This is a genomic window from Thermomonas beijingensis, assembly GCF_020034655.1.
In the GTDB taxonomy this organism is placed as follows: domain Bacteria; phylum Pseudomonadota; class Gammaproteobacteria; order Xanthomonadales; family Xanthomonadaceae; genus Thermomonas; species Thermomonas beijingensis.
Map to the genome: position 1 here is coordinate 1 of NZ_JAIQDJ010000003.1, position 57,671 is coordinate 57,671.

At 60.1% G+C, this 57,671-nt stretch carries 47 protein-coding genes (1 of these 47 running past the window's edge); 19 read left to right on the forward strand and 28 right to left on the reverse strand.

The features are described from left to right. Positions 1 to 415: 415 nt before the first annotated feature. On the reverse strand, positions 416 to 3,178 hold the full coding sequence (gene polA, locus K7B09_RS08060) for a DNA polymerase I (RefSeq protein ID WP_223628799.1): 2,763 nt from the start codon (positions 3,176 to 3,178) through the stop codon (positions 416 to 418). A gap of 72 nt (positions 3,179 to 3,250) precedes the next feature. Between polA and K7B09_RS08065 the strand changes: the two genes are divergently transcribed. Continuing rightward, positions 3,251 to 5,086 (forward strand): ABC transporter ATP-binding protein, encoded by a 1,836-nt coding sequence (locus K7B09_RS08065; protein ID WP_223628801.1) that lies wholly within the window; start codon positions 3,251 to 3,253, stop codon positions 5,084 to 5,086. Positions 5,087 to 5,247: 161 nt separating this feature from the next. Here K7B09_RS08065 and K7B09_RS08070 read toward each other — a convergent pair whose 3' ends face one another. Further along, complete coding sequence (locus tag K7B09_RS08070) at positions 5,248 to 6,207, reverse strand: hypothetical protein (protein WP_223628804.1); 960 nt, start codon at positions 6,205 to 6,207, stop codon at positions 5,248 to 5,250. A 98-nt stretch (positions 6,208 to 6,305) separates the two neighbouring features. Continuing rightward, a complete protein-coding gene (locus K7B09_RS08075) occupies positions 6,306 to 7,061 on the reverse strand; it encodes a hypothetical protein (RefSeq protein ID WP_223628805.1) in 756 nt (251 codons plus the stop codon). Between the two features lie 227 nt (positions 7,062 to 7,288). Between K7B09_RS08075 and K7B09_RS08080 the strand changes: the two genes are divergently transcribed. Beyond that, a complete protein-coding gene (locus tag K7B09_RS08080) occupies positions 7,289 to 7,570 on the forward strand; it encodes a DUF2782 domain-containing protein (RefSeq protein WP_223628809.1) in 282 nt (93 codons plus the stop codon). Positions 7,571 to 7,683: 113 nt separating this feature from the next. Here the strand turns inward: K7B09_RS08080 and uvrD are convergent, their stop codons facing one another. Further along, positions 7,684 to 9,870: a DNA helicase II gene (gene uvrD, locus K7B09_RS08085; RefSeq protein WP_223628812.1), complete on the reverse strand. Its 2,187-nt coding sequence runs from the start codon at positions 9,868 to 9,870 to the stop codon at positions 7,684 to 7,686. Positions 9,871 to 9,898: 28 nt separating this feature from the next. After that, on the reverse strand, positions 9,899 to 10,495 hold the full coding sequence (locus tag K7B09_RS08090; protein ID WP_374348899.1) for a TIGR00645 family protein: 597 nt from the start codon (positions 10,493 to 10,495) through the stop codon (positions 9,899 to 9,901). A gap of 261 nt (positions 10,496 to 10,756) precedes the next feature. Between K7B09_RS08090 and K7B09_RS08095 the strand changes: the two genes are divergently transcribed. Next, positions 10,757 to 12,205 (forward strand): MFS transporter, encoded by a 1,449-nt coding sequence (locus K7B09_RS08095; protein ID WP_223628814.1) that lies wholly within the window; start codon positions 10,757 to 10,759, stop codon positions 12,203 to 12,205. A 44-nt stretch (positions 12,206 to 12,249) separates the two neighbouring features. Here K7B09_RS08095 and K7B09_RS08100 read toward each other — a convergent pair whose 3' ends face one another. Then, positions 12,250 to 13,278, reverse strand: a complete 1,029-nt coding sequence (locus K7B09_RS08100; RefSeq protein WP_223628818.1) for a LacI family DNA-binding transcriptional regulator — start codon at positions 13,276 to 13,278, stop codon at positions 12,250 to 12,252. A 183-nt stretch (positions 13,279 to 13,461) separates the two neighbouring features. On the opposite strand from K7B09_RS08100, the gene K7B09_RS08105 reads away from it, so the two are divergent. Then, positions 13,462 to 16,026 carry a glycoside hydrolase family 3 protein gene (locus K7B09_RS08105; protein WP_223628822.1) on the forward strand — a complete coding sequence of 855 codons (2,565 nt, stop codon included), beginning with the start codon at positions 13,462 to 13,464 and terminating at the stop codon, positions 16,024 to 16,026. Between the two features lie 56 nt (positions 16,027 to 16,082). Here K7B09_RS08105 and K7B09_RS08110 read toward each other — a convergent pair whose 3' ends face one another. After that, positions 16,083 to 17,402, reverse strand: coding sequence for a glycoside hydrolase family 30 protein (locus tag K7B09_RS08110; RefSeq protein WP_223628824.1), 1,320 nt, complete (start codon positions 17,400 to 17,402; stop codon positions 16,083 to 16,085). 454 nt (positions 17,403 to 17,856) lie between these two features. Between K7B09_RS08110 and K7B09_RS08115 the strand changes: the two genes are divergently transcribed. Together K7B09_RS08115 and K7B09_RS08120 are read left to right on the forward strand one after the other, a co-directional pair. Beyond that, a complete protein-coding gene (locus tag K7B09_RS08115; protein WP_223628826.1) occupies positions 17,857 to 20,562 on the forward strand; it encodes a TonB-dependent receptor in 2,706 nt (901 codons plus the stop codon). Positions 20,563 to 20,639: 77 nt separating this feature from the next. Next, the gene (locus K7B09_RS08120) at positions 20,640 to 21,530 is read left to right on the forward strand and encodes an endonuclease/exonuclease/phosphatase family protein (protein WP_223628828.1); all 891 of its coding nucleotides are present in this window, start codon (positions 20,640 to 20,642) and stop codon (positions 21,528 to 21,530) included. A 78-nt stretch (positions 21,531 to 21,608) separates the two neighbouring features. On the opposite strand, the gene K7B09_RS08125 is transcribed toward K7B09_RS08120, so the two are convergent. Beyond that, a complete protein-coding gene (locus K7B09_RS08125) occupies positions 21,609 to 23,933 on the reverse strand; it encodes a S9 family peptidase (protein ID WP_223628831.1) in 2,325 nt (774 codons plus the stop codon). A 113-nt stretch (positions 23,934 to 24,046) separates the two neighbouring features. Between K7B09_RS08125 and K7B09_RS08130 the strand changes: the two genes are divergently transcribed. From K7B09_RS08130 to aroE, 5 genes are all read left to right on the forward strand, one after another. Then, complete coding sequence (locus tag K7B09_RS08130; protein ID WP_223628834.1) at positions 24,047 to 25,042, forward strand: chorismate transformation FkbO/Hyg5 family protein; 996 nt, start codon at positions 24,047 to 24,049, stop codon at positions 25,040 to 25,042. A gap of 196 nt (positions 25,043 to 25,238) precedes the next feature. Further along, positions 25,239 to 25,691 (forward strand): post-PEP-CTERM-1 domain-containing protein, encoded by a 453-nt coding sequence (locus K7B09_RS08135; RefSeq protein ID WP_223628838.1) that lies wholly within the window; start codon positions 25,239 to 25,241, stop codon positions 25,689 to 25,691. Continuing rightward, positions 25,684 to 27,336, forward strand: a complete 1,653-nt coding sequence (locus K7B09_RS08140; RefSeq protein ID WP_223628840.1) for a PA domain-containing protein — start codon at positions 25,684 to 25,686, stop codon at positions 27,334 to 27,336. The genes K7B09_RS08135 and K7B09_RS08140 overlap by 8 nt, the downstream gene beginning before the upstream one ends. Positions 27,337 to 27,461: 125 nt before the next feature. Beyond that, complete coding sequence (hemB, locus tag K7B09_RS08145) at positions 27,462 to 28,460, forward strand: porphobilinogen synthase (RefSeq protein ID WP_223628844.1); 999 nt, start codon at positions 27,462 to 27,464, stop codon at positions 28,458 to 28,460. Between the two features lie 105 nt (positions 28,461 to 28,565). Further along, on the forward strand, positions 28,566 to 29,402 hold the full coding sequence (gene aroE, locus K7B09_RS08150; protein WP_223628848.1) for a shikimate dehydrogenase: 837 nt from the start codon (positions 28,566 to 28,568) through the stop codon (positions 29,400 to 29,402). Positions 29,403 to 29,440: 38 nt separating this feature from the next. Here the strand turns inward: aroE and K7B09_RS08155 are convergent, their stop codons facing one another. The 9 genes from K7B09_RS08155 to K7B09_RS08195 form a co-directional block, all read right to left on the reverse strand. Continuing rightward, positions 29,441 to 30,394 carry an energy transducer TonB gene (locus K7B09_RS08155; RefSeq protein WP_223628851.1) on the reverse strand — a complete coding sequence of 318 codons (954 nt, stop codon included), beginning with the start codon at positions 30,392 to 30,394 and terminating at the stop codon, positions 29,441 to 29,443. Between the two features lie 96 nt (positions 30,395 to 30,490). Further along, positions 30,491 to 31,792 (reverse strand): DUF58 domain-containing protein, encoded by a 1,302-nt coding sequence (locus K7B09_RS08160; RefSeq protein ID WP_223628854.1) that lies wholly within the window; start codon positions 31,790 to 31,792, stop codon positions 30,491 to 30,493. After that, the gene (locus tag K7B09_RS08165; protein WP_425507850.1) at positions 31,789 to 32,790 is read right to left on the reverse strand and encodes an AAA family ATPase; all 1,002 of its coding nucleotides are present in this window, start codon (positions 32,788 to 32,790) and stop codon (positions 31,789 to 31,791) included. The genes K7B09_RS08160 and K7B09_RS08165 overlap by 4 nt, the downstream gene beginning before the upstream one ends. Beyond that, on the reverse strand, positions 32,787 to 33,905 hold the full coding sequence (locus K7B09_RS08170) for a DUF4350 domain-containing protein (protein WP_223628857.1): 1,119 nt from the start codon (positions 33,903 to 33,905) through the stop codon (positions 32,787 to 32,789). The genes K7B09_RS08165 and K7B09_RS08170 overlap by 4 nt, the downstream gene beginning before the upstream one ends. Next, positions 33,902 to 35,410 carry a DUF4129 domain-containing protein gene (locus tag K7B09_RS08175; RefSeq protein ID WP_223628861.1) on the reverse strand — a complete coding sequence of 503 codons (1,509 nt, stop codon included), beginning with the start codon at positions 35,408 to 35,410 and terminating at the stop codon, positions 33,902 to 33,904. Before K7B09_RS08175 ends, K7B09_RS08170 begins: the two co-directional genes overlap by 4 nt. Beyond that, the gene (locus K7B09_RS08180; RefSeq protein ID WP_223628863.1) at positions 35,400 to 36,389 is read right to left on the reverse strand and encodes a stage II sporulation protein M; all 990 of its coding nucleotides are present in this window, start codon (positions 36,387 to 36,389) and stop codon (positions 35,400 to 35,402) included. The genes K7B09_RS08175 and K7B09_RS08180 overlap by 11 nt, the downstream gene beginning before the upstream one ends. Positions 36,390 to 36,395: 6 nt before the next feature. Beyond that, complete coding sequence (locus K7B09_RS08185; protein WP_223628865.1) at positions 36,396 to 37,079, reverse strand: RDD family protein; 684 nt, start codon at positions 37,077 to 37,079, stop codon at positions 36,396 to 36,398. Beyond that, positions 37,079 to 37,624: an RDD family protein gene (locus tag K7B09_RS08190; RefSeq protein WP_223628870.1), complete on the reverse strand. Its 546-nt coding sequence runs from the start codon at positions 37,622 to 37,624 to the stop codon at positions 37,079 to 37,081. The genes K7B09_RS08185 and K7B09_RS08190 overlap by 1 nt, the downstream gene beginning before the upstream one ends. 68 nt (positions 37,625 to 37,692) lie before the next feature. Continuing rightward, entirely contained in the window at positions 37,693 to 38,241 is a 549-nt protein-coding gene (locus tag K7B09_RS08195) for a gamma carbonic anhydrase family protein (protein WP_223628875.1), read from the reverse strand. A gap of 39 nt (positions 38,242 to 38,280) precedes the next feature. On the opposite strand from K7B09_RS08195, the gene K7B09_RS08200 reads away from it, so the two are divergent. After that, on the forward strand, positions 38,281 to 39,693 hold the full coding sequence (locus K7B09_RS08200; protein WP_223628879.1) for a coniferyl aldehyde dehydrogenase: 1,413 nt from the start codon (positions 38,281 to 38,283) through the stop codon (positions 39,691 to 39,693). A 6-nt stretch (positions 39,694 to 39,699) separates the two neighbouring features. Here K7B09_RS08200 and K7B09_RS08205 read toward each other — a convergent pair whose 3' ends face one another. Further along, on the reverse strand, positions 39,700 to 40,176 hold the full coding sequence (locus tag K7B09_RS08205) for an Lrp/AsnC family transcriptional regulator (protein WP_223628882.1): 477 nt from the start codon (positions 40,174 to 40,176) through the stop codon (positions 39,700 to 39,702). Positions 40,177 to 40,304: 128 nt separating this feature from the next. Between K7B09_RS08205 and phhA the strand changes: the two genes are divergently transcribed. Then, positions 40,305 to 41,153, forward strand: a complete 849-nt coding sequence (phhA, locus tag K7B09_RS08210; RefSeq protein WP_223628886.1) for a phenylalanine 4-monooxygenase — start codon at positions 40,305 to 40,307, stop codon at positions 41,151 to 41,153. Between the two features lie 38 nt (positions 41,154 to 41,191). Here phhA and K7B09_RS08215 read toward each other — a convergent pair whose 3' ends face one another. After that, positions 41,192 to 41,980 (reverse strand): hypothetical protein, encoded by a 789-nt coding sequence (locus tag K7B09_RS08215; protein WP_223628889.1) that lies wholly within the window; start codon positions 41,978 to 41,980, stop codon positions 41,192 to 41,194. A gap of 361 nt (positions 41,981 to 42,341) precedes the next feature. On the opposite strand from K7B09_RS08215, the gene K7B09_RS08220 reads away from it, so the two are divergent. The 6 genes from K7B09_RS08220 to K7B09_RS08245 all read left to right on the forward strand — a co-directional run bounded on the left by K7B09_RS08220 (position 42,342) and on the right by K7B09_RS08245 (position 48,717). After that, complete coding sequence (locus K7B09_RS08220) at positions 42,342 to 43,394, forward strand: class 1 fructose-bisphosphatase (protein WP_223628892.1); 1,053 nt, start codon at positions 42,342 to 42,344, stop codon at positions 43,392 to 43,394. An 80-nt stretch (positions 43,395 to 43,474) separates the two neighbouring features. Further along, positions 43,475 to 45,289: an SLC13 family permease gene (locus tag K7B09_RS08225; protein WP_223628897.1), complete on the forward strand. Its 1,815-nt coding sequence runs from the start codon at positions 43,475 to 43,477 to the stop codon at positions 45,287 to 45,289. A 39-nt stretch (positions 45,290 to 45,328) separates the two neighbouring features. Further along, entirely contained in the window at positions 45,329 to 46,192 is an 864-nt protein-coding gene (locus K7B09_RS08230; RefSeq protein ID WP_223628902.1) for a pirin family protein, read from the forward strand. Between the two features lie 4 nt (positions 46,193 to 46,196). Further along, the gene (cls, locus tag K7B09_RS08235; RefSeq protein WP_223628904.1) at positions 46,197 to 47,636 is read left to right on the forward strand and encodes a cardiolipin synthase; all 1,440 of its coding nucleotides are present in this window, start codon (positions 46,197 to 46,199) and stop codon (positions 47,634 to 47,636) included. 50 nt (positions 47,637 to 47,686) lie between these two features. Beyond that, entirely contained in the window at positions 47,687 to 47,941 is a 255-nt protein-coding gene (locus K7B09_RS08240; protein ID WP_223628907.1) for a hypothetical protein, read from the forward strand. Beyond that, entirely contained in the window at positions 47,938 to 48,717 is a 780-nt protein-coding gene (locus tag K7B09_RS08245; RefSeq protein WP_223628909.1) for a pyridoxine 5'-phosphate synthase, read from the forward strand. Before K7B09_RS08240 ends, K7B09_RS08245 begins: the two co-directional genes overlap by 4 nt. A 162-nt stretch (positions 48,718 to 48,879) precedes the next feature. Here K7B09_RS08245 and K7B09_RS08250 read toward each other — a convergent pair whose 3' ends face one another. The 9 genes from K7B09_RS08250 to dnaN all read right to left on the reverse strand — a co-directional run. Then, the gene (locus tag K7B09_RS08250; RefSeq protein WP_223628912.1) at positions 48,880 to 49,293 is read right to left on the reverse strand and encodes an ExbD/TolR family protein; all 414 of its coding nucleotides are present in this window, start codon (positions 49,291 to 49,293) and stop codon (positions 48,880 to 48,882) included. Positions 49,294 to 49,305: 12 nt separating this feature from the next. After that, entirely contained in the window at positions 49,306 to 49,734 is a 429-nt protein-coding gene (locus tag K7B09_RS08255) for an ExbD/TolR family protein (RefSeq protein WP_223628914.1), read from the reverse strand. A gap of 35 nt (positions 49,735 to 49,769) precedes the next feature. After that, a complete protein-coding gene (locus K7B09_RS08260) occupies positions 49,770 to 50,528 on the reverse strand; it encodes a MotA/TolQ/ExbB proton channel family protein (protein ID WP_223628916.1) in 759 nt (252 codons plus the stop codon). A 79-nt stretch (positions 50,529 to 50,607) separates the two neighbouring features. Further along, on the reverse strand, positions 50,608 to 51,279 hold the full coding sequence (locus K7B09_RS08265) for an energy transducer TonB (protein WP_223628919.1): 672 nt from the start codon (positions 51,277 to 51,279) through the stop codon (positions 50,608 to 50,610). Positions 51,280 to 51,431: 152 nt separating this feature from the next. Further along, positions 51,432 to 52,523, reverse strand: coding sequence for a tetratricopeptide repeat protein (locus K7B09_RS08270; protein ID WP_223628922.1), 1,092 nt, complete (start codon positions 52,521 to 52,523; stop codon positions 51,432 to 51,434). A 119-nt stretch (positions 52,524 to 52,642) separates the two neighbouring features. Further along, positions 52,643 to 53,473: a M48 family metallopeptidase gene (locus K7B09_RS08275; protein WP_374348772.1), complete on the reverse strand. Its 831-nt coding sequence runs from the start codon at positions 53,471 to 53,473 to the stop codon at positions 52,643 to 52,645. Further along, on the reverse strand, positions 53,463 to 55,943 hold the full coding sequence (gene gyrB / locus K7B09_RS08280) for a DNA topoisomerase (ATP-hydrolyzing) subunit B (RefSeq protein ID WP_223628925.1): 2,481 nt from the start codon (positions 55,941 to 55,943) through the stop codon (positions 53,463 to 53,465). Before gyrB ends, K7B09_RS08275 begins: the two co-directional genes overlap by 11 nt. A 97-nt stretch (positions 55,944 to 56,040) precedes the next feature. Next, entirely contained in the window at positions 56,041 to 57,132 is a 1,092-nt protein-coding gene (recF, locus tag K7B09_RS08285) for a DNA replication/repair protein RecF (RefSeq protein ID WP_223628928.1), read from the reverse strand. An 85-nt stretch (positions 57,133 to 57,217) separates the two neighbouring features. Then, positions 57,218 to 57,671, reverse strand: partial view of a DNA polymerase III subunit beta gene (gene dnaN, locus K7B09_RS08290; protein ID WP_223628930.1) — the end only. It continues 647 nt past the right edge of the window; only the last 454 of its 1,101 coding nucleotides appear in the window; its start codon lies beyond the right edge, outside the window; the stop codon is at positions 57,218 to 57,220.

A 57,671-nucleotide genomic window follows, 5' to 3' on the forward strand; every position in this document is an offset into this window, starting at 1 on the left:
TCAAATCCCACATTTAAGGCTGAAGACAGGAAGGGCTGGAGAAGCCTGAAACCTACAGGCAAGAGTTGGAAGGCAGGCAACAGCTAGGACAGGCTTCCCACACTAAAATCCGGATACCCCAATAAAAAGCCCCGCAGCCAGGGGGGGGCTGCGGGGCCGGGGAAGGCCGGCTGGGGAGAACCGATTGCCTTCCGGTGATCACTACCAGGGGAGGGGTTGTGATCTGCAACAGGCGTTGCACCTGTTGCACGTATAAGACCACTGTGTACCTTGCTGGTTCGTGAAGATTTCAGTTAAAAAACTGTTCGGTTCAGGAAGCATTCACCGCGTGGGCAGCCATTCGTTCGAAAGCCGCACCAGACAAGGCTTTCGTTGTTTCGGACGAAACTGATTCCCGGCCTGAAATCACGCATTTTCAGTGCGCTTGATCCCAATTTTCACCAACCCCGCTGTCCACCACCAATGGCACCTTCAACTGCGCTGCCGAGGTCATCAACGCAGGTACGCTGTGCAGCAGTTCCGGCACAAAATCCGCATCCACTTCGAACACCAGTTCATCGTGCACCTGCAAGATCATCAAGGCTTGCGTTCGATGCCCGGCCAGCCAGCCATCCACCGCCACCATCGCACGTTTGATGATATCGGCGGCGGTGCCCTGCATCGGCGCATTGATCGCGGCACGCTCGGCTCCGGCGCGCTGCGCGGCATTGCGTGAGTGAATGTATTCCAGCGTAAGCCGGCGCCCAAACACGGTTTCCACGTAGCCACGGTCGCGCGCCAATGCGCGGGTGCGCTCCATGTAGTCACGCACGCCGGGGTAGCGCGAAAAATACAGCGCGATGTAGTCCTGCGCCTCGCCACGGCCAATCCCCAATTGTCGCGCCAACCCAAACGCACCCATGCCGTAAATCAAGCCAAAGTTGATCGCTTTGGCGGCGCGGCGCTCGTTGGCGGATACCTCGCCAATGGGTTTGCCGAACACTTCCGCCGCAGTGGCGCGGTGGATGTCGGCACCCTGCTCGAATGCGCGTACCAAGGCGGGGTCTTCGGACAGATGCGCCATGATGCGCAGCTCGATTTGCGAGTAGTCGCAGGCCACCAATTGGCGGCCTGGCGGTGCGATGAATGCAGTGCGGATGCGCCTGCCGTCTTCGCTGCGAATGGGGATGTTTTGCAGATTGGGATCCGACGAAGACAAGCGCCCGGTGGCCGCACCGGCTTGGTGGTAACTGGTGTGTACGCGGCCAGTGTGCGGGTTCACCATCTCCGGCAATTTGTCGGTATAGGTGCTGCGCAGTTTGGCCAGCCCGCGATACTCCAGAATGATGCGCGGCAATTCGTGCTGGTCGGCGATGGCTTCCAGTGCTTCCTCATTGGTGGACGGCGCACCGCCCGGGGTTTTCACCAGCGCCGGTAATTTCAATTCATCAAATAACAATGCGCCCAGCTGCTTGGGCGAATCCAGATTGAAGCTGCGCCCGGCCAGTTCGGTGGCGCGTTGTTGCGCGGCCAACATGCGCCGCGACAGTTCAGCCGACTGCTTGCGCAAGACCTCGATGTCGATCAACACACCGTTGTCCTCCACCCGCGCCAGTACCGGCACCAACGGCATTTCGATCTGCCGATACACCGTCTGCAGGGCCGGTTCTGCGGCCAGTTTTGCGCCCAGCACGCGATGCAGGCGCAGGGTGATGTCGGCATCTTCCGCCGCATAGCGGGTGGCATCGTCCACACTCACCTGCGCGAACGGGATTTTCTTCGCACCCTTGCCGGTCACCGCGTCGTACTTGACCGTGGTGTACCCCAGATGCCGCTGTGCCAGCGTATCCATGTCGTGACGCGCGATGCCTGCCTCCAGCACAAAACTTTCCAGCATGGTGTCATCGGCATAGCCCTGCAGCGCCACGCCGTGCCGCGCCAGCACATGCAGGTCGTATTTGCCGTGCTGGCCAATCTTGTGTTTGTCCGGGTCGCTCAACAGCGGGCGCAGCGTCTGCAACACCACTTCGCGTGGCAACTGCGCCGGCGCACCGGGGGAGTCGTGTGCCAGTGGGATGTAGCAGGCCTTGCCCGGCGTCACGCTCAGGCTGATGCCGACCAGGTTGGCTTGCAGTGGATCAAGCGAATCGGTTTCGGTGTCGATGGCGAAGGCATCGGCGGCGTGCAATTGCGCCACCCATGCATCCAACTGCGCAGGCGTCAGCACGCACGCGTATTCGCCTGCTGCCGACAGCCCCGGGTCGATTGGAGTGGCGGTGGTTGGCAGTGGTGCCACAAATCCACGCCCACTGGTGCTGGGCAGTTTGGCCGGTGCCGCAATAGAAGATGCCGCATCACCATCCAATTCTTTGAGTGCTTGATTGAAGCCGTAACGCGCATACAGGCCGCGCAATGCCTCCACATCGCGTGCACGCAAGGCCAATTCCGCCGGCCCCTGTTCCAGCACCACGTCGGTCTTGATGGTGGTCAAGTCACGATTGAGCGGCAGCCGTGGCAAGGCTTCACGCAAGCTCTCGCCGATCTTGCCGCCAATCTTGTCAGCATTGGCGATCACGCCGTCCAGCGTGTGGTATTCGGCGAGCCATTTGGCCGCTGTTTTCGGCCCGCATTTGGGCACGCCGGGAATGTTGTCCACGGCATCGCCCATCAGCGCCAAGTAGTCGATGATTTGCTCGGCGCGCACGCCAAACTTGGCCAGCACCGCCGCATCCGAATCCAGCCTGCTACCACTCATGGTATTGACCAACACCACGCCGGGGCGCACCAACTGCGCCATGTCCTTGTCGCTGGTGGACACCACCACCGCCATGCCCTGCGCCGCGCCCAGCACTGCCAGCGTGCCGATCACGTCATCGGCCTCGACCCCGGGTACACGCAATATCGGGATGCCCAACGCGGCCACGATCTCCATCATCGGTGCGACTTGTGCACGCAGCTCGTCCGGCATCGGCGGGCGTTGCGCCTTGTATGCCGGAAACAGCGCATCGCGAAACGTGGGGCCGCTGGCATCCAATACAAAGGCCATGTGCTCGGGCGCTTCCTTCAAATGCCCGCGCAGCATGTTGACCACCCCAAACAGCGCACCCGTGGGCTCGCCGGCAGCATTGCTCAGTGGCGGCAGCGCGTGGAAGGCGCGGTAGAGATAGGACGAACCGTCGATCAATACAAGTTTTGTCATGCCACGATTCTACCCGCGGCAGTCCGCGTGGTTGCGCTGGCACAATGTCCGCACTGCCCACGGACGCTGCCCATGCTGCGCTGGTTTGAATCCCGTCTTGACCCGTTCCCGGACGCGCCCCCCACGCAGCCGCCGGCCACGCTGTATGCGTTCTGCCGCCACTTCACGCGCGGCGCGGAAACTTGGCTGCTGTTGATGGCGGCCACTTCAGCGGCATTCGCACTGGGCGAAGTGGCGCTGTATGCGTACGTGGGCAAATTGGTGGATCGCATGTCAGCGCTGGGTGTGGCGCGCTTTTGGGGCGAAGAAGGCGCGCGCCTGTGGTGGATGGCGGCATTGGTGCTGTTGGTGCTGCCGCTGCTGGTGCTGCTCAATTCTACCGTGCAGCACCAAACCCTGCTGGGCAATTTTCCGATGCGCATCCGCTGGAATGTGCACCGCTATTTGCTGCGCCAGTCGATGGGCTATTTCCAGGACGAATTTGCCGGCCGGATTGCCACCAAATTGATGCAGACCTCGCTGGCGGTGCGCGAGACCGTGGTGAAGTTGTTCGACATCGGCAACTATGTTCTGGTGTACGTGGGCGGCACCTTGCTGGTGGCGGCCAGCGCGGACTGGCGCTTGATGCTGCCGTTCCTTGGCTGGTTGTGTTGCTATGCCCTGTTGATGCGCTGGTTTGTGCCGCGCATGGGCGCGGTGTCGCAGCACCAAGCCGATGCGCGCTCGCAAATGACCGGACGCATTGTGGACAGCTATACCAATATCGCCACGGTCAAACTGTTCTCGCATTCGCAACGCGAGCAAGCCTATGCCCGTGAGGCGATGGCCGGGTTCTTGACCCCCGTGTATCAGCAGATGCGCTTGGCCACCCGCGCCTACAGCGTGCTCTACACACTCAATATGCTGCTGTTGTTTGCGGCCGGCGCCTTGGGTATTTGGTTGTGGCTGCATGGGCAGGTCAGCGCCGGTGCGCTGGCGGTTGCGCTGGCCTTGGCGCTGCGCTTTCTGGGCATGTCGCATTGGATCATGTGGGAACTTTCGGCGCTGTTTGAAAACATCGGCACCGTGCACGATGGGATCAGTTCGATTGCCCTGCCACCAACCGTGGACGATGCGCCCAATGCGCCGGCACTGGCGCAGGTGCGCGGCGATATCCGGTTCGAAAACGTCAGCTTCCACTACGGCAAAGGCAGCGGGGTGATGCAAGATTTCAACCTGCATATTGCGCCCGGTGAAAAAATTGGCGTGGTGGGCCGCAGTGGTGCGGGCAAATCCACCCTGGTCAATTTATTGCTGCGCTTTCACGACGTCGAAGCCGGCCGTATCACCATCGATGGCATCGATGTGGCGTCGGTGCAGCAAGACTCGTTGCGTGCGCAGATTGGTGTTGTCACCCAGGACACCTCGCTGCTGCATCGCACCGTGGGTGAAAACATTCTGTACGGCCGCCCCGATGCCAGCCACGCCGAGTTGCTGGACGCCGCACGCCAGGCCAACGCCGATGGGTTCATCGAACAATTGGCCGATAACAAAGGCCGGCGCGGATTGGATGCACAAGTGGGCGAACGCGGGGTAAAGCTGTCCGGTGGCCAGCGCCAGCGCATTGCGATTGCGCGCGTACTGCTGAAAAACGCGCCCATCCTGGTATTGGACGAAGCCACCTCGGCACTGGATTCGGAAGTGGAAGCGGTGATCCAGGAAAATCTGTATCGCTTGATGCAAGGCAAAACCGTGATCGCGATTGCGCATCGGCTGTCCACAATCGCCGCGATGGATCGGCTGGTAGTGATGGACCAAGGCCGCATCGTCGAAACCGGCAGCCACGAGCAACTGCTCGCCAGCGGCGGCCTGTACGCGCAGCTGTGGCAACGCCAATCGGGTGGGTTTTTGGAGCTGGATGCCGGCTAGCTTGCCTTCGTTAACGAAACACTGACCTACCCCCACTCAGCGAAGCCACCGGTGCCGGAGTGGCCCCACCATGCTGCTGCAAGCCGTGCCGCTGCAGGAACACGGCCCTGTGCGATGCGGATGAATTTCGGTTGGGTGTGGGCCAATAGGTAGGATAATCATCAAGGTGTTGTTTCCTTGAGTGAATGACATGGGGTGAAGCGGTTTAAGTCGAGCTTTGGGGCATTTGAGTAATCACGTGCGTAAGTTGCCTGTGCCCACTCATCAGCACTCGCGATTTCATCATCAGTGAGAAGGTCCAGTTTTTCGAATGTAGTCAAGCTCTTTTGAAGAGATACGCTTTGCTCAGGTAAAGCTCTGAGCGAAGCAAGTCGTGCAGCGCGAAATGTTAAGTACGGGTTCGGTAATGGCAGATTATCCCGTGCGGAAGGGTGTAGTGACGGCGATTCGATGTATTTGTAAATTGCATTTTCTGCAACATAAGGGTCAGCGCGTTCAAGTGCGCTTTGTGTGAAGACGGCTGAATGTTCAATGTATCGACTTTCCAGGTATTGGGTATACCTTCCAGACAGCATCACCTTGGGTGATGGAATTGCTGCACCGGTAATAATGAAACAGCTTTGAGCGTCTGCATCCCCAAGTAATGCGGCATTCAATAAAGATGACATGTAGACTCTGGCAACGGACTCTTCGTCCGATCCAGAGCAAAAAGTTTTCGTTTGCGCCAGTACGGAGGATGCTCTTTGCAAGTTCGGATATATCCTGCCACTGGCCGGAGTGGCTGCTTGTGGCACGCTATTCAGGTGGTCATTGCCTTGGGCGGCTGCAATTTCATGCAGCGCAACAAAGTATTGCAAGCAATTTCCAGATTCCTTGAAAATTTCGATAGTTGACTTCAAATCGCTGGCGTTACCTCGTGCGGCCAGTCGGCGCGCCCATTCGCTGGAGTCTGTGCTTGGTAAGGAGTGAGCTGGGTTGATAGATTTTGGGGGTTTTTGGTGCGTTTCATTTGCCGGTGTCGGCTGGTTTGCTTTGTGAGGAAATCCTACTTCCCGAATAAATAATGTCGAAAGAGACACGAAAGCAAGCCCGGAGATGATGTAAATCCTTAAACTTTTCATGCTTATGGCCGAATTTGTGTTGAGATGGTGGCTTCCATCTTTTTAGCGGTAAATTTCGCTGCAAATAAATCCGTAGGTATTGAGCGTGCAATTTCTAATTACCTGCATTTCCGCTCTTTGTCTTCTCTGTATTTTTGGAGAGTGTATATTCCATACCAGTCTGCCATCGCTTCGGTTGCATTGGCGACCACTAAATGTGCGGCTTCATGGCCAGAGGCAAATACTGACATTTCAGTAGCTGATAGATTTTCGTCGATTTTGTTGCTGCCAGTGTAATGTTCGCCAATTTTTGTGAGCACCCCTGATTTGAATGCTGCATTATAGAGTCTTCCGTATGCGTAGCCATAACCTGACACTCCGCCTACTGGTTTCCAATTTGGGCCGGGCGATTGGTTGTTGTCCGAGAATTTATAACCGTATTGCGGGGCGCCGTTGATGAATTCCTTAAATGCCCAAGTCTCGACTCTTTTCAGAGTCTTTGTCAGCGGCAGTTTTGAATCTGGGTGGAGATAATTTTTCAGTACGCACTTGAGATCAGGAGAGATATCCAAATCCTGACGGACTTCATTGGGGTCATCCGGTGCTGGTAAACCGCCACCAAGGCCACCACCCCCACCGCCTCCCTCACCCGCGCCCCCGGGCCCACCACCTCCACCTCCAGACTCACCAGGACTTGAGAAAGGGCTGTAGTAGCACGCACCCCCTGTAACAACCCATCCAGAACCATCGTAGTAGCCAGTACTTTCCTCGCACCACCAGCCATCGCCAGCATATTGCAAGGCGACTGTCTGTGGCGACAAGACAAGCCCGCCCGTGAGGAATATAGCAGTTGCAATTATTCTCGCTTTGATCACGCGCAGTATCCCCTTTCTATATCAATAAAATTTTTCTGCCACGAAACCTAAATTCCCGCCCGCATGGAAATTACGGAAAAATCAAAATTACTCCCCAAGCAAGTGATCTCCCTTTTCCCAGCATACGTGAAAAGTTGCCCGAAAGGCATGCCCACTCCGCGAAGGTGAGGGGAGAAAATGGGCGCTCTTGTCGCATACTTACCCCACCCACACTTCAGGCCACCGCCATGCGCAACGCACTTCCCATTATTTTGGCCATGACGCTTGCCGCTTGCGCCACCGCTGCCCCCGAAGACATGCTGGCCAAGGACGCCACCCCGGCCACACACACCGAGGCCAATGGCGATGTCATCACCGAATATCGCAGCGACAACCGCCTGACCATGGTCAAGGTTGTGCCCGCACGCGGCGCCACCTATTACATCTACGACCGCAACGGCGATGGCGTGATTGACGAACGCGACAGCAAGGGCGGCCCGATGACCTATTACAAGCTGTTTAGCTGGTAAGCAAAGCCCCACTGGTACTGTCGGCCTTCTTCTCCCCAAGCACACCGATATGCATCAAGGCTGTTTATGCAGTCAGCATTCTGCTCCGTGGGTACAGCAACTGAGTTGGATCATCACGCCGGACTCAAATTCGCGTAGGCCAGCACCAGCCATTTGCTGCCGACGTCCTCGAAATTGACTTGCACGCGGGCGTGCGCACCGTTGCCTTCGACGTCGGTCACGAAGCCGGTGCCGAACTTGGGGTGGCGCACGTTCGCGCCCAGCCGGATCGGCGGGGCTTCCAGGGCGGCGTGGCCGTAGTTGCGTGCAGGGATGTGTGCTGCGCCGCGTACAAACTGCTGCGGCTTGGGTTTGGGGCGGATCTCGCGCAGCAGCGCTTGCGGAATTTCGCGCAGGAAGCACGAGGGTGCGTTGAGCACATCGCTGCCGTAGATGCGCCGTGATTCGGCGTGACACAACACCAATTGCTGGCGGGCACGGGTGATGCCGACATAGGCCAGCCGGCGCTCTTCGGCCATGCGGCCGGGTTCTTCCTTGCTGCGTGCATTCGGAAACAAACCGTCTTCCAACCCGACCAGAAACACCAGCGGGAACTCCAAGCCCTTGGCGCTATGCAGGGTCATCAGCTGCACGCTGTCTTCGTCGGCCTGCGCTTGGCCTTCGCCGGCCTCCAGTGCGGCATAGCTGAGGAAGGCGACCAGCTCCGGCATGGCGGCCGCATCGTCTTCATCACTGCGGATAAACCGGCTGGCCACACTGATCAGTTCGTCGAGGTTGTCGGTGCGTGAATCCAACTGTCCTTGCGATTCTTTTTCGTAATGCGCACGCAGACCGGAACGCAACAGTGCATGGTCGATTTTTTCTGCCAGCGGCAGTTCGGTGGTTGCCTGCCCCAGCCCGTCGATCAACTGCGCGAACGCGGCCAGCGCATTGCGTGCGCGGGCGCTGAGGGCGGACATCTGGCACAGGCGTTGCGCGGCCTGCCATAGCGATTGCCCATACTCTCGCGCGGTGCGGCGCACTTCATCCAGAGTGCGCTCGCCAATGCCGCGTGGTGGCGTGTTCACGGCGCGCTCGAATGCCGCGTCGTCATCGCGGTTGGCCTGCAAACGCAGATACGCCAGTGCGTCCTTGATTTCGGCGCGCTCGAAAAAGCGCATGCCGCCATACACGCGATACGGCATTTGCCGCTTCAACAATTCTTCTTCAAAGGCACGCGACTGCGCGTTGCTGCGATACAAGATCGCCGCATCGCTACGGCTGCCACCCTCGCGCACCCATTGGTGGATGCGATCGACCACATAAGCGGCCTCGTCCATCTCGGTGTAGGCCGCATACAGGTCGATGCGCTCACCTTCGCCGGCATCGGTCCACAGCTTCTTGCCCAGCCGGTCGCTGTTATGCGCGATCACCGCATTGGCGGCATCCAGGATGGTGCTGGTGGAACGGTAATTTTGTTCAAGGCGAATGGTGTGCGCACCTGGAAAATCACCCAAGAACCGCTGCACGTTCTCCACCTTCGCACCGCGCCAACCATAGATGGCCTGGTCGTCATCACCCACCACAAAGACATGCCCGGAGCTGCCTGCCAACAACCGGATAAATCCGTACTGGATGGCATTGGTGTCTTGAAACTCGTCCACCAGAATCTGCCCGAAACGATGCCGGTAATGCGCCAGCAACGCCGGGGTATCGCGCAGCAATTCATGCGCACGCAGCAGCAGTTCGGCAAAGTCCACCAAGCCTGCGCGCTGGCAGCGCTCTTCATAGGCGGTGTACACACGCAACTGCACATCCCCCCATGGGTCATGCGGGGTGGGCTGGATATGCTGCGGGCGGCGACCTTCGTCCTTTTGCGCGTTGATCCACCAGGTCAGCTGGCGCGGCGGAAATTGGCCATCGTCCAATTCCAATTGCTGCACCACGCGCTTGACCAGCCGCAGCTGGTCGTCGCTGTCCAACACCTGAAACCCTTCCGGCAACTTCGCCTCCTGCCAGTGCAGGCGCAGCAGGCGATGGGCCAGGCCGTGGAAGGTACCGATCCACGCGCCGCGCGGCTCGCCACCCAGTTGCGCGGCAATGCGTCCGCGCATCTCGCCGGCGGCTTTGTTGGTGAAGGTGACCGCCAGGATGCCGTGCAGCGGCACCCCGAACACCTCATGCAGCCATGCGATGCGATGGGTCAACACACGGGTTTTGCCGGAACCGGCCCCGGCCAACACCAAATAGTGGCCGGGTGCGGCAGAAACGGCTTCGCGTTGGGCCGGGTTCAGCCCATCAAGCAAGTGGGAAACATCCATCCGCCGGATTTTACCGGGATGGGCGGCCTCAATGGCCCGCGTGTTCGCGCTTGCTGGCGTTGCCGGTCATCAACTTGTCGGTCCATGCGATGCCGATGGCCGACAGGATGAATACGATATGGATGATGGTCTGCCACATCACACCCTGTGCGGTGGCTTTGGTACAGAGCGCTTTGGCCGCCAGCAGGTCAACGGTGCACAGCGGCAAACCCAACTGGCCGGCTTCGATGAAGGACTTGAGCAGGTGGATCGAGGAAATGCCGATGATCGCCATCGCCAATTTGACCTTCAACACGCTGGCATTGACGTGTGACAGCCATTCCGGCTGGTCGGGATGGCCTTCCAGATTGAGCCTTGAGACGAAGGTTTCGTAGCCACCGACGATCACCATCACCAGCAGGTTGGAGATCATCACCACGTCGATCAGGCCCAGCACGATCAGCATGATGCCCTGCTCGTTCAGGCTGGCGGCATCGTGGATCAGGTGCCAGAGTTCCTTGACGAACAGGAACACATACACGCCTTGGGCCACGATCAAGCCCAGATACAGCGGCAACTGCAGCCAGCGCGAGGAAAATATCAGCGCGGACATCGGCGACAGGCGGGAAGTGGATTCAGGCAACATCGGCAACCGTTCGGATCGAGGATGCTGCATTGCAACGTGCAAGCAGGGGTGGCGTCAACCTAATTTCCATCCCCTCCATGCATTTCACCGTTGCTTGTGTGGGGAATGCGCTGCCCACACCGGGGGCACCATGAATTTGTTATCGGCGCAACCAAGTTTGACAGCGCTGTCAAGCATCCTGTAAAAGCCGTCAGGTTGCCCGTCTGCCTTGCCTCGGGAATTTGCGTCGGCGCAACACCACCACTCATCCACGGGGGATCCATGGCACAGCAGCAAACCCGATGGGCGCAGTTCGGCGTCCTGATCACCGTGTTTTTTTTCTGGGGCTTTGTTGCCGCCAGCAATGACATCCTGATTCCTGTCTTCAAAAAAGCGTTCCACCTCAGTCAGTCGCAAAGCCAGCTGGTGGCGGTGGCGTTTTACGTGGCCTACACCGTGGGCTCGCTGATTTATTTCGGCATTTCCAAACTGGCCGGGCAGGATCTGCTGAACAAGATCGGCTACAAGAACGGCATTTGCGTGGGGCTGCTGATCTCGGCGCTGGGCACCTTGTTGTTTTATCCGGCAGCCAATAACAGTTCATTTCCGCTGATGCTGTCGGGCTTGTTTATCGTCGGGCTTGGGTTTGCCCTGCAACAGATCGCGGCCAATCCCCTGGCCATCGTGATGGGCAACCCGGCCACCGGTGCACAGCGGTTGACCATGGCGGGCGGGGTCAATAATTTTGGTACCACGATTGGCCCATTGCTGGTCAGTTTTGCCATTTTCGGCAGCCTCTCCACCGGCAATACCGATGCCAGCATCGAGAGCGTGAAAATCCCGTACCTGGTGTTGGGTGCGGCGTTCACGCTGGTAGCGGTGTTCATCAAGTTTTCCTCCGTGCCGAACCAGATTGATCTGGACGCACTGGCCAGCGATGAGGCGCAAGATGCCGGCAAGCTGGTGCACAAGCCCTCCGCATTTGCCTATCCACAGCTGGTATTGGGGATGCTGGCAATCTTTGTGTATGTGGGCGTGGAAGTGTCCACGGTCAGTAATCTGCCGGCGTATTTGCACGAAGGCTTGGGCATCGAAACCCAGCACTTGGCGCCGTATGTTTCGTTGTACTGGGCCAGCTTGATGATTGGCCGCTGGACTGGCGCAGCGGGGGCATTTGACGTTGGCCGCAGCACCAAATCGATGTTGCTGTTGCTGCTGCCGTTTCTTGCGTTTGGCGTGTATCTGGCGGTCAATGCCATCGCCCAGCATGATGTGTCGCAGTTCTACGGCTATGCCGGCGTGATCGTGGTGATGATTGCCGCCACCTGGCTGAGCCGTGGTAACCCGGCGCGGATGCTGCTGTATTTCGCAGTGTGCGGCATTGTGGCGCTGCTGATCGGGATGTTCAGCAGCGGCATGACCAGCACCATCGCCTTTATCAGTGTGGGCCTGTTTTGCAGCACGATGTGGCCGTGCATTTTTGCATTGGCGATTACCGGTCTGGGCCGCAATACCAATCAGGGCAGCAGCCTGCTGATCATGATGATCATGGGCGGCGGCCTGGTGAGCTGGGCACAAGGCGCACTGGCCGATGTGGTGGGTGTGCACATGAGCTTCTGGGTGGGCGTGGTCTGCTTTGCCTACCTGGCGTTCTATGCGCTGCGCGCATCCAGCCTGCTGCGCAAACAAGGGATTGATCTGGACCAGCTGGCGGCCGGCACAAGTCATTAATTCACAGTGTCACTTGCAACCCGGCATTGCCACCATCGCCGGGTTCATCCATTCCCGGCGGTGGCCACCGCCGCGGTGGAGCGCCGTAGCTGCAGGGTATACGGCACATCCACAACACTGCCGCTGGCGGGTTCCCGGATTTCGTTGAGCAGCTCCAGCGCAGCCAACCGGCCCATCTCACGGGTCGGCTGGCGCACCGTGGTCAGCGCAGGATAAATCTGGTGTGCGATGGGCGTGTCATCGAAACCACAGACCGAAATGTCTTCAGGCACCGACAAACCACGCTCGCGGATGGCACAAATCACCCCCGCCGCCATATCGTCATTGGCCGCAAAAATCGCGGTTGGCCGGCGCTTCAAGTCCAGCAATCTATTGGCTGCGGCATACCCGGAATCGTAGGAAAACTCGCCTGCGACCACCAGCGATGCATCAAAGCGCAAACCCGCGCGCTTCAAGCCCTCCTTGTAGCCCGCCAAACGCCAACCCGTGGCGCCGTGCGCTGGATGCCCGCTGATATGGGCAATTCGGTGATGCCCCAGCGATACCAAGTGCTTCATCATCGCGCACACGGCGCCAAATTCATCTACCACCACCCCGATTTTGCGGTTCTGTTCTTTCGCCGAGACGCTGGACCAGGGCACTTCCAATTCGACTAATCGCTTCAACAGCGCAGGGTCATCGGTCAACGGCGGGGTCAACAGCAAGCCATCCAGTTGCGACTGCAGGATCAGCGACTCCACTTTGCTGACCAAACCCCGATCCGCCAACGTCAAGGGTGCCAACATCAAGTTGTAATGCCGATCCCGACAGGCATCCAGCACGCCCATCTGGATTTCCATCAAATAGTTGCTGGACGGATTGTCGAACAGCATCGCCACCAGATACGAGCGGCTTCCGGCCAGGATGCGCGCCGATGGCAACGGCCGGTAGCGCAGCTTCTCCACTGCCGCCTCCACCAGCTTGCGCGTGCTTTCCGAGACGTTGGGCTCATGATTGAGTACGCGCGAAACGGTCTTCATCGACACGCCCGCTTGTTCTGCCACGTCCTCGATGCGTACCCGCGATGCTTTCATCCTGTGCGTTTCCCTGTTGTTGTCCGTCGCATGAGCATTGTCCCTACCTTGCGCAAGCGCGGCACCAGCAACGGGCCGACCATGTGCCACAAAGTCGGTTATATTCTGCCTACTATTGACAGCGCTGTCATGATGCAACGCGACAACTCCGGTGTTCACTTTATCGCAGATGGAGCCACTGCCATGCCCCAACCCAACTCACCCTTGCCGCGCCATCGCAGACGGCTAGCCATCGCCCTGCTCGCCGCCATCGCATTTGCCGGTAGCGCCCACAGCGCGCACTCCGGGCACGCGACCGTCGCCGTCCCGCTGCATCCATCGCTATGGCCGCAGCCGGCATGGCCGTTGCCAATCACTCCCGCCATCGAACACCGGATTGACGCATTGATGGCTACCATGACGCTGGAGGAAAAGGTCGGACAGACCATTCAAGCCGATATCGATTCGATCAAGCCCGAAGATTTGCGCACCTATCGCTTGGGCTCGATCCTGGCCGGAGGCGGCTCCGACCCGGGCGGCAAATACAACGCACCACCCAAGGCGTGGCTGGCGCTTGCCGATGCATTCTGGGAGGCATCAATGGACACCTCGCAAGGCGGCAAGGCAATCCCGGTCATTTGGGGCATCGATGCCGTGCATGGACAAAGCAACATCATCGGCGCCACCTTGTTTCCACACAATATCGGCCTTGGTGCGACCCGTGATGCAGACCTGATTCGACAGATCGGCCGCATCACCGCTGTCGAAACCCGCACCACCGGCATGGAGTGGACGTTTGCACCCACCGTGGCGGTGCCGCAGGACGACCGTTGGGGGCGCAGCTACGAGGGCTATTCCGAAGCCCCGAAGGTCGTTGCGCTGCTGGCACCCGCGATGGTGGAAGGCTTGCAAGGCAAAGCCGGCGCACCCGACTTCCTGGATGACCACCATGTGATGACATCGGTCAAACATTTCCTTGGTGATGGCGGCACCACCAATGGCAAAGACCAGGGCAATACCGAGGTCAGTGAAGCGGTATTGCGCAATGTGCATGCCGCCGGCTACGTGCCCGCGATTGCAGCCGGCGCACAGTCGGTAATGGCGTCATACAACAGCTTCCATGGCGAAAAGATGCACGCCAACAAGACCCTGCTGACCGACATCCTGAAGGGTCGCATGCAGTTTGGTGGCTTGATCGTGGGCGACTGGAACGGTCATGGCCAGATTCCAGGTTGCAGTAATACCGATTGCGCGCAGACCTTCAATGCCGGCCTCGATATGGCGATGGCTCCGGACAGCTGGAAGGGGCTATACACATCGACCCTGGCGCATGTCAAAGCAGGCGACATCCCAATGGCGCGCCTCGACGATGCCGTGCGTCGCATCCTGCGCGTCAAGTTCCGCATGGGCCTCTTCGAAAAGCCCAAGCCGTCACAGCGTGCGCTGGGTGGCAAGTTTGAACTGCTGGGCTCTGCTGAGCATCGCGCCGTGGCCAGACGCGCCGTGCGTGAATCCCTGGTGTTGCTGAAAAACAACCACGGCTTGTTGCCGCTGAATCCACACGCGCGCATTTTGCTGGCCGGCGATGGTGCCGATAATCTTGCCAAACAGACCGGCGGTTGGACGCTGACCTGGCAGGGCAATGGCACCACACGTGCAGATTTCCCGAATGCCGATTCGATCTGGGATGGCTTTCGCCAGCAGGTAGCTGCGGCGGGTGGTGAGGCGGAGCTGGCCGTGGACGGTAACTACACCCACAAGCCCGATGTGGCCGTGGTGGTGTTTGGCGAAGACCCTTACGCGGAATTCCAAGGAGACCTTCCCAATCTCATGTTCAAGGCCGGCAAGTCGGGCGACCTTGCATTGATCCGGCGCCTGAAAGCCGATGGCATCCCGGTGGTTGCCATCTTTTTGAGCGGGCGACCGCTGTGGCTCAATCGCGAAATCAATGCGGCTGATGCCTTCGTAGCGGCATGGCTCCCTGGCTCGGAAGGTGCGGGTATTGCCGACGTCCTGCTGCGCGGCAAGGACGGTGCGCCGCAATACGATTTCCACGGCAGGCTGAGTTTTTCATGGCCGCGGCGTGCCGACCAATACGCCAACAATATCGGCCAAAAACACTATTCCCCGCTGTTCCCGTTTGGCTATGGCCTGCGCTATGTCGATCATGCGCCGCTGGCAATGCTCTCCGAAGACCCCGGTCTTGACCCAATGGCGGCACGCAGCAATGTTTGGTTTGACCGCGGCGTGTCAGCAACGGGCTTGACCTTGCGTCTGGTTGGCGCCAATGGCGTTGCCAATGATGTGATTCACCCGGTTGCCGCCAGTGCCGATGGCAGCGTTGCCATGAGTGCCATCAATACCGACATCCAGGAAGGTGCGCGCCTGTTTGCCTTCCATGGCGAGGGCGCGGTGGAACTGCACGCCAATACACCACTGGATTTGGTCCGCGAGACCAATGGTGATGTCTTCGTGGTGGCGCGATTGCGCGTGGATGCTTTGCCACTCGACAGCAAGGTACTTTTTTCGGCAGGTTGCGGCGATGGGTGCAGCGGCACGATTGCACTTGGCAGCACCCTGGCTACCTTGCCCAGGGGCGAATGGACACGGCTCGGTATTCAACTGCGTTGCCTGCGCGTGGCCGGGGCCGACACCAGCAAGCTCCGTCAGCCTTTTGCGCTGCACGCAAGTGATGGCGTGCAACTGGCAATCTCCAAGGTCAGCGCCAGCACCGAGTTTGACCACAAGGTGGATTGCCCAACGCGATAACCTTATCCACGCAGCACCCTCCGTCGCTGCGGCCGTGTGTTGTCCACAAGGCCGCTTCAGTGTGCCGCGCTGTGCCAGCGCAAGGTGGCAACACTCTTGCCCTGCAACGCCCATTCAAAACTACGTGCGCCTTCGCGCACGCCAATGCGTCGCGTTTCGGGATTGGAATTGACCACAATCAGCACGCGGCTGCCATCATCGGCATTCACAAATGCCACGTTATCCACGCCATCCTGTCCTTCCGTTGATGCCACCCGCCACGCACCCCGGCGCACGAATCGACTGGCGTGCGCCAACACGTAGTAGTCATCGGTGCGCGTTACCTCACCAGTTCGCGAGTCGATGGTCACCACGCCTCGGCAATTGCCACAACCACCCGTATGCGGGCCGTTGCTTTCATCCAGAGCGAGGTTCCACAACAACACACCGCGCGCCCAATGACGCATCGTTGATACCAGCACCTGCCTGGCCTGCAAGGTCAATCCGCCAGTGTGCAGCGGCTCCCAGTCGCCACCGGAGCACTCGGTCATGTACATATCCAAGGTGGGATGCGCTGCATGCACGCGGGTTTGTGCGGATGAATCACCGCCATAGCAATGCCACGCCACCGCGGACACATAGCGTGCCGCAACCGGGTCCGCCAACACCGCCAAAGGCTCCGCCGGCTTGTCCCAGTTGTGATCCCAATCCCAGAGCTGCACCTGCGGCGCGTGCTGCGCCAACAGTGGGCCAAGGTGATCACCGATCAAGCGTGCGCGCTGCGGCGCGTTGAGCCGCATCCCCGGATAGTCGCGCGGCTCGAAATCCGGCTCATTCTGCACGCTCAATGCATCAATCCGGACACCCGCTTCGGCCATGGCTTCGATGTAGCGCAGCAGATATCGCGAAAACGCAGCGTAATACTCCGGCCGCAAGCGCCCGGTGATCAGGCTGTCACTGTCTTTCATCCACGCCGGGGCGCTCCAGGGGGAGGCCATGATGCGCAACTGCGGGTTGATCGCCACAATTTGCTGCGCAACCGGAATGACATCCTCGCGATTCGGCGCAAGGCTGAAGTGCAACAACTGTGGATCAGGCTTGCCGTCTGGCGAATCATCCAAGCTGTAGTGGTGGCGCGAAAAATCCGATGCACCAATGGTCAGCCGCAGGAACGCAAACCCAAGTCCGTCGTTCTTGCGCGAATACAACTCCTGCAACAGTGCTTGCCGCTGTTGCGGCGTCATCCGCTGCTGCAGCAACCACGACGAAGCATCAGTTAACGCCGCGCCAAACCCTGCAACCTGTTGGAACCGCTGCGTTGGCGCAACATCGATCACGCTCACGGCTTCGTGACTGGCATCGATCGTGCCGGATGGAATGCTGGCATGGGCCAACAACTGCCGATGATCCGAGGTCGTTATCCAGACATCCGCGCTTGCCTGTACTGACGCGCGCTCCGCCCACGCTGCGGGATGGCTTGCACAGCCCGCCAGCAAGAGCGCCAATGCCGCCACCATGCCCCGTCGCCCCCCTCTCCAGCTTCGACAAGCCCAGCCATCAGCAGCACGGACAGGCCGCCACGCACCGCGTTCTGGCAGCCTGAAGCGCGCCGCCATCGAATCGCAAGCAATTGAAATTGTTGGCATTTGCATATCCTCGCATATCTTTTTGCACGAACCTGTTGACATTCACAGGGTATTTGCCCTCAATATGACAGCGCTGTCAATACTTCGGGAGGGGATTTCCATGCCAACAGCCAATCACACCAATACGTCATCACAGCATCGCCACACAACATCGTCTCGCCTTGCCCCGCGCATCAGTGCTTTAGCCATTGCCTGCAGCGCCGTCTTGGCGCTTCCTGCGTTGGCTCAGCAAGCCGGCAACACCGATCAACCACCCGCAAACCAGGCACAGTCTGCGAAGCCAAAAGCCAAAGACAGCACGACAACGCTGGACAAGGTGGAAGTGGTCGGCATCCGTCGCAGTATTGCGACCTCGGTGGAAACCAAGAACGAATCCGCCTCCATTGTTGAAGCGGTCTCTTCGGAAGACATCGGCAAGCTGCCGGATATCAGCATTGCCGATGCCATTTCACGCCTGCCGGGCCTGACCATGCAGCGCGTGGACGGCCACGGCCAAGTCATCCATATCCGCGGTATGTCCGAACAATTTGCCGGCACCTTGCTCAATGGCCGCGAACAAGTCAGCACTGGCGACAGCCGCGGCGTGGAGTTCGATCAATACCCTGCCGAGCTGATCAACAGCGTCACTGTGTACAAGACCCCCGACGCGTCTTTGGTTGGCCAGGGGTTGTCCGGCACGGTGAATATGCAAACAGTGCGGCCACTGGATGTGCAAGGCCGCAAGATCGTGGTGTCTGGCCAGGGTGAGCGCAATTCGTTTGGCAATATCACCCCCGGCGGGCATGACTCCGGCTATCGGATGTCTGCGTCGTATATCGATCAATTTGCCAATAACACCATCGGTGTTGCGATCGGCGTGGCCCGCCTGAATGCCCCATTCCAGGAAAAGCATTACAAATCCTGGTGGTGGGCAAACACCACGCTGTGGGGCGCGCCACAAGGCGCCAAACCGGATAATGCGATTGCTCTGCAAGGCGCCGAAGCCTGGGTCAAATCGCGCGACTCCAATCGCGATGGCGTGATGGCCGTGCTCGAGTTCAAGCCCAATGACAGCTGGCACAGTGTGCTCGATGCGTATCACTCCAAATTCAGCCAGAGCGAATGGATGCGCGGCGCGATGTGGACCAATGATCCGTGGTGGAACAACGGCGCCGTCACGTATACCAGCGCTAACACCACCAATTACAACGGTACGCCGGTGGTCACCAGCGGCACCCTCAGCGGCATTCAGCCGGTGATCCGCAACGACAACAACCTGCGCGATGACAGCCTGTCTGCATTCGGCTGGAACAACGAGTTCAAGACCGGGGCCTTCACCTTTGCCGCAGACCTGAGCTATTCGCGCGCAATCCGCGATCAGTCCACGCTGGAAACCTACGCCGGCATGCTGGGTGGCTTGAATGTGGACTTCAACATCCCACTGACACCGGGCTATGCCCATTACGGCCTGCCGGATCTTTCCAGCCCAACCACCGTCTATTTGCGTGATGCGCAAGGCTGGGGCCACGATGGCCGCATGGAAGACTCCCGCCAAGTGGATACCCTCAAAGCCTTCAGGCTGTCCATGAATCAGGCGTTGGACAACAACTTCATATCCAGCTACGACATCGGCTACAACTACAGCCGCCGCAGCAAGAACAAGCAGGCCAGTGTGTATTTCGCCGACCTGCCGGGACGCACGCCGATGCTGGTGGATCCTTCCCTGCTGCAATCGCCTACCGACCTCGGCTTCGCCGGCATGGGCAAGGTGCTTACCTACGACCCGCGTGCACTGTTGAGCCGCTATTACCATGTGTACCTGAGCGAAACCAACGACGATCTGCAAAAGGATTACGGCATCCTTGAGGACATCGGTACGTTCTACGCCAAGGCCAATATCGACACCTCGTTAGGTAGCAATGTTCAGCTGCGCGGCAATATCGGCTTCCAATACATCCACACCAACCAGAAATCGAACGGCGTCGGCATCACTCCAACCGGTCCCGCAGATGTCAACGGCGTAGGTGCTAGCTACAACGACGTTCTGCCCAGCCTGAATCTGGTCTTCGACTTCAACAATGGCTGGAATCTGCGCTTTGGCGCCGCCAAGGAACAGATGCGCCCGCGCATCAACGACATGGGTGCGTATGCCAACGTTGGCGTCAATGTGGGCAATGGCGTGGCCCAGTGGTCAGGCAGTGGCGGCAACCCGCGCCTAGAACCATTCCGTGCCAATTCCGTGGATCTTTCGGTTGAAAAATATTTCGGCCCAGCCAGCTATGTCGCTTTGGCTGCGTTCTACAAGGATCTGCAATCCTACGTGTACACCAGCACGATTCCATGGGACTTCACCGGCTACGAGTTCGATACACCAGTGCCACCGCAGTCCAACATCGGTACCTTCTCAACCCCTGCCAATGGCAAGGGTGGTTATATGCGTGGCGCCGAATTCAGTCTTGCGTTGGAAGGTGCATTGCTGCATCGAGTCTTGAACGGCTTTGGGATGTTGGCCAACGTTTCGTACACCGAGTCTTCGATCGACCCCGATGGCCCCGGCGGCTCAAGTACCGACACCATCCCCGGCTTATCAAAGATCGTGGCGAATGCCACCGTGTATTACGAGCGCAACGGTTTCTCGGCCCGGCTCAGCGAACGCTTCCGTGACCCCTACCGCGGTGAGTACAGCTACATCTTCGGCCAGCGCAGCTATCGCTATACCCGTAATGAACGCACACTGGACATGCAAATTGGCTACGACTTTGCCGATGCCAGCCGCTTGCGCGGATTGTCGCTGCTGTTCCAGATCAATAACCTCAACAACGAACCATTCCGCACCACCGTCAGCGATTCCAACGGCCTAGGCCTGTTCTTCCCGGAGGAATACACCGAGTACGGCCGCCAATATCTGATCGGCGCACGCTATTCGTTCTGACCCTAGGCAACCCCCAAGCGGCCCGCCCAATGGCGGGCCGCTTGGCTTCAACCTCGCAACTCTGTAGGGCCGCGGCCATGTCGAAACCATCCGGTTTCATCCACGCTTCACTCCGGCAGCCACAAGGCATCTTGCGGGGACTGGCAACAGTGGCACTGGCATTGCTTGCCAGCATCGCCACGGCGGGCACCCCGGAGCCACTGCATGTGGCCACGTATAACCTGCGCCTGGATACACCCGTTGATGGCCGCAACGCTTGGGCGCAGCGGCGAGACGCGGTGAAAGCACTGATCCGCTATCACCGGTTCGATCTATTCGGCACCCAAGAAGGGCTTCCCAATCAGATTACTGACCTTGAGGCGCTTACCGAATACGCACACGTTGGCGTTGGCCGCGATGATGGCCAGCAAGCCGGTGAGCACTCCGCCATTTTTTACCGCCGCGCACGTTTCGATTTGCTTGCACACGGCGATTTCTGGTTCAGCCCAACCCCGCAGGTTCCGTCGAAAGGTTGGGATGCGCATTGCTGCAACCGGCTGGCCAGTTGGGTGCGCCTGCGTGACACGCGCAGCGGCAGCACACTGACCGTGGTGTCTGTGCACTTCGATCATGAAGGCCAGGTTGCACGCCGCGAATCGGCCAACCTGCTGTTGCAATGGTTGGCGAAACAAGACTCCAGCGACGCACTGATTGCGCTGGGGGATTTCAATTCCACCCCTGACACGATACAAATCCAGCGCATGCAGGCCTCGTTGCGGGATGCTCGCGCAGTGTCGGAGACACCACCTTACGGCCCTACCGAAACCTTCAATAATTTTGCTATTGGCAAAGCGCCTGAAGCACGCATCGACTATATCTTTCTCGGCCCGCGCATTCGCGTGCTCGACTACGGCGTGCTCACTGACTCCAATGGTGAGCGCTATCCCTCCGATCATTTCCCGGTTGTGGCCAGTCTGCTGATTGAATAAACCAGCGACATTGCCAACCTGTCCCCCGCACGACAACGGCAGCCTGCGCTGCCGTTGTCGTCTCAAGGGGTACCGCGGTCAGTACTGCGGCTTGAGCTCAAATTCCTTTGGCGGCTCTGCGCCCAGCAGATTTTTCACGAAATAATCCCAGCGCCGACGCATCACGTAATAGCTATCCGCACCGTAGCCGTGACGCGCCTTGGGCAACAGCAACAGGTCGAAATCCTTGTTGGCCTTGATCAATGCATCCACCACCAATAGCGTGGTTTGCGGGGGCACGTTGTCATCCATCAGGCCGTGCAGCAGGAACAATTTGCCTTTCAGGTTTTTCGCGATCGAGGCGTTGTCTTGCCCGCTGTAATTGGTCTTGCCGTCGCCTTTGTCTTCCAGCAAACCGTGGTAGCGCTCACCCCAATCGTCTTCATAACTCAGATTGTCGTGATTACCCGATTCGGCAATCCCCACTTTGTACACATCGGGATAGGTGAACATCGCCGTGGCGGTGGCATTGCCGCCACCGGAATGCCCCCAGATGCCAGCGCGACTGGTGTCCACCCACGGGTAACGCTCGCCCAATTGCTTGAGCGCGGCCACTTGGTCGGGCAGGGTGTTGTCGATCATGTTGCCGTAATAGGCATCCTGGAACGCCTTGCTGCGCAGGGGCGTGCCCATGCCATCCACCGCAATCACGATGAAGCCCAGCTCGGCCAATGCCTGGTGGTCACCGTGGGCCGGCACGAAGCTGCGCGAACGAATCGAACCCACCTGCGGACCTGGATAGATGTAGGTGATGATCGGATACTTCTTTTTGGCATCGAAATGCGAGGGCTTGAACAGTTGCCCATAGATGTCGGTTTTGCCGTCGCGAGCTTTTACCGTGAACGATTCCGGTGCCACCCAGCCGGCGGCTTTCAAACGAGTGAGATCGGCATGCGCCAATTCTTTCACTTGCTTGCCATTGCCATCGCGCACAACGGCTATCGGCGCCGTGTCGATCTTCGAATACACATCGACAAAATACTTGCCATCTTCCGAAGGCGTGATGCTGTGATTGGCATCCTCAGGCGTCAGCAACTGCACTGTACCGGCATCCAATCCGACCTTGTAGTAATGCACGAAGTACGGGTCACCCGGCTCGCGACCCACGCCACTGAACCACAGCGTGCGTGAGGCTTGATCCAGATAGCCGATTTTGGTGGCATTCCAATCACCGCTGGTGAGCTGGCGCTTTTCTTTGCCCGTGCTCAAGTCATGCAAGTACAGATGGCCCCAATTGCTTTTTTGCGAGAACCACAAAAATTCGTTGCTCTCGGGCAAGTACCGCCATGCCACATTGCCCAAGGCCGGCGCGCTCTGGTACTGGGTGGCCACGGTTTCGGTATACACGTCGCGTACCTTGCCGCTGGCAGCATCGGCCACCCGCAAGGTGGCGGATTTATGGCCACGATCGGTGCTGATGAAGGCCAGCGTCTTGCCATCCTTGGCCCACTGCACATCGTCCCAACCGCCATCACACACCACGTCATCGGCGCAGGTGGAGCGGTGCTGATCGGCCGGCATTTGCAGACGGATGACCTTGGGTGCAGCACCGGACACATCGATGATGACGCGCTCGATCATGGTCACGTCCTTGTCGCCCACGAACGGGTATTTCCACTGCTCCACCTTCGGCGCACCCACATTGGTGCCGACCAAGGTCATGCTGCTGGTCTTGCGCTGGTCTTGCTGGAAGGTGGCAATCTTGTTGCCGTCCGGCGACCACACCAACACGGCGTCATCCGAATGCTGCCAACCGGCATTACTGGTGGCATAGCCGTAATCGGGCTGGGCATCGAAGGTGAGCTGGGTTTCCTTGCCGCTGGACAGCTCGCGCAACCACAAATTGCCGGCACGAATAAATGCCGCACGCTTGCCATCCGGCGAGGCGGTGCCGGGTTCATCGCCAGACTTGGCGACCACCAGCGGACTGCAGCCGGCCACGTCACAGCGATACGCCTCGCCACCCATGACGCTGGTCACCCGCAGCGAGCCATCGGCATTGCGGCGAAAACTCAATGGCGGCAATTTGTCGGCCTGTGCCGGCCGCCCCTTGCCGCCAGCGGCCAAATTCATGGCATCGGCCAAGGCCTGCGCCTTGAACGCCGGCACCAACTTGCCAGTGGCAGGATCAAACCGCAGCGTCTGTGCCTTGCCCGCATTGCTCTCGCGATAGACCACGCTGCCATCGTCCAACCATGCCGGCGCACTCACCAGATGATCCACCAGCGGGCCGGTGCGGTCGCCCAACATGCCAGCGGCGCGCACGTAATCTGCGCGTGTGACCTGCTGCATCTGCGCCTGTGCTTGCCCGGTTGCGGCGCCGCTCACCAGCAATGCGCCCAGTAGAATTTGCTTCGCATCCATCCCGATCCTCGTCGTGGTTCGCCCCTCGGCATCTTCCGATGCTAGCGCGCTCGCCGGCAGCGTGCCCCTGCCAATCGTCGGGGGCAGTGGGGCGGCGCGCTATCATGCCCCCGATGGCTGCACTTCCCGAGTCCCCCCCGCACACTGCCTGCCGGTTGCATATCGACTACCGCGATGTGCCGGCGGCAACCGCCTTGACCACGCCCGGCACGCTGGCTGTGTTTGGTTTTGGTGCGAACGCGCCCGCCGCGCCGACCGACCCGCGCTATTTGCAGGTCGCGCTGCCCGCCTTGGGCCGCGCTCCGCTGGAGTGCTGGCAAGTGGATGCTGACGTTAGCCACGGCCACGCTGGCGACATTGCTTGGGCACAGGGTGGCGGCCTGCAATTTGGTGCGTTGGAAATCGCCGATGACGGCGATGTTGAAGCCGCCGCCGCGCACGCCTATACGCGCCTGCGCCACTGGCTTGCCAGTAGCGCCTACGCACACCCGCTGCGGATCTGGAACTATCTGGATGCGATTACCGAGGGCGATGGTGATGCCGAGCGCTATCGCCGGTTCTGCGTGGGCCGCGCACGCGGGATTGGCCGCGAGCTGGCACCCGGCGAGTTGCCTGCTGCCACCGCCATTGGCCATCCACAGCGCACCGGCCGCATGCAACTGTATTGGCTGGCTGCGCAACAGGCCGGCACCCCGCTGGAAAACCCGCGCCAAGTGCAGGCTTGGCGCTACCCGCGGCAGTACGGCCCGCAACCACCAGGATTTGCGCGTGCTCTGCTACCGCCGTCACTCCGCATGCCACTACTGCTGTCTGGCACCGCTGCGGTAGTCGGGCACGCTTCGCAGCATCACGACTCGCTAGATGCGCAGCTGGGTGAGATTCTGGCCAACCTGCACAGCCTGATCGACACCGCCCGCCACAGCCGCCTTGCACTACCACCGAGCCTGGGCTCCGGCACCCGCATCAAGGTGTATGTGCGTGATGCCAAGTCACTGGCACAGGTGGACGCCGTGCTGGCTGCACGGCTACCCACGGTGCCGCGCATCGTGCTGCATGGACATGTGTGCCGACACGAACTGTTGGTCGAGATCGACGGCAGTCACGAATAACACTGCGTATTCAGCAAAATGCTGCATGGCACCAAACTGCCGCTGTGACGGTCATCAAGCTTTGCTCGCTTGAGCTTTGCTGCGCGGACGGGCACACTCGCCCGGTCAGGGGGAATTTCTGACATACGCAGATTCCGTCGGAACCCGGCCAAACTGGCTTTCGACTCCATGCTCACGTCAAGGACGTTAAATTCAGATGAAAACAAAATACCTGCTCCTCGCGGCAGGGCTCGCAATAGCCGGCACCGCGCTGGCTGGTGATCCCATTCCACAAGCCGCAGCTTCCGCCCCGTCCGTCAAGGTCGGCATCGACAAGGCCACTGGCAAGCTGCGCCCGCTGACCGACGCAGAAAGCGCCGCACTGGACGCACAAGCCGCCCAGCAAGGTAGCGACAACAATAGCTTGCGCGCTGGCACTCGCACGCAGCTGCCGTCACGCGCTCAGCGCCTGTTCCGCCTGCCCACCACCCAGAAAGAAGCATTGGCCACCGAAACCACCTACAACGGTTATTCCGTGATCAAACCACCGGCTGAAAGCCTGAGCGAGATGACTGTACAGAAAAATGCCGACGGCAGCCTGACGATCCTCGAAAATGGCGATGTCATGTCCGCTAAAGCCCAGAAGACCCCGGAGGCCGGCAATGAATAAGACGTTGCTTGCGCTTGCCACCTCGGCACTGCTGGCCGCAGGTTCTGCCACTGCCGCAGACCTCCAGCTGTTGAACCTCGACAACCCTGGCGTGGGCCTGAACGACACCACCCCAGCGGCCCCGGTTGGCGGCAACCCCGGAACCACCAAAGGCGCTCAAGCCACCTTTGTGTACGAATTCGCCATGAAAATGTGGGGTTCGGTGCTGGAAAGCAAAGTGCCGATCAAGGTGTACGCCTCGTTTGCCCCATTGACCTGCACCTCCACCTCAGGCGTACTCGGCTCAGCCGGTACCAACTGGTTGATCCGGCTCAATGACGGCGTGCGTACCCGCTATTACGGTTCGGCACTGGCCGATTCGATCCTCGGTTACGATATTGTTCCCGATCCCGATGACCCGGGTGACATCGCTTCGCGCTTCAATGGCAATCTGGGCAATCCCGGGTGCCTGGATGGCTCGGGTTGGTATTTCGGCATCGATGGCAATACCCCGGCCGGCAAGATCAACTTCTTGAACGTGGTCATGCATGAAATTGGCCATGGCCTTGGCGCCCAGGGCTTCATCAACAAGAGCACCGGTGCGCTTTACAACGGTTATTCCGACGCTTACACCAAGTATGCCTACGATAACGAGCTGAACAAGAGCTTCGAAGACGCCAGCATGACCAATGCCATGCGTGCAGCGGCCATGCGTACCCCCGGCCGCACCGTGTGGACAGGCCCGAAAGTGAATGCCGCCGCCAATGTCATTTTGGATGGCAACTTCCATGAAAGCGTGTTGCGCGTCACCGCGCCGGCACCCTTGACTGGCAACTATGGTTTCTACGGTGCGGCTTTCGGTGCGCCGGCCTCCGCTGCCAACTTCAATGGCCAATGGGTCGTCGCACTTGACGCTGCGGATGGTGCCGGCCCCCTCACCACCGACGGTTGCTCAGCCATCACCAATGGCGCTGCCGTGACTGGCAAGATCGCCATCATTGACCGTGGCACCTGCGGCTTTGCGGTGAAGGTGAAAAATGCACAGAATGCCGGTGCAATTGGTGTTGTGATTGCAAACTCCAGCACGGGGACTTGGGGCTCGATGGGGGGTGCTGATCCCACCATCACCATCCCCTCGATCATCGTGCAGTATGCCGATGGCGCAAACTTCAAGACCAATGCCCCGATCACCGGCGGCATGGTCGACCTGCCGGCCACCAAGGCCGGCATGGATAGCGCCGGGCGTACCCGTCTGTACTCGCCATGGATCGTGGCCACCGGTTCCACGTTCTCGCACTTTGACACCACCTTGCACCCCGATGCACTGATGGAGCCGTTTGACTCCCCCACCGTGCAGGCGCAATACAACGTCGATCTGACCCCCGCGCTGTTTGCGGATATCGGTTGGAAACTGCATCAAGGTGGCGCGACCTTTGCCAATTGCGATACCGGCACCGCTGCCAGTGATGCTTACGGCATCGTGATCGGCTCCAACATGGCTGCCACCAGTGAGCTGTGCAAGGACACCAACGCCTTGCGCAACAACTATGTGTCTTGCATGTACAAGTATCGTGATGGGCTATTGGCCGATGGCTTGATCACGCAACAGCAGGCATTGAAGTTGAATACCTGCATCAAGCGCCAGTCGGACCAGTATCGCCGCTGATACTTGCGGAAGTGGCAATCTCGAACCGGCACCTTCGGGTGCCGGTTTTTTTGTGCGCAGGCACGGCCGCACGCTTGTCTGACCGGGATCACGCTGCGAATTTCACTCGGGCGTAAAATACCGGCATGAACAATCACTTCCCGGTGCGCCCACGGCGCATGCGTCATGACGATTTTTCGCGCCGCATGATGCGCGAAACCACGTTCACCACCAATGACCTGATCTACCCGGTCTTCGTCCACGAGGAACAAGGCCGCGCACCAGTCGGTTCAATGCCGGGCGTGGAGCGGCTGTCGATCGACGAATTGCTGCGCGTGGGCGAGCAGGCGCTGGAACTGGGCGTGCCCGTACTCGACCTGTTCGGCGTACCGGATCCGTCGGCCAAGACCGCCGACGGCCGCATCGCCTGGGACGAGGACGGCATCATTCCGCGCGCCGTCCGCGCACTGAAATCGCGCTTTCCCGAACTCGGTGTGATGAGCGACCAGGCGCTGGATCCGTACACCACGCATGGGCAAGATGGGTTGATCGACGACACCGGTTACATCCTCAATGACGAAACCATCGAAGCGCTGATCAAGCAGTCGCTGGCACACGCCGCCGCCGGGGTGGACGTGCTTTCGCCCAGCGACATGATGGATGGCCGCATCGGTGCGATCCGCAACGCACTGGAAGCCCATGGCTTCATCCACACCCGGATCATGGCCTACAGCGCCAAGTACGCCAGCGCATTCTACGGCCCGTTCCGCAGCGCGGTGGGCAGCGCCGGCAATTTGGGCAAAGGCAACAAATACACCTATCAGATGGATCCGGCCAACTCGGACGAAGCGCTGCACGAAGTCGCGCTGGATCTGGCCGAAGGCGCCGACATGGTGATGGTCAAACCCGGCCTGCCGTATCTGGACGTGCTGTATCGGGTCAAGCAGCAGTTCAAGCGGCCCACCTATGCGTATCAGGTCAGCGGCGAATACGCGATGATCAAGGCCGCCGCCAGCAACGGCTGGATCGACGAGAAGATGGTGGCGATGGAAGCGCTGACCGCGTTCAAGCGCGCCGGTGCCGATGGCGTGCTGACCTATTTCGCGCTGGATGCGGCAAGATGGTTGCGTGAGTCAAATTATTGATGCCTACCACGACGACGCCTACCGCCGGGTGATCGCTACGCGGCTCAAATGCCGCTACGCGATTCACCCGACGCTCTCGTCGTCTCCTGATTGCGAGGTTCGGCCATGAGCAAGCATTACGCGGTATTTGGCTCCCCCATCACCCATTCGCAATCCCCGCGCATCCATGCCGCGTTTGCCAAGCAAACCGGCATCGGCATGGACTACGTGGCGATTGCAGCCAATCACGATGACTTCCGCGCCAAGCTCGATGCCAGTGGCGTGGTCGGCGCCAATATCACCCTGCCGCTGAAGGAAGACGCCTTTGCGCTATGTGCCGGCAACGTCAGCGCACGTGCACTACGCGCCGGTGCGGTCAACACCGTGCTGCGTGACGGCGCGCAATGGCGCGGCGACAATACCGACGGCTTGGGGCTGGTGCGTGACCTCACCGAACGCCACGGCCTAGACTTGCGTGGTCGCCGCACCTTGTTGCTGGGGGCGGGCGGTGCCGCACGCGGGGTGGCCCCGGCGCTGCTGGATGCCGGCATCCATTCGCTGTATGTCATCAACCGCAACTCCGCACGCGCCGATGCCCTGGTGGATGCAATGGGTGAACCGGGTCGCACCCATGCACGCGCATGGGACACACTGCCCGCATTGGGCGAATTTGATCTGCTGATCAATGCCACCTCGGCCAGCCGTGGCGGCCAACTCCCCAGCTTGGCGATGGCCTTGGTTGCCCCGCGCAGCGTGGCCGTGGACTTGAGCTATGGCGAAGCCGCCGTGCCGTTTCTGGCCTGGGCCCGCGCCGCAGGCTGCGCGCAAACGGTGGATGGGTTGGGCATGCTGGTGGAACAGGCCGCCGAAAGCTTTCTGCTCTGGCACGGCGTGCGCCCGGACACCGCGGCCGTGTTTGCCGAACTCAGCGGCCGCGCCGATGCCTTGCTGACGGCGGACTGAGCAACCCGCATTGCAGGTTGCTCAATTCCGAGAGTTCTTCAGAGCACCCGGCCCAACACGCTGCGATCCGTCAGCTGAAATACCGAACCGCCCGCCACTTGGTCGCTGCCGGTCAGGTCCGAGACGCCGACCAGTTGCTGCCCCGCCTTGCCCACCAGCCACGGCACCGGCAGATTGGGACCACGGAATTCTTGTCGCCACACGGCGGTGTTGTCATCACCCTGTTTGCCAGGGCTATCCATTCTGAATTCAACCGGCACACACACCGTAAGGTCATCCGCCGTCAACAGCTCCGGATGCGCGGCATCCACATGCCAAGACCAACTCCGTGCGGCACGAATGGATTCTTTCTCCAACAAGCCACGCGCCTTGTCCAATACGGCGCTAGCGCCTTTGATATCGAACAGGCTGGATTGCGATGCCACCACATCCGCCACCGTGCCATCGGGGTTCAGGCGCAGATGCAGCAAGACCGCCCCACTCACCCCGGCGCGCATCAGGCCCACGGGATAACGCGGTGGTTGCAACATTCGCCCGGAATCGAACACCACCGGTTGCGATGGCGGCGCATCACCTACCGTAATGGCTTCCCCGCCTTCGCGGATTGCACGGGCTGCGGCCGCCTTGGCCTCATAGTCTTCTTTGCTGATCGGCGTAAACACCACATTGTCGAGCCGAACTTCATAGCCCTGCGGGATTTGGGTAGCCGCCAAGGTGATACGCATCGGGGTTTTCGCATTGACCGGCTTGCCGCCTTGCCGTACCGGCGTCAACTGCCAGCGCGGAATCGATTTATCCAGCATCACTTGCAGTGCCGGGTCAAGCTTGCTGCGGATTTTGTAGCTCAACACCTGGCCTTCGGTGCCGATGGTGAGTTCGCCATTCACCCGCATCGTCAACACACTTTCACCCACCACCGGCGTCACGGCGACCGCAGGCGCGGCCTGCATGCTAGCGATTGCCAGTAGCCCCCCAAGTAGAACTCGTTTCATTTTGTTGCTCCCCATTGCAGTGTGGTGTTGGCCAATTCCTTTGTAGAAAGTGTGGCATACCCCATCCGGCGCGGCCAACGCCAGCCACCTACCGCGCTACAACAGCCCCTCGCGCTTGATCGCCAGATAGCGTTCCACCAGCGCGCCGGGCAATTGCGCGCAGGTGACATCCAGCACGCTGACACGTTGTGCACGCAGCAGGTCGTGGGCAGCGGAGCGTTGTTGCAGGTAGCGGGCGGTGGCGGCGGCGCGCAGCGCATTGTGCAGGCTGTGGACATCGGTCTCCAGCACCGCGTCCAGCGCTTCTTCGCGCAGGCTGGCCACCACCACATGATGCCGCTGTTGCAGCATGCGCACCGCGGCAAGCAAGTCGTCGATGTCCTCATCGCGCAGATTGGTCACCAACATCACCAAGCTGCGCCGGCGCTGACGCAGCGACAGCTCGGTGGCGGCGGCCAGATAATCGGTCGCCACTGGCTGCGGTTGCAGGTCATAGCTGGCGCGCAGCAGCACATCAATCGCACCACCACCCCGTTGCGGTGCAACCCAGCGCTGCGCGCCGCCGCTGGCCAGCAAGCCCACCGCATCGCCTTCGCGCAGGGCCAGGTACGACACCACCAGTGCGGCATCCAGCACATGATCGAAATGGGTCAGCGCACCATCCCGCGCCAACATGCGGCGACCGGTGTCGATCAACATCACCAGTTGCTGGTTGCGCTCGTCCTGATATTCCCGCGAGATCAAGCGGCGCATGCGGGCAGTGGCTTTCCAATCAATTTGCCGCAGGCTGTCGCCCACCCGGTAGTCGCGCATTTGATGGAAGTCGGTGCCTTCGCCGCGGCGGCGACGGATATGCGCACCCACCGTGCGCGACGCCTGCTCGGAACCCAGCATCGCCAGCTTGGCCAGCGGCGCGAAATTGGGGAACACCCGCACGGTCTGCCTGGCTGCCACGCTGTGGCTGCGTCGCCATAACCGCCATGGCGAATGCACGCGCAATTGCACGCCGGCAAACACCGCATCACCGCGTGCGGTGGGTCGCAGTGCATAGTGCAATCGTGTTGTGCTTTCTGCTGCAAGTTGCAGCGTGCGCGGCAATCCCTCGATCGCCCACGCCTCTGGATGCAGATCATGCACATCCACGCGCAGCGTGCGTGGGCCATTGTCCAGCGCCAGTGTCACCGTGCGCTGCACGCCAACCGGCAAGGCATCGGGCACATCGCGTACCACGTCCGGCGCGGCCAGGCGGCGCACGCGCCAGGCATCCACCAGCGACACCAGCACCAGTGCAGCGCCCATCGTCCACCAGGTATCTGCCGGCAACAGACCAACACTGCAAGCAACGCCCAGCAGCGCCCAGCCGATGCACAACAGCGGTAGCAGCAGGGTTGGCCTCACTGGCGCGGCGCATCCACCTTGGCCAGCAACGCATGCAGCACGGCATCGGCTGATTGGCCTTCAATGTGCAGCTCCGGTGCCAATGCGATGCGGTGGCGCAGGGCTGGTTTGGCAATCGTGCGCACATCATCTGGCGTGACAAAATCACGCCCATTCAGCAGCGCCTGTGCACGTGCTGCGCGCACCAAGGCAATGCTGCCGCGAGGACCGGCACCCAAGGCAATCCCCGGCCAGTTGCGGGTGGCAGCCGCAATGCGCACGGCGTAGTCCAACACGGCCGCATCCACCCGTACCGTGGCGGTGGCCTGTTGCAACGCCAGCACGTCATCATCGTGCAGCACTTGCGCGATCTGGCTCAAATCAAACTCCGCGGCCATCTTGCCGTCACTGACGGCGGCCACCATGCGCTTTTCATCTTCCAACTTCGGATAGCCAATCAGCACCTTCAGCAAGAAGCGGTCCAACTGTGCTTCCGGCAGCGGGTAGGTGCCTTCCAGTTCCAACGGGTTTTGCGTGGCTAGGCACATGAACGGCGGCGGCAGCGGGAAGCTGTGGCCTTCAATCGTCACCTGCTGTTCCTGCATCGCCTCCAACAACGCCGACTGCGTTTTGGCCGGCGCGCGGTTGATTTCATCGGCCAGCAACAGATTGGTGAACACCGGCCCCTTGCGTACCTCGAAGCGTTCCAATTTGGGATCGAACACGGCGTGGCCACTGATATCGCTGGGCATCAGATCCGGCGTGAACTGCACCCGCGCATGGCTGCATCCCAGCGCCTGTGACAGCGCCCGCACCAACAAGGTTTTGCCAAGACCGGGCACGCCTTCCAGCAGCACATGACCACCGGCCAGCAGCGCCACCATCACCAAATCCAACACATCATCCTGGCCGATGAAGGCCTTGGCCACTTGTTCGCGGATGGTATTGGCGCGCTCGGCCATGGGATTGCTGGCGGAGGGGGTGGCCGGCAGCAGCGGCGGGGGCATAGTGGTGGTCATAGACGTTTCCTCAAGGCGATCAGACGGGCAATGCGTTGCCGGAATTCGTGTGGGGTGGCAGGCGGGCGGGTATCGAGCACCGCGCGCAACGTATCCGGATGCAAGCCCAGCCGCTGCGCCAGCAGACGCGCCTGGGTGTCGCCTTGTTGCGCGGCAATCAACGGGTCGACCCGGCGCAAACGCGCCAACACCGTCTCGCGCAGCGCACGATGCAGCAGGGTGAGCTTGCCGTAGCGCAGCAGGTGCTCGCCGCTGGCATCGACATGTTCGAGCAATGCGCGGCGCGGCTGCATAGGTGAAGGCAGCCACGGCCCGAAGCGTTGTGCACGCAGGCATAGCCATGCCAGTAGCGCCAATAGCAACGGCAACAGTACTTTCCATGCATGGATCAACAGCCAGCGCCACAACGGTGGCATATCGGCGGCGTACACCAGGTGCATGCGGCCCGCATTCCAGTTGGGCGCCAACAACTGCCGCGTGAAGTCGCTGTGCGGTGGTTCGATCAGGCTGTCGTTATTCAGCATCTCCAGCGTCGACAGCACATCCACACTGCCATCCCCATACCCAAATCGGGCGAACACATGTTGGCCTTGCCTGGTGTGCCACGCGGCGCGGGTCTTGGCCCCTTTGCTCAGGTCAAATTGCGCGCCGTTACAGAATTCCCGATGCGGTGTTTGCCCCGCTACGTTCAGCGCCATGCACGCAGGTTTATGCAAGTTGGCTTCGATCGGAAGCCACTGCGCCAACGTGGTGTGACTGGCCCCTTGCTGCCATGCTGGCAGACGCAAAATCAGGTGCCCGCCGGTTTCAACGAAGGCGAATAACGCCTCTAGTTCGGCGTCACCAAGCGTGCGCGGGTCGCTGTAAATCAGAACGGTGTCGTGCCGGCCCAAATGCATCTTTGCAAGGTCCAAACGCTGGCGCGACTGCACCTGTTGGCCTTGTGCATGCAGGCTCAATTTCAGTGCGTACAACGGGTTGTAGCTGGCTTCACCGCGGGCAGGCAACGGGATGGTTTGCAGCTCGCGTTTGTGGGTGAGCAAAAACCACGCCACCAGCACGCCAATCAGTGCCAGCCCCGATAGCCACGGCAATACACTGCGCGCACGACTCATGTGCGCCACCCGAAGCTGCCGGCCAGTCGCTGCAACAAGGCGTCGAAGGTGTCGGTATCTGGCAGCTGTTCGGCATAGGCGGCGTATTGCCAGATTCGCACCATGCCGATGAAGGTGTCGCGTGCCTGCATATCCGGCCATGCACGCGCCGCACGCAGACAGTCGGCCTCGGTGGCACCAGGCACCAATACCACGCCCGCTTGCGTCATCATCGTCTCGACACTGCCGCGATACAGCAATGCCAGCGCACGTCGGCACCGCCCTTGTTGCCACAGCATGCGTGCACTGCCCACGATATCTACCGGCAATGCGGCTGCATCAGTGTCGGCTTCACTACAGACCGGGCTGGGCACCACTGCTGGCGGCTTGCTCATCCCGCGCAACCACGGCCACCATCTGCCCCACGTTGCCAGCAACAGGCCCACCAACAAGGCCATGACCAGCCACAGGCCATATTCGCCAAGCAGCGCAATCACTTTGGCAATCGCCTGCAGCCATGCCGGTTGCTTTGGTTTGCCGGGTGCTTGCCCTTTCTTGATCGGCACCCACACCGTTTGCGTGCGCTGCGGGTGCAACAGTGGGTCGTGCTTGGTCGCTTGTACGGCGTGGGCGAAATCGGGGTCTTGTTGGATGCGCGGAAATACTTTGGCCAGTGTATTCTCGCGCGCCACCGTGGTTGCGGGTGTGACCGCACCGGCAGTGTGCGGAAGGGCCAGTGCCAGCACTCCCGCACAGGCCAGCACGCTGAATGCAGACGTCAGCCGGGTGCGCATGCGACGCAGTCCGATTTCCACATCCCAGGCTTCCAGCCGCGTACGTCGATCCAGATACAGACCAAACCCGGCCCCTACATAAAATGGCTCGATCACACTGGTGGCCAGCCAAGTCAGCGCATTGAGCAGCACCTGCACCCAGCCAGGCGGATCGTCGGCGATCAAGGCCCACGCGGCTTTGGCCGATTCGGACAACAGTTCCACCGGCACAAACATCAGGGCCAAGGCCAGTGCAGCCAGCACCAATACCAATTCGAAATTGGCGCACACCCAAGTCAACAGCGCTGCGGTGCCGCGCGCCGCACCACCGATCACTCGCCGCCGATCGGCCACGCGCACGCCGCCCTCCAGCAAATCCACCGGCAACAACAGCGCCCGCGCTGGCCCCAACCGCCGCCACGACAGATAGCCCCACATCGGCCGCCAGCCCCAGCCCCACTGCGCTTGCAGCGTTTCCCGCAGCGCCGGTGCATCGCCAAACACGGCACGCGACAACACGTATAAGGGAATGCGGTCGAACACCGGTTTCAACCACCACAACAGCAACGCCGCCCACCACACTTGACCCAGCCACAGGCACAGGGCATTGAGCAGGGCAAATAACGGCAAGCTCAACACTAGCCACGGCAACCAGATCGCGCGCGCATGCATGCGTACCAGCGCGATCCCCAGCTCCATCGCCTCCCACTGCGAACGCGGATACAACTCCACACGTAGTTGCTCAGCGCGCATCGCGATCGCTCCCGCCTCGCCACAACCACAATGCGACCGCACTCCACAACAACGCGGCTACCGAATATTTCACACTGGCCGGTATCCAGCCAATCGACGACCAAAACGCTTCGATAAACGCCGCCAGCAGCAACATCACGAACACGCCCAAACACAGCTTGGCGCCACGTCGGCCATCTTCCAGCAGGGCATCCACGCGCCGCCGCCGGCCCGGTACCAATAATGCCAAACCCAAGCGCAGCCCGGCACCGCCGGCAATCACGATCGCGGTCAACTCGAATGCCGAATGTCCACACACAAAACGCCAGAACGGATCCCCCAGCCCCGCCGCTTGCAGATGGCCGGCCACTGCACCAATCATCAAACCATTGAAGACAATCGCCAGGACCGGGCCAACCCCAGCCAACAGACCGCTGGCGTAGGTGCGCAGCCCGATGCTGATATTGTTGAAGATGTAGAACCCGAACATCGCCAAATCCGTGCCGGAATCACGCCCTAATTTTTCTGCAGCTTTGGCATACATCGTCTCCATCTCGGCCACTTGCTGCGGGCGCATCAAGGTGTGGATCAACTCCGGCTGCCATTGCACCGCCACGAAGCTCAGCACCAGTGGCAACACGAATAACCCCAATGCGGCCAACATCACGCCACGCTCGGCGCGCACCAGCGCGGGAAAATCGGCAAGGATGAATTCAAACGCGCGCTGCCAGTGCGGCAGCGGTGGCCGATACATCGCCGCGTGGCCGCGTTGCATCAACACTTGCAAGCGCTCGCACAATTGCGGGCTGTAACCGCGCCGTCGCGCCAGCCCCAGGTGCTGACAGAGACGTCGATAGGTGGCAGGAACATCTTCATCGGCAAGCCCGCGCCAGCCGGAATCAGCACGCGCGCGCTTGGGCTTGCTGGCACGCGTATCCAGCCACTGTTCGAAATCAGCCCATTCCTGTTGGTGGCGCTGGATGAAATGTTCCTGGCGCATGCGCAGTCAGCGTTTGCCCAGCAGCCAATTGGAAATCCCCAACAGCTGCTGCACACCTGCCGCACCCGTGGCACCGGTGGCGACACTGGCGATATCGGCCAGTTCGATGCGACGCTCTGGTGTCAGTTGGCCGGCACGCTCGGCAAATGCCACGACTGCTGCTTGTTCGGATGGCAATAACGGCTGCAATGGGCGGGTGACCTGAAGATCGACCAATAATTGAATGCTGCTGCGATGTTGCGGCACATGCACCACCAAGGTACCGGCCACTAAATCGCCTAGCCGACGACCACAGGGATCAAGCAAGCCCGACAGCAAGCCGCAGGCGTAGCCAAACGGCAGCATATCCACCGTCCGCATCAAGTTGCGCACACACGTCGCCAACCAGCCTACTGGCGCGCCATTCCTGGAAATCACCCGTAGATGCAATACCCGTTTGCCCGGTGTCTGCCCATCAAACATGCCCTCGCAAACGATGGGGTACAACCAAACCACCATGAACATGCAGACCAGATAAAACCCCATCCCGGCGCTACCCAACAAGCCGAACGCCATCGAACAAACCATCAACAGCGCCATCCGGATGCAGAAATCGATGCCCCACGCCAAGGCACGCGGTACTGGCCCGGCGGCCGGCAATCGCAATGCCACCCCTTCCGGGGTGTAAACCTCGTGGGCAGTGTCCAGCATCAAGCGGTAACGACGATGGTGTCGGCAATCAAATCATGTACACAGCGCTTTTCTTCGCCAAAAATGAACAACGGATCGATCAGACTGAACAACCCGCCAACCAACGGAATCGCACCGATCAAGCCGGGTACGAACATGCGTAACCAGAAAATTCGACCCAAGCCAGCCCGGCTGCCATCGCTGCGCACAATTTTGATGCCTAGCATCTTCTTGCCGAACGTCTGGCCATGGCGGTGCAACAAGGTCAGCTGATACGCCACATACCCCAGCATCAGCAGCACAATGATCCCCAACAGTGCCATGCCTGACGCACTGACTCCACCCTTGCCATCATTACCCACGATTGGAATCAGGATCGCGGCAAGAATGCCGACAATGGCGATCGGCACGCCATCGATGAGCACCGCGCCCAAGCGAACACCACGACCGGCTTTTTCCCATTGTCCTGTCTCATGCAACTCGGCCAACTTGGCGCTTGGCACGGCATAGGGATTGTCTTGTTGTTTGCTGATGTTGAGCGCATCGGCACTGTTGTACGGATCCATGCATCCCCTTCCTCGTTGCGTGAACATGCTCCCCTGCTGGCAACTTTAGCCGGAGTCCTTCTTTACCGTCACCCTTCGCAGGGCGCGGCCACCAGATAGTCGTCCTTCAAACGCACATAGTGACCGGCGCTGTAATACAAGGCTTCGATTTCGGCATCGCTGAGCAGCCTCACTTTTTTGGCGGGGTTGCCCAACCAAAGTTCCCCCTCAGCGACCACCTTGCCTGGTGCGATGAGTGCACCCGCGCCAACGAATCCGTGCTTTTTCACCACCGCGCCATCCAGCACGATGGCACCCATGCCAATCAAAACGGCATCTTCAATCGTGCAGGCGTGGATGATGGCCTTGTGGCCGATGGTGACATCGCTGCCAATCCGGGTGGCAAAGCCGCCGCGCTTGGCGTGTGGGCCATCGTGACTGACGTGTATCACCGTGCCATCCTGGATATTGGTGCGGTCACCAATACGGATGAAATTGACATCGCCACGCACCACCGTGAACGGCCAGACGGAAACATCGTCCCCCAGCACCACGTCACCGATCACGGTACTCATCGGATCCACGAAAACACGCTGGCCAAGCGTGGGGGCAATGGTGCGATACGGTCGAATGTTCATGCGCTGGATTCTAGCCCGCGCACGACTACACTGCCGCGTATGGAAAACTTCATTGACACCCAGCCCAGCGAACTTGCACCCACCTTGCAGCGTCTGCGCAGCAACTGGCAGGCCAGCAAGCCCGACTACGCCCAGCGCATGGACGATCTTGGGCGACTGCGGCATGCGCTGAGGCTGCGAATGGATGAAATGGCCGAGGCGGTTGGCAAGGATTTCAGCCATCGCGCCAAAGCCGAAACCCGCATTGCCGATGGCATGACCGTACTCAACGACATCGACCACCTGCGCAAACATCTGCGCAAATGGATGCGACCCACCCGCGTGGGCGTGGGTTGGCGGTTCCTGCCCGCGCGGGCGCAGGTGCGACCGATGCCGTTGGGCGTGGTGGGGGTGATTGCGCCGTGGAACTACCCGGTCAACCTGGCGCTGATCCCGTTGGCCACTGCACTGGCCGCTGGCAATCATGTGTATTTGAAACCGTCCGAGCATACCCCGCACACCGCGCGATTTTTGCGCAGCCTGCTGGCCGAAGCCATTGCCCCGGGTCGGGTGGCGGTGGCCACCGGCGGTGCCGACATCGGTGCCGCCTTTGCCGGCCTGCCGTTTGACCATCTGGTGTTCACCGGCTCCACTGCGGTGGGGCGCAAGGTGATGGCCGCCGCTGCTGCCCATCTCACCCCCCTGACGCTGGAGCTGGGCGGCAAATCGCCGGCGTTGATTGCCGAGGACTACCCGATTGAACACGCCGCAGCCCGTATTGCCACCGGCAAATGGTTCAATTGCGGGCAAACCTGCATCGCCCCCGATTACGTGCTGGTGCCCAAAGGCAAGCGCGACGCCTTGGTCAAGGCACTGCGCGATGAGGCGGTTACACGCTACGGCGAAAACCTGACCAACCTGGACGACTACACCCGCATCATCAATGCTGGCCAATACAACCGTCTGAAAGGCTATTTGGACGATGCCAAGTCCCGCGGTATCGAACGCGTCACCTTGGCCGGCCACGCCGATCCGGCCCAGCGCCTGCTGCCACCCACGCTACTGTTGGATCCGAGTGATGACGCGCTGATCATGCAGGAAGAAATTTTTGGCCCACTGTTGCCGATCAAGAGCTATCGCAGTCTTGATGAAGCGATTGCCTACATCAATGCCCACGACCGGCCCTTGGCGCTGTATCCGTTCAGCCACAACCGGGCCACTGTGGAAAAAATCCTGCACGGCACCTTGGCCGGTGGGGTTTCAGTGAATGACACCCTGTTCCATTTCGCCATCGGCAATCTGCCGTTTGGCGGAGTCGGGCCCAGCGGCATGGGGGCCTACCATGGCCGCGCCGGGTTTGATGCGATGAGCAAACAACTGCCGGTATTCTGGCAGGCCCGTCGCAGTGGTGGCGACCTGCTCAAACCGCCCTACAGCAAAGCCAAGTGGCTGATTGATTTGATTGTGCGCTAAGCAGGTCTATCCCGCTGGCATCGATAAGCCCTGTGCACGCTTGACCGTGCGCAGCACGAAACTGGAATTGACATCAGCCACCTCGGCCTGCGCCAGCAGTTTGTCCAGCAGGAAGCGGGAAAAATGCTCCAGCCCGCCCACCACCACGTGCAGCAGGTAATCCATGTCGCCGGTCAGGGCATGGCAGGCCACCACTTCTGGCCAGGCGTTGACCTGGCGCGCAAACGTGTCGATGCGTGCGGCGTCGTGACTTTTCAGTTGCACCCGCACGAAGGCCTGCAAGCCCAGCCCCAAGCGCTCCGGGTCCACTTCGGCACGATAACCAGTGATCACGCCTTCCCGCTCCAGCCGCTGCACCCGGCGCAGGCAGGCCGAGGGCGAGAGATGCACGCGTTCGGCCAATTCCGCATGGGTCTGGCGGGCGGCACGTTGCAGTTCGGCCAGCAACAGCAAATCGATGCGATCCAGTTCCGTTACGCTCATTTTCATCACAAATTATTGAATTGCTGCAGATATCATGCATCTCTTTGCTATTTTCACGCAACAACGCTGCCACTATGCGCGTTGCCGCGCCTATGCTGAAGGCTGCCTCTGCCACTCCGGAACCGCCCATGCTTGAGCAACCGCGCCGCCTTGAAAGCGTGCAGACAGAACGCGGCTCGATCCCGGTGTACGCCACCGGCACCGTGGAGCAGCCGTGGGCGCAGTACACCGCCACCGACCACACGGTGTGGCAGCAGTTGTACGCCCGCCAGCAAGCATTGTTGGTGGGCCGCGCCTGCGATGCGTTTTTGGCGGCGCAAGAAAAACTGCGCATGCCGGCCGATCACATCCCGCACTTTTCCGACCTCAACCAGATCCTGACTGCCGCCACCGGCTGGCAGATCGTGGCGGTGGAAGGCCTGCTACCGGAGTTGGATTTCTTCACCCATCTGGCCAACCGCCGCTTCCCGGTGAGCTGGTGGATTCGCCGCCCGGATCAGATCGACTATCTGGAAGAGCCCGACCTGTTCCATGACCTGTTCGGGCATGTGCCATTGCTGATGGAACCGCTGTTTGCCGACTACCTGCAAGCCTACGGGCAGGGCGGCATCAAGGCGCATGGGCTGGGCCCCGATGCGCTGATGCAACTGGCGCGGCTGTATTGGTACACGGTGGAATTTGGCCTGATCCGGCAAGCCGATGGCCTGCGCATCTACGGTGCCGGCATCGTCAGCTCCAAGGGCGAATCCATCTACAGTCTGGAAAGCGCCGCCCCCAACCGCCTGGGCTTTGACCTAGAGCGCGTGATGCGCACTCGCTACCGCATCGACAGCTTCCAGCAGACCTATTTCGTGATCGACAGCTTCGAACAGCTGATCAGCACCACGCTGGCCGACTTCGCCCCACTGTATGCCCGGCTGGCCGGGCAAGACCCCATCCCCGCCGATGCGGTTTTGGACGGGGATGCGGTGTTGTAACTGCGGAACCGCTGCAAACCGCGCTGTTGCGGCGGCATTTAAAATTCAGTTGCTGATGCACTGAGTTTCCTTGCCACATCATAAACGCTTGGTGCATATACTCTGCGCCATATGGAATCTGCCGTTGCGCCTGGAGCACAAGTAGATTGCTCGCTACATATCTTCATGGTTAGTAACTGATTGGTGCCGCAGCCACCGAAATTCGTGCATGATTTCATTTGAACACTAAGGAGCTGCACTTGCGCGAGTTCTTCAGAGGACAGTTGCCAGCCATTCTTCCTCGCAAATTCAGTCGTTGACGGCGCTATTATTCCTGCTTGATTCAGGGCTTCGGCAGCCACTAGCGTCTCCATCTGTGAATTTCTCGCCATTAACATGGCATCTAACTGTTTCGTAATTACGGTAACCTTATTTGGATCTTGATGACTTTTGTTAATCCCATCAAAAAGCTCGCTCGCCATACCATAGGCTTGACTATAGGGATCCCCTGCAGGTAGTGATAGTAGTTTTTGTTGTTCCAAAGCGATCGATCCTTTGTACCCAACGCAAAAAGATGCTTTGAATGAAAGAATTGTATTCTGTGAAGCCGATCTCTGTGTAATAACATCCCGCCCGACTGATGGCTCGCAGGCGGATGCAATTTGAATTCTGGTAAATATTTCAGTTCCTGACGATGCGTTTTTTTGAATAGATTTAATTAATTCTTTAGCTGAAGAAGCATCCAGTAATTTTATTTCCGGTCTTAAAGTAGTGGCTGCCAACTCGCCTTCCGAGGAAGTAGCCGAAGCGGAATTTTCGATGACAGTTGCATGCGCTTTATCGAGCACGTTGACATCATGGCTCTTCCTTGCATAGACGACCACTATTACTATGGCGACTAAGATTGACGCAAAGTACTTCAATCGACCCCGCATGACGCATCCCTTAAATCTACAAAGCATTGCACATCTAGAAATATTTAATTTTAACGGCAATATGTTATTTCAAAGTTCTTTTCTGGAACGACCCTCGCTCATCAACCGCCAGTCACCGCCCGTGCGGTGTGCAGGATAGTCCTATCTCCTGCTCGGGAAGTTGGTCCGCAAGCCTCAATCAAACGCTACTTCACTTCGCCCTCACTCCGTAAACAACCGCGACGGATTCGCGCCTTCCGCACCCACATCGGCGACAATACCCACACCCTCGCCCATGTCTGACCTGCCGATGACGTCTTCCAATATTTCCCTCACCCAATTTTTGATCGAAGAACAACGCGCCGGGCGCGTCAACCCGCAGCTGCGCTTGCTGATTGAGGTGGTGTCGCGTGCTTGCAAGCGCATTTCAATTGCGGTGGGCAAGGGCGCGCTGGGGGGGGTGCTGGGGGATGCCGGTGAAGGCGGGCAGGCCAACATCAATGTGCAGGGCGAGGCGCAGAAAAAGCTCGACGTGCTCAGCAATGAAATCCTGCTGGAAGCCAATGCCTGGGGCGGCCACTTGGCCGGCCTTGCCTCCGAGGAAATGGACACCTCGCAGCCGATCCCGGACAAATATCCGCGCGGCAATTATTTATTGCTGTTCGACCCCTTGGATGGCAGCTCCAATATCGACGTCAACGTGTCGGTGGGCACCATTTTCTCGGTGCTGCGCTGCCCCGAGGGGGTGACCTCACCCACCGACGCCGATTTCCTGCAGCCCGGCACTGCGCAGGTCGCCGCCGGCTACTGCGTCTATGGCCCGCAAACCACACTGGTGCTCACCGTTGGCCACGGCACCCATGCCTTCACTTTGGATCGCGAAGCGGGCAGTTTTGTGCTGACCACGCGCGGAATGACAATTCCGCAGGAAACCAGGGAATTTGCCGTCAACATGTCGAATCAGCGCTTCTGGGAAGCACCGATGCAGGCCTATATCGGCGATTTGCTGAAGGGCAGCGAAGGCCCGCGTGGCAAGGACTTCAACATGCGCTGGATCGCCTCGATGGTGGCCGATGTGCACCGCATCCTGACCCGCGGCGGCCTCTTCAGCTATCCGCTGGACAGCAAATGCGCGGCCAAGGGCGGCAAACTGCGCTTGATGTACGAGGCCAACCCGATGAGCTTCTTGGTCGAACAAGCCGGCGGTGCCGCCAGTACCGGGCGCATGCGCATGCTGGAGGTGACCCCCTCCGGCCTGCATATGCGAGTGCCGGTGTTCATGGGCTCGAAAGCCGAAGTGGACGCGGCAGTGGGCTACCACCAAGCGCATGACGCACAGGCGCACTAAACCTGCGCCAGCCTATCTCGTCATCACGCCATTCGGTCAAGTGATGCGGCATTTGCCCGCAACTTGGGCAGAATGTACCCATGCATCTTGATCCGCACTTGTGGCCCCAACTTGCCTTCGGTCTGATTCTGGCTGGTGGGCTGTATCTGTTCATCAGCGAGAAGCTGCGCGTCGATGTCACCGCGATGCTGATCCTGCTGGCCTTGGTGGTGACGGGGGTGCTCGATAGCCGGCAAGCCCTATCCGGGTTCTCCAGCGAGCCGGCGATCATCGTGGCGGCGGTGTTTGTGATCTCCGGTGCGCTGGGCGCGACCGGCATCAGCGAACGCTTGGGCAGCTGGATGGAACGCGCTTCCGGCAATGCCGAATGGCGCACGATTGCAGTGGTGATGCCACTAGTAGCGCTGTTGGCATCATTTACCCATCATGTGATGGTCACCGCGATGATGTTGCCGCTGCTGCTGCGACACGCACGCAACCGGCAATTGCCGGCCTCACGCTTATTGATGCCGATGTCGCTGGCCGCTTCACTGGGTACCACCTTGACCTTGTTCAGTGCGCCCGCGTTTCTGCTGGCCAATGACATGCTGCAGCGTGCCGGTGCCGAAGGCCTGGGGATTTTTTCAATCACTCCGATTGGCCTGGCATTAGTGTTGGTGGGCACCGCCTATATGCTGTTGACCCGGTGGCTGCTGCCCAAGCGCAGTGGCGAGCAAAATGATGACGACTACCTGCGGCTGGATCGCTACCGCACCGAGCTGGTGATCGTGAAGGAAGGCCATTGGTGTACGCGTCCATTGACCGAGCTGCAAAAAGCATTGGGCGAACGTTTCCGCCAATTAGGTTGGTTGCGTGATGGTCAACGCCGCGATGATCTTGGCAACAACAGTCCATTGTTGGCCGGCGACGTGCTGCTGGTCGAAGCCGCCGCCGACGAATTGATGTCGCTGCACGACGATGCTGGTCTGGATCTCAATGCGATTACCCGTTTCGGCAAGTTGGCCACCGGTGAGGGCAAGGCGCAGCTGGTGCAGGCGGTGGTGGCGCCGGGCTCGGAATTCATCGGACGCAGCATCCGTGAGTTGGACTTTGCACGCCAATTCCACACCGTCATCGCCGGCCTGTGGCGACGCGGCGAAGACATGGCCGACCGCCTGTCCGATGCACGCCTGCGCGAGGGCGATCTATTGGTGCTATGGGGCATGCCATCGCGCTTTGCCGAACTGGCGGCGCACCACGGCTTTTTGATGCTGGTGCCGTTTGCCGGGCAAGCCAAACGCCGCCTGCGCGCACCACTGGCGTTGGGGATCCTCGGCTTGACCGTGCTGGCTGCAGCCACCGAATGGCTGTCGCCACCCTTGGCCTTCCTGTTTGGTGCAGTCGCGATGGTAGCCACCCGCTGTATTGATGTGGAACAAGCCTATCGCAGCATTGATTTACGCATTTACGTGATGATCGCCGGCGTGATTCCGCTCGGGATCGCAATGGAAAACACCGGTACCGCCGCCCTGCTGGCACAAGGCTTGTCGCATTGGATCGCGCACTGGCCACCACTGGCAATCCTGCTGGTGATGTTCTCGATCGCGGCGCTGCTCACGCAGGTGATGAGCGATGCCGCCACCACCGCCTTGCTGGGGCCCATTTCCATCGCCACCGCGCAAGTGCTGGGGCTGCCGCCAGCACCGTTCGTGATGTGTACCGCCTTGGGTGCGGTGGTGGCGTTCCTGACCCCCATCGGCCATCACGGCAATTTGTTGATCCTGCGTCCCGGCCAGTACAGCTTTGCTGACTTCCTGCGCGTGGGTCTGCCACTGACCGTGCTGATTGGTCTGGTCAGCGCGTGGATGGCGCGCTGGTTGTGGATGGGTGGGCCGCTATTGCCGCATATTGGCTAAACCTGCACGCTGCATGCTCTTGCTATCGAGGATTGCGCGATGACCCTGTTGATTGCGCCACGCACCCACGACTTGGGTGGTTTGCAAGTCCGTCGCGTGGTGCCCACCTTGCAAGCCCGCAGCGTCGGCCCATTCGTGTTTGTCGATCACATGGGTCCGGTGCTGTTTGAACCCGGTCGCGGCATTGATGTGCGCCCGCACCCGCATATCGGCCTGGCGACTGTCACTTATTTGTGGGCTGGCGCGCTGCGCCATCGCGACACCCTTGGCAGCGTGCAGGACATCCTGCCCGGGGACGTGAACTGGATGACCGCGGGGCGCGGCATCGCCCATTCCGAACGTACCCCGCCGGAGCCACGCGCAGCCGGCCACGCGATTCACGGGATGCAGACGTGGGTAGCGCTGCCAAGGCCGGACGAAGAAATCGCACCGTCGTTCCACCATCATGCCGCCTCCAGCCTGCCGATGCGCGAGCACGCCGGGGCATCGCTGCGGGTGATCGCCGGGCGCGGCTTCGGTCTGGAATCACCGGTGCAGGTGTTCACCGACACCTTCAACGTTGCCGTCGATCTGGTGCCGAACGCCGAGCTGTCCATCGCAGCGGAAGCGGTGGAACGCGCACTGTATGTACTCGAAGGGCAGGCCCAGTTGGATGGTGCCGATATTCCGGAAAAACATCTGGTCGTACTCGACCACGGCACGCGTCACGTCCTGCGCGCCAGGACACCAGTGAAAGCAATGTTGTTTGGCGGTGAGCCGCTGGATGCGCCTCGCCACATGTGGTGGAACTTTGTGTCATCGTCGAAGCAACGCATCGAACAAGCCAAGCGGGATTGGGACAGCGGCGCGTTCGGCCTGATTCCCGGCGACGATGTCGAGCGCATCCCGCTGCCGGAGCACTAGCGCAATGGAGTATTGGTTGCAGCTTTGGTATGGACTTGAACATCTGCCACATCTTCGCGCCTGGCTGACCGCCGGCTGGGTGGTGTATTTGCTGGGTCTGGGTGGCTGGATCGTGCTGCAAAAGCGCGAACCGGCAGCCACCTTGAGTTGGTTGATCAGTTTGGCGGCATTGCCGTACATCGGGTTTTTGATTTATTACGTGCTTGGGCCACAACGCATCGTGCGCCACCGGGCACGCCGTCAGCGTCACTACGCGCGCCTGCCGCGAGAGGACACCGGTTCGGGCGATGAAAGCGCGGAACTGCGCACACTGGCACTGACCACAACGGGGCTGCCTCCGAGTACCGCGTGCGAGGTACGCCTGCTGGTGGATGGCGGGCATAAATATCCGGCTTTGCTGGCGGCCATTGCGCAAGCGCGCGAGCATATCCATCTGGAGTACTACATCTACAACCCGGACCGCACGGGTGGCGCACTGCTGGAGGCACTGGTGGAGCGCGCCCGCGCTGGTGTCAAAGTGCGCCTGCTGGTGGATGCGATGGGTTCGAAATTGGCCAACCGTCGCTACTTTGCCCCCTTGCTCGAGGCCGGCGGCGAACTGGCATGGTTTCACCCCACCCGCCTGTGGCTGCCGTGGCGGCGGCCGTGGCTGAACCTGCGCACCCATCGCAAGCTGGTGGTGATCGACGGCAAGATCGGCTTTCTGGGCGGCATCAACATTACCGACGAAGAAGACGAGCGCCTGCGCGAAGACGCCTACCGCGACTTGCATTTGCAGATCAAGGGCGACGTGGTACACGCCTTGCAGGATGTCTTTGTCGAGGACTGGGCTTACGCCACCGAGCGCTCCGACTTCATTGGCGACGTGGTGCGCACCATGCCTCCCAAGCAACCCGGCCCAATCCGTGCACAACTGCTGATTTCCGGCCCGGATTCGCGGTGGGAAGCGATCCACCGCATGCACGTCAGCGCGATTTACACGGCCTCGCGGCGGGTCTGGCTGTCCACTCCATATTTTGTGCCCGGCGAAGCCGCCATGATGGCGCTGACCTCGGCGGCATTGGGTGGGCTGGATGTGCGCCTGCTGGTGCCCAAAATGAGTGATAGCCGGCTAGTGACCTGGTGCGTGCGGTCGTTTTATGACGACCTCCTGGCGGCGGGTGTCAAGGTGTACGAATACGGCCCGCGCATGCTGCATAGCAAGGCACTGCTGGTGGACGACGCGCTGGCTATCATCGGTAGCGCCAATTTCGACAACCGCAGCTTCCGGCTCAACTTCGAATCCTCGCTACTGCTGGAAGATGCCGGCATGGCCGCGGAACTGGCGCAGTTGATCGAGCGCGAATTCGCCTCGGCGCCACGCGTTCGTGCAGATCGCCCCCGTCCCCTGCTCAGCGCGCGCCTCCCAGAAGCATTGGCGCGCTTGCTGGCCCCCCTGCTGTAAGCCCGCCGACTGGCGTTACACTGCGCGCGTCCTGTCATGGAGTTGCGTGCATGCATTGGTTGTTTCTGCTGCTGGCCCTGGCGGCCATGGCGTTTGGATTTTTGACTACCTCGATGGCGGTACTGGTGAGCTGCCTGCTGGCGGCACTGGTGCTGTTCGTGTTGTGGATCCTGGGCATGTACCAAGCACGGGTGGCCGGCAGTGGCCGTGACGTGAGCCTGATGATCGACCCCAGCGAAATGCGCAGATTGCGCGATCAGGTACACGCACGCAAGGCCGAAAACCAAGACCTGCCTCCGCAATGACCGCACTCAGCGTCAACCTCAACAAAATCGCCGTATTGCGCAATTCCCGTGGCGGCACTGAACCGGATTTGTTGCGTGCGGCCAGCACCTGTTTGGACGCCGGTGCGCACGGGCTGACTGTGCACCCTCGCCCGGATGCCCGCCATATTCGAGCCGCCGATGTGCTGCTGTTAGGCGACCTGTGCACCCAACGTGGTGTCGAATTCAATATCGAAGGCAACCCATTTGCACCCGCACGCACCGGGTATCCTGGTCTGTTGGCGCTGTGTGAAGCGACCCGTCCGGCGCAGGTCACCCTAGTGCCAGATGGCGACGGCCAGCTGACCTCGGATCATGGCTTTGATTTCGTCCGTGACGGCGCTGCGCTGCAGCCACTGATCGCCGCATTCAAATTACTTGGCTGCCGTGTGTCCGTGTTTGTGGATGTGGGCGACCCCCACGTGGAACAAGCCGCTGCTCTCGGTGCTGACCGGATCGAGCTGTACACCGGCCCGTATGCCGAGGCCTTTGCAACAGGCCACATCCAGCCTGCCTTGGCTGCCGCCGTGGCCACCGCCCAGCGCGCACAAGCAGCAGGTTTAGGCGTGAACGCAGGACACGATCTCAATCAGGACAATTTGCCTGTGCTTTTGCAGGCTATCGCCAATGTGCAGGAAGTCTCGATCGGCCACGCGTTGATCGGCGATGCCCTGTATGCAGGCTTGCAAGCCACCGTGCGCGCCTATCGGTGCATCGTCGATCGCGCCGCGCTGTTGTACGGAGCTGGCCCAGCTTGATGTCCGCACATCTTGTCGAGCGGCGCTTGCTCCGCTTGATGCTGTTGATAGCCGCGCAAGCTCGCCCCCGCAGTCCGCCATGAATCAAAAAAAACGCCGCCCGATTGGGCGGCGTTTCGTCATCCACGACGTGCTCCGCAATCCGGAGCCTGTAGCAGTGTTTCAGTTTTGCACAAACCCGATCTTGGCCATCTCTGCATTCTTGGCCGAAGCCAACACCTTGGCCAGGACACCGTACTCGGCCTGGTCATTGGTTTCGATCTGCAGTTCCGGCTGGTTGCTGGGGTCACGCGCAACTTCTTCGAGCATGCGCTTTTGCAAACCATTCACATCCGCCGGTGAATCATTCCAGAACACTGCGCCCGAAGCGTCGATTCGCAAGCGAATCGGCTCCGGTGGTTCCTTCGGATTTTCCGGTGGCTTATCGGTCTTTTGTGGCAGATCCACATCCACCGGAATCGACTGGATCGGCATGGTCACCATGAAGATGATCAGCAATACCAGCATCACGTCCACCAGTGGCGTGACATTGATATCAGCCATCGCACCTTGGCTAGACTTGGACGAAAAGGCCATCTAACGTTCTCCTCAGCCTTTCTTCGGCGGCGTGGTGATGAAGCCGACCTTGGCCATACCTTGAGCCTGCGCGATCTTCACGACATCGCTGACCAGATGGTAGGCCGTGGTCTTGTCACCGCGGATCTGCAATGGCGGCTGCGGCACTTTTTGTGCTTCAACCGAGAGGCGACTTTCGATCGCCTGCTTGGTCGTCGGCTCGTCATTCAGGAACAGCTCACCCGTTTCTGTCACCGAGATGGTAATCGGCGGGATCTGCTGCTTTTTCTCTTCCTTCTTGACCAGCGTCGCTTCCGGCAGTGCGACCTTGACCTTATGGTTCATCAATGGTGTGGTGATCATGAAAATGATCAGCAGCACCAACATCACGTCCACCAAGGGCGTGACGTTGATTTCCGCCATCGGGGCGCCGTCTTCCTTATTACCAACACTCGCACCCATGGTCAGGGGCCTCCGTCAGGATCCGTACGCTTCGATCAACGCTTGCCGGCCACTTCGCCGACGCGTGCGCCGGTGGCGAAGAAGTCGTGCAGGTCGTGCGCGAAGGTATCGAACTGGTTGTTGGTGATGCGATTGAAGCGCACGAAGGCGTTGTACGCCAACAGCGCCGGGATCGCGGCAAACAGACCGATGGCGGTCATGATCAGCGCTTCACCCACTGGACCGGCCACTGCCGAGATCGAGGCGTCACCCGACGAACCGATCTTGATCAATGCGTGGTAGATACCCCACACGGTACCCAGCAGACCGACGAACGGTGCAGCCGAACCCACGGTAGCCAGCACGGTCAAACCGTCTTCCAGACCCAGCGATTCGCGGGTCACGGCCTGGCGCAGGGCGCGATCGACGAACTCGGAGCGGTTCAGCGACTCGGCCAGACGCGAGCCATCGTGACGCTGATGGTGGGCGGCAGCTTGGGCCGCATCCAGCGCGATCTTGGAGAACGGCTCGGATTTCGGCTGTTCTTCCATGAAGCGAATCGCATCCTGCGCGTTCGAGGTTTCCCAGAACGTGCTGACCACGCGATCTGCGCGGCCACGCAAACGCATGTTCTTGATGAAGTTGATGATGATCCAGTACCAGGACATCACCGACATGACGGACAGGGTGATAAACACAACCCAGCCCACCGCGTCGAAGCCCTGGATCAGATGGTCGAAGCCCATCTGCTGCAGCGCGGCGGCGTTGTTGCCTCCGGCAGCGGCAGGTGCGGCGGCAGCAGTTTCTTGCAACATACGCTTACCTTTTGATGTCGTGGATGAGGTAGTTCAAAACGGATAACACGAGAGTAGTACAGGGCACAATCAAACAGCTTTACAACTTGAACTCGACTGGAACGCGAACGCGGCTTGCGACCTTCTGTCCGTTCCGGACTTCCGGATTAAAGCGCCACTTGCGTGCAGCCTGCTGCGCGGCACGATCCAGATTGCGATTGCCGCTGGATTTTTCGACTTCAACATCCAGCACCCCGCCGCTAGCGTCAATACTGACGATCAGGATCGTGGTACCGGTGATGCTGCGGCGCATTTCTTCAGGCGGATACTTCGGCGGATTCATGCCGCGCGATGAAGGATCAACACTGGAGCCTACATCCGAAATCGCTGCCGGTGGAGCGGGGGGCGACGGCGGCGGCGCAGGACGATCCACGGCACGCGGAGTATCCAGCACCACCGGCGGATCTTCCGGCGGCGGCGGCGTCGGCGTCTTGATGGTCGGCGGCGCCAACGTCTTGATCGGCGGCGGCGGCTTGTCCGTCGGCGGCGGCGGTGGCGGCGGTGGCGGCGGCGGCGGTGGCGGCTCGATAAAGGTGACGCTCACCGTATCGGTTTTCTCGGTTTCCTGCGGTGGCGGCGACACTGGAGACAGCAACAACAGCAGCGCTGCCGCATGCAGAGCAACCGCAAAGCTGATGCCGGTGATGCGCGGCCAACTCAAGCCGAGTTCACGGCTGTTTCTATTCTCGATGTGGGCGAGATCTTCCGACATGCGCACGGCTCTAGAGGTGGGGGCCCCGCACGTTACCGGCGAGGCATCAACAGTGCGGCTTTTCGGCCGCAGGAATCCCGTAGTTTATACCAAGCTAGTGGACTTGTTCCAAGTCTTATTTTTGGTGTAAGCAAGAAACTGCGTGGTCGGTCTCATCGCGCAAGGATGCGTTTGGCATCCTCGGGCTTCTTGATACCCTTGTCCAGTGCCGATTTGGCGGCGGCTTTGGCCTCGGCTTTCTTGCCATCCATATCCAGCACCTTGGCCAGGTTCAAGTAAGCCTCACCATCCGCTGCCATCGGTGCGGCACGCTTGTACATGGCAATCGCCAGCGGCATGTTGTCGTTGGCATAGGCCGTTTGCGCCAAGATCTGGTAGTCGCGTGCAAGCTCCGGGCCTGGCTGCAAGATGCCCTTGGCCACGCCGTCATCGACCACCTTCTGTGCCTCCGTCCAGCGCTGGGCATTCATGTAACCGATATAGAGTGCACGCAACTCTCTTGGTTCGGTCAGCATGCCGCGTTGGTAGGCCTGTTCCAGCAACTTGTTGGCATCGTCAAATTTCTCCGCACCCTGCAGCGCGGCAACACCGTTCATCAACAGGCGTTTATCGGTGGGATTCTTGTTGATCAGGTCTTTGTAGATTGCGGCCGCTTCGTCATTGCGGTTTAAGCCTGCCAGCACGCCCGCACGGAACGCTAGCTGATCGGCTTTGCCCGATTTGGTTTCCGCCAAAAAGCGATCGATCGTGGCCAAAGCATCGGCGTACTTTTCTTCGCCGTACTGAATGATGGCCAGGTTGTACATTGTTGCGTAGTGACTATCGTTATCCAGCCCGTTGGCATCCACGGCCTTGCCAAAATAAGTGGCGGCCTTGGCTTGGTCGTTCATATTTGCAGCGGCATTGCCGGCCATCGAATAGGCAAACGCTTTGTCGTAGGCGTTGGCCGATGCCATCCCCCCCAATTCATCCGCTTTGCTGATGACCCCCGCCCAGTCGTCTTTTTCATAAAGCTCTTGCATCGCTTGCAAGGACTTGATCGTTTTGGGTGAGGCCTTGGCCTCGGGCGACTGGCGGGTAGCATTGGGGTACATCGGTGGCTTCTTCTCGGCCTCGGCCTCGGCCTTGGTCACCTTGCCATGTCCCAATTCGGCCTGCCGCTTGGCCCGCTCTTCGCGAGCACTGCTTTGTGGATCCGCATGCACCAACGGCGCCAACGTGATCAAACCCAAAGCCGCTGTCATGGCAACAATAAGAGGACGACGCATCGACAAGAACATACAACACCTCAATGAGTTGAGCGCCGCGTGGAGCAATACGGCGGTGTTAAAAAACTAGCAGAAACGAGGCAATTTGGCGCGTGCTATTGGTTCTGCGGCTGGCAACGTGGCTGGTGTCCGGTTGTGTGCGCTGCTTGCATGACTGGTGTCAAACCTTCGGCACGCTGCTGCAACTCACGCAATCGAGATTCTGGATCTGGGTGCGTGGACAGCCATTGCAGTGGCCGCGAACCATCCGCTGCACCCATGTTACGCCACAATGCCACTGCCCCATTCGGGTTGAAGCCGGCCTTGGCCATCATTTCCTGGCCCACGACATCGGCTTCAGATTCTTGTGCGCGCGAATTGGGCAACAGGAATGCCCCTTGCAGCAATGCCCCGCCAACTTGTCCCGTGGTCTGCTGCACCGCTTCCCCATAGCGCGACCCCACCGCCGCACCCGCCACGCCCAACCCAAGCTGGGCATAAGCCTGCCGTGTGATACGTTCGTCGTGATGCCGGGCAACAACATGCCCAATCTCGTGGGCAATCACCGCGGCCAGCTGATCTTGATCCTTGGCGACCTTGAAAATGCCGGTATAGACGCCGATTTTGCCACCCGGCAGGGCCCAGGCATTGGTTTCATCGTTTTGGAACAACGCATAGTCCCAATGCAAACCATTCCATGGTGCAGGCAGTTGCGTGGCAATGGCTGTCACCACACAGCCTACATAAGCCGTCAAGCGCCCCTCTTTACTCAGTGGCGTGGTGGCTTTGGCTTCCGCAAAGGCTTGTGCCCCCATCTGATCCAACTGCAGCTGCGAGACCGCCCCCACGTATTGGGTACGCCCGGTGGGCGACGTGGTAGTGGCGCATGCCACCAACAGCCCCAGGCTGGCAGCGGCAAGCAGCCAGCGGTGCGCCTTACACGTCAAGATTGGCCACCTTCAGCGCATTTTCCTCGATGAAATTGCGGCGCGGCTCCACCACATCGCCCATCAGGGTGCTGAAGATGGCGTCGGCAGCCACGGCGTCTTCCAGCTTCACTTGCAGCAGGCGGCGGGTATCCGGGTTCACCGTGGTATCCCACAACTGCTCCGGGTTCATTTCACCCAAACCCTTGAAGCGCTGGATCTGGCGGCCTTTCTTGGCTTCTTCCAACAGCCATTCCTGCGCTTGGGCAAAGCGGGTGATGGCTTGCACCTTGCTGCCGCGCACGATGCGCGCACCGTCCCGGATCAGCCCATGCAGCAGGCTGGCCGCCTCGCGCAGGGGCTTGAGTTCGCCATGCTCAAACAGCGCCCGTGGCAAAATCTGGGTCAGTTCCTCGCCCATGTGCACGCGGGTCACCAGCAATGCCGCCGGGCGGCCTTCCTGTGCGTCCTGCCAATGCAGTTGGTAGCGCGGCTTGCCCAGCCCGTTTTGGTTCAGGCGGGCAGCCAAGCTGTCGACATCGGCCTGCGTGGGCGCATGTACCGCATCCAGCGGGACGAAATCAATCAGTGCATCCAGCACGCCAGCGTCAAACCGATGCGCATTGCGTTGCACCGCCTCGCGGGCACGCGCAAATGCCAGCAACAAGGTTTCCAGCGCCTGGCCGGTGATGGCAGGTTCGGCCTCCGCCGGGATCAGCTGTGCTCCTTCCACCGCGTTGCCGGCCAAATAGGCGTCCAGTGCGGCATCGTCCTTCAGATACAACTCGTTTTTGCCTTGCTTGATCTTGTACAGCGGCGGCAGCCCGATGTAGATGTGGCCGCGGTCGATCAACTCCGGCATTTGCCGGTAGAAGAAGGTCAGCAGCAGGGTACGGATATGGCTGCCGTCCACGTCGGCGTCGGTCATGATGATGACGCGGTGATAGCGTAATTTATCCGGGTTATATTCATCCTTGCCGATACCGGTACCCAATGCGGTAATCAGCGTGCCAACCTCGGCACTGGCCAACATGCGGTCAAAGCGGGCGCGTTCCACATTCAAAATCTTGCCGCGCAGCGGCAGCACCGCCTGGGTCTTGCGGTTGCGGCCCTGCTTGGCGCTGCCGCCGGCCGAATCACCCTCGACGATGAACAACTCGGACAATGCCGGGTCTTTTTCCGAGCAGTCGGCCAGCTTGCCGGGCAAGCCAGCGATATCCAGCGCGCCCTTGCGGCGGGTCAAGTCACGCGCTTTGCGCGCCGCTTCGCGGGCACGGGCGGCATCGACGATCTTGCCGGCGATGGCCTTGGCTTCGTTCGGGTGCTCTTGCAGGAACTCCTCGAACTTTGCGGCGAAAACAGAATCGACAACCGCACGTACCGGCTCCGTGACCAGTTTTTCCTTGGTCTGCGAGGAAAAGCCAGGATCCGGCACCTTCACCGACAGCACCGCGATCATGCCTTCGCGCATGTCATCGCCCGACAGCGAGACCTTGGCCTGCTTGGCAATGCCGCTGCTTTCGATATAGCGGGTCAGGGTACGGGTGAGCGCAGCCCGGAAACCGGTGAGATGGGTACCGCCATCTTTTTGCGGAATATTGTTGGTGAAGCAGTACATCGTTTCCTGGTAGGAATCGCTCCACTGCACGGCGCAGTCGACGACGATGCCGTCCTGCTCCCCGCTGATCGAGATCACATTGGCATGCAGGGGGGTCTTCAACTGGGCCAAGTGCTCAACGAAGCTGCGAATGCCACCTTCGTACTGGAAGACATCATGCTTACCGTCCAGGTGTTCATCGATCAATTCGATCTTGACCCCGGAGTTGAGGAAGCTGAGCTCACGCAAGCGCCGGGCCAGAATGTCGTAGTGGAATTCGACGTTATCGTTGAAGGCCACCACCGACGGCCAGAAGCGAACCTCGGTGCCACGTTTGCTGGATGCTTCCAATTGCTTGAGCGGGTACACCGGCTCGCCGTGGCGGTATTCCTGCTGGAAGTGGTAGCCATCGCGCCAGATATCCAGCAACAGCTTCTCGGACAGCGCGTTGACCACCGACACACCCACACCATGCAAACCGCCGGAGACCTTGTAGCTGTTGTCGTCGAACTTGCCACCGGCGTGCAGGACGGTCATCACCACTTCGGCAGCGGAGATGTCGCGGCCCTGCTTTTCGCTTTCCTTGGCGTGCCGACCTACCGGAATACCGCGGCCGTTGTCCCAGACCGAGACCGAACCATCGGCGTGAATCGTCACGCGCACCTGATCGGCATGGCCGGCCAGCGCTTCGTCCACGCCGTTATCGACGACTTCAAACACCATGTGATGCAGGCCGGAACCGTCGTTGACGTTGCCGATATACATGCCCGGGCGTTTGCGGACGGCTTCCAGCCCTTCCAGGGCGGTAATGCTGTTGGCATCGTAATTCCCGGCGGTTGCCGCTGGGGTGATGGTTGGGGGCGTCTGGCCCGGAATCTGTTCGTTCTGCGACATCAGCGCGTTCGGCTCCCGAGGCGCGCCGAAAGACGCGCCAAGACACATTAGCAATAGGAACCTGCAGTATAGCCGACCCGGGGCGGACCAGCCCTCGCTAGGGATGCAGTGGCCCGGTGATGACGCCATGTTCCACGTGGAACATCGTGACTGGCAACGCCATCGTCGCCAATGCCGGGGGGGGCTCGGTGCCGGTCACCAGTACTTGCGCCCCACTCGCGGCCAGCACCGCCAAGACGCGCTGTTGATGCTGGCGGTCCAATTCCGACCCCAAATCATCCAGCTGCAGGACCGGCCAATGCCCCAAGGTTTGCGCCAGCTGCGTGGCCTGGGCCAGCAACAAGGCCAATGCCAGTTGTTTGGTTTGCCCGCGTGACAAGCCTTCGCGACCCGGCAGGTGCTGCAAACCGAACCGCAGATCGGCGCGATGCGGGCCCACACTGGTGTGGCCAAGACTCAAATCGCGCTCGCGGGCCAACAGCAAAGCATCGGCCAGGGCGAGTTCTTGCCGCTTCCAGCCAGGGGATAACGTCAACACCACCGCGCCCGCGGCCGGGAGTAGTTGTGGCAATAACGCAACGAGATGCTCTTGCAGACTGGCGACATAGCTTTCACGCAGCTGGGTCAGCACTTCACCCGATTGCGCCAGCTCATGCTCCCACGCGTCCAATTGGCCACGGCCGCCGGATTGCCGCAACAACGCGTTGCGTTGCTTCAACGCCCGTGTATAGCGGCGCCACTGCGGCAAAAAGTCATGTTCCACGTGAAACATGCCCCAATCCAGATAACGGCGGCGTCCCTCGCTGCCACCATCGACCAAGGCATGGCTACCGGGTTCAAAGCTGATCACCGCCAACGCTTCACACAACTGACTGATCTGCCGAAGGTCACTGCCATCCAGCCGTGCTTGCCATTGGCTACCGGTGTGCCGCAACCCGGCCCGGTGGGTGGATTGATCCGGCAAGCGCCATTCCACATAGGCCTGCAAGGCCGGATCTCCTTGCCGCACCAGACCATCCCGTACCCGGGCACGGAAACTGCGGCCATGCGCCAGCAAGTGCAATGCTTCCAACAGGGTGGTTTTGCCGGAACCGTTATCACCGGTAATCAAGTTGAAGCCCGCCACCGGCGAAAACTCGGTCTCTGCAAACCGACGGAACGAATGCAGGTGCAGGCGTTGAATCAACATGCCAGGATCACGTGCAGGCACATACAACAACGCCCGGGGAAGCCGGGCGTTGCCAAACGTGTTTCACATAACGCAGCAGGATCATTTACAGACGCAGCGGCATGACCACATGCCGTGCATGTGCACTGTCGGCACCGCGCACCAAAGCCGATGAATTCGCATCGCGTAATTGCAAAACCACCGATTCGGAACGCAACGCACTCAGCGCTTCCAGCAAGTAGGTGACATTGAAGCCAATCGCTAACCCATCAACGTGGGTATCGGCTTCCACTTCTTCCTGCGCTTCTTCTTGCTCGGGGTTATGCGCACTGATCCGCAACAAATTGGGAGCAACTTCAACCCGAACGCCACGATATTTTTCATTGGACAAAATCGAGGTTCGTTGCAATGCCGCACGCAACACCTCGCGATCAACCGTGACCTCGCGATCGGCCCCAATCGGAATCACCGCCTCGTAATCCGGGAATTTACCTTCGATCAATTTGCAGGTGAAAATGACATCGTTACGTTTGATCCGGATATGCCCTTTGCCAAGCTCC

Excerpts from the sequence above, each read along its gene's own strand:
- polA (WP_223628799.1), bottom strand. The coding sequence starts at position 3,178 with ATGACAAAACTTGTATTGATCGACGGTTCGTCCTATCTCTACCGCGCC.
- K7B09_RS08065 (WP_223628801.1), top strand. The coding sequence starts at position 3,251 with ATGCTGCGCTGGTTTGAATCCCGTCTTGACCCGTTCCCGGACGCGCCC.
- K7B09_RS08070 (WP_223628804.1), bottom strand. The coding sequence starts at position 6,207 with ATGAAAAGTTTAAGGATTTACATCATCTCCGGGCTTGCTTTCGTGTCT.
- K7B09_RS08080 (WP_223628809.1), top strand. The coding sequence starts at position 7,289 with ATGCGCAACGCACTTCCCATTATTTTGGCCATGACGCTTGCCGCTTGC.
- uvrD (WP_223628812.1), bottom strand. The coding sequence starts at position 9,870 with ATGGATGTTTCCCACTTGCTTGATGGGCTGAACCCGGCCCAACGCGAA.
- K7B09_RS08090 (WP_374348899.1), bottom strand. The coding sequence starts at position 10,495 with ATGTTGCCTGAATCCACTTCCCGCCTGTCGCCGATGTCCGCGCTGATA.
- K7B09_RS08095 (WP_223628814.1), top strand. The coding sequence starts at position 10,757 with ATGGCACAGCAGCAAACCCGATGGGCGCAGTTCGGCGTCCTGATCACC.
- K7B09_RS08100 (WP_223628818.1), bottom strand. The coding sequence starts at position 13,278 with ATGAAAGCATCGCGGGTACGCATCGAGGACGTGGCAGAACAAGCGGGC.
- K7B09_RS08105 (WP_223628822.1), top strand. The coding sequence starts at position 13,462 with ATGCCCCAACCCAACTCACCCTTGCCGCGCCATCGCAGACGGCTAGCC.
- K7B09_RS08120 (WP_223628828.1), top strand. The coding sequence starts at position 20,640 with ATGTCGAAACCATCCGGTTTCATCCACGCTTCACTCCGGCAGCCACAA.
- K7B09_RS08125 (WP_223628831.1), bottom strand. The coding sequence starts at position 23,933 with ATGGATGCGAAGCAAATTCTACTGGGCGCATTGCTGGTGAGCGGCGCC.
- K7B09_RS08130 (WP_223628834.1), top strand. The coding sequence starts at position 24,047 with ATGGCTGCACTTCCCGAGTCCCCCCCGCACACTGCCTGCCGGTTGCAT.
- K7B09_RS08135 (WP_223628838.1), top strand. The coding sequence starts at position 25,239 with ATGAAAACAAAATACCTGCTCCTCGCGGCAGGGCTCGCAATAGCCGGC.
- K7B09_RS08140 (WP_223628840.1), top strand. The coding sequence starts at position 25,684 with ATGAATAAGACGTTGCTTGCGCTTGCCACCTCGGCACTGCTGGCCGCA.
- hemB (WP_223628844.1), top strand. The coding sequence starts at position 27,462 with ATGAACAATCACTTCCCGGTGCGCCCACGGCGCATGCGTCATGACGAT.
- aroE (WP_223628848.1), top strand. The coding sequence starts at position 28,566 with ATGAGCAAGCATTACGCGGTATTTGGCTCCCCCATCACCCATTCGCAA.
- K7B09_RS08155 (WP_223628851.1), bottom strand. The coding sequence starts at position 30,394 with ATGAAACGAGTTCTACTTGGGGGGCTACTGGCAATCGCTAGCATGCAG.
- K7B09_RS08165 (WP_425507850.1), bottom strand. The coding sequence starts at position 32,790 with ATGACCACCACTATGCCCCCGCCGCTGCTGCCGGCCACCCCCTCCGCC.
- K7B09_RS08170 (WP_223628857.1), bottom strand. The coding sequence starts at position 33,905 with ATGAGTCGTGCGCGCAGTGTATTGCCGTGGCTATCGGGGCTGGCACTG.
- K7B09_RS08175 (WP_223628861.1), bottom strand. The coding sequence starts at position 35,410 with ATGCGCGCTGAGCAACTACGTGTGGAGTTGTATCCGCGTTCGCAGTGG.
- K7B09_RS08180 (WP_223628863.1), bottom strand. The coding sequence starts at position 36,389 with ATGCGCCAGGAACATTTCATCCAGCGCCACCAACAGGAATGGGCTGAT.
- K7B09_RS08185 (WP_223628865.1), bottom strand. The coding sequence starts at position 37,079 with ATGCTGGACACTGCCCACGAGGTTTACACCCCGGAAGGGGTGGCATTG.
- K7B09_RS08190 (WP_223628870.1), bottom strand. The coding sequence starts at position 37,624 with ATGGATCCGTACAACAGTGCCGATGCGCTCAACATCAGCAAACAACAA.
- K7B09_RS08195 (WP_223628875.1), bottom strand. The coding sequence starts at position 38,241 with ATGAACATTCGACCGTATCGCACCATTGCCCCCACGCTTGGCCAGCGT.
- K7B09_RS08200 (WP_223628879.1), top strand. The coding sequence starts at position 38,281 with ATGGAAAACTTCATTGACACCCAGCCCAGCGAACTTGCACCCACCTTG.
- K7B09_RS08205 (WP_223628882.1), bottom strand. The coding sequence starts at position 40,176 with ATGAGCGTAACGGAACTGGATCGCATCGATTTGCTGTTGCTGGCCGAA.
- phhA (WP_223628886.1), top strand. The coding sequence starts at position 40,305 with ATGCTTGAGCAACCGCGCCGCCTTGAAAGCGTGCAGACAGAACGCGGC.
- K7B09_RS08220 (WP_223628892.1), top strand. The coding sequence starts at position 42,342 with ATGTCTGACCTGCCGATGACGTCTTCCAATATTTCCCTCACCCAATTT.
- K7B09_RS08225 (WP_223628897.1), top strand. The coding sequence starts at position 43,475 with ATGCATCTTGATCCGCACTTGTGGCCCCAACTTGCCTTCGGTCTGATT.
- K7B09_RS08230 (WP_223628902.1), top strand. The coding sequence starts at position 45,329 with ATGACCCTGTTGATTGCGCCACGCACCCACGACTTGGGTGGTTTGCAA.
- cls (WP_223628904.1), top strand. The coding sequence starts at position 46,197 with ATGGAGTATTGGTTGCAGCTTTGGTATGGACTTGAACATCTGCCACAT.
- K7B09_RS08240 (WP_223628907.1), top strand. The coding sequence starts at position 47,687 with ATGCATTGGTTGTTTCTGCTGCTGGCCCTGGCGGCCATGGCGTTTGGA.
- K7B09_RS08245 (WP_223628909.1), top strand. The coding sequence starts at position 47,938 with ATGACCGCACTCAGCGTCAACCTCAACAAAATCGCCGTATTGCGCAAT.
- K7B09_RS08250 (WP_223628912.1), bottom strand. The coding sequence starts at position 49,293 with ATGGCCTTTTCGTCCAAGTCTAGCCAAGGTGCGATGGCTGATATCAAT.
- K7B09_RS08255 (WP_223628914.1), bottom strand. The coding sequence starts at position 49,734 with ATGGGTGCGAGTGTTGGTAATAAGGAAGACGGCGCCCCGATGGCGGAA.
- K7B09_RS08260 (WP_223628916.1), bottom strand. The coding sequence starts at position 50,528 with ATGTTGCAAGAAACTGCTGCCGCCGCACCTGCCGCTGCCGGAGGCAAC.
- K7B09_RS08265 (WP_223628919.1), bottom strand. The coding sequence starts at position 51,279 with ATGTCGGAAGATCTCGCCCACATCGAGAATAGAAACAGCCGTGAACTC.
- K7B09_RS08270 (WP_223628922.1), bottom strand. The coding sequence starts at position 52,523 with ATGACAGCGGCTTTGGGTTTGATCACGTTGGCGCCGTTGGTGCATGCG.
- gyrB (WP_223628925.1), bottom strand. The coding sequence starts at position 55,943 with ATGTCGCAGAACGAACAGATTCCGGGCCAGACGCCCCCAACCATCACC.
- recF (WP_223628928.1), bottom strand. The coding sequence starts at position 57,132 with ATGTTGATTCAACGCCTGCACCTGCATTCGTTCCGTCGGTTTGCAGAG.